Genomic DNA, 56,983 nt, shown 5'->3' with positions numbered 1-56,983 from the left:
CATAATGGTGCTTCTGTACCCTTTCTTTTACAACCCAAGAGGTGATCCATGGCTAAAACTAATTTCCAGTACGAAAAGCGGCAGAGGGAATTAGAAAAAAAGAAAAAGGCGGACGAGAAGGCCAAGCGCAAGCTGGAAGCCAAGAATTCGCCAGGCGGAGAAGAGAGCGAGCCCGCGGACGAGGATGACGCCGAGCAAGCCAAGCCCGAGTAAGTCAAGCCCGAGTAAGTCACGCATCGTCCCGGCGACTGGCGCGCACGCTTGCCGCCAGCCACGCGCCGGGACCGCCGGCGCCCTGCCGCAGCGGCAGGCGCACAGCCCCTACTTTTTGCTCGCCTGGCGCGCCGTGTCGTGGTACTGCCAGAGCACATTGACGATCTTCCACTCGCTGCGCTGGTTCTTGTACAGGTGCATGTAGTCGATCCACTCGTCGGCGCTCAGCTTGACGGTCGCCACGCGCTGGTCGACATCGAGGATCCTGATGTCCACCCGCGGCTGCGCCGGGAATTTGCTGCCGTCCTTGTTGTAGGTCGCGGCCACCCGGACCATGGTGTCGAAATCGGTCTGCATGACGAATTCGGCGCCGTCGGCCCCCTTCCAATAGGTGCGCTTGGCCAGTTTGGGGTCGAGGCCGCGTTCCATGCGCGCCGGATCGACCTTGTGCTGCGACTCGATGTAGTCGCGCACCGCGCGTTCGATCGCCTGATTGTCGGTGGTGGCATCGCTTGCCTGCGCCATCAGCGGCGCGGCGGCGAACAGCAGAAACAGGAAAGGGCGTTGCATGATTAGCCTTGATGAACAGGTGGGATGGGCATGGGAACGGGCCGGCCGTCCCCATGCAATGTGCGTTCGATACCGACACTGTCAGGCGCCGACAGCGAGCTTCTCCTCCTCATGGCTTTCCTCTTTTTCGTTGCCCTTGAACCAGCGCGCCGCGCGCTTGCCCAGGCTGTCCAGGTAGGTGTATGCCACCGGCACCACCACCAGGGTCAGCAGGGTTGAGGTAATCACCCCGCCGATCACCGCGCGCCCCATCGGCGCCTGCGATTCGCCGCCGTCGCCCATGCCGATCGCCATCGGCAGCATGCCGAAGATCATCGCCAGGGTGGTCATCAGGATCGGCCGCAGGCGCACCTGGCCGGCTTCCAGGATCGCATCGTGCTGGCTCTTGCCCTCGCGCTGGCCGTGGTTGGTGAAGTCGACCAGCAGGATCGCGTTCTTGGTCACCAGCCCCATCAGCATGACGATGCCGATCACCGAGAAGATGTTCAGCGTACTTCCCGTCACCAGCAGGGCGATCAGCACCCCGATCATCGACAGCGGCAAGGACACCATGATCGCGATCGGCTGCAGGAAGCTGCCGAACTGCGAGGCCAGCACCAGGTAGATGAAGATCACCGCGATGCCCAGCGCGGCGCCGGCCGCGCCCATGGTTTCGGCCATCTGCTCGGCGTCGCCGCCGACGTCGAAGCGCACGCCCTCGGGCAGTTCGATGCTCTTCATGGCCAGCTTGACGTCGCCGTCGACGTCGCCGGTCGGACGCCCTTCGGCGCTGGCGTAGATCGCCACGCGCCGTTCCAGCGCCTGGCGCTTGAGCACCTGCGGGCTGGTCGAAGGCACGAATTGGACCACCTGGCGCAGCGGCACCATCACCGGATTGCCTTCGGCATCGCGCTTGGTCGAGGCCACCGACAGGTCGGCCAGGTCGGCCACCTTCTGGCGGCCCGACTTGGGCAGCTGCACGTTGACGTCGTAGTTCTGGCCGTCCGGCGCCATCCAGCGGCTGATCTGGTCGCCCGCCACGAAAGGCCGCAGCGCCAGGCCGATCTGCTGGGTCGACAGTCCCAGGTCGCTCGCCAGCTCGTTGTCGATCTTGACGACGGTGGCCGGATTGGCGCCTTCCTGGCTGTATTCCAGGTCGGCCACGCCCTTGATCTTGCGCATCTTGTCCATCAGCTGCTGCGCCACGGCGTCCAGCTTGGCCTCGTCCTGGCCCAGGATGGCGATGAAGATCGGCTTCCAGCCGACCGACATGGTGATGCCGGCGATCGGTTCGAGGCGCGCGCGGATCAGGCGTTCGACTTCCTTCTGCGAGCGGCGGTGCGTCTTGTTCACGTCCGTCAGTTTCAGGTTCATCTGGGCCGTGTGGCGGCCGTTGTCGGTGCCGACGGTGGTGATCGCGCTGTCGATTTCCTTGAACTCCTTGAGCGCCGCTTCGACCTGCTGCATCTTCTGGTCGGTGTATTCCAGGCTCGATCCGACCGGGGCCTTGAACTGCATGTGGATGTAGCCGTCGTCGGTCTCGGGGAACATCTCGCCGCCGATCATCGGCATCAGGGCCATGCTGCCGACGAACAGGGCCAGCGCCAGCGCCAGGGTGGCCTTGCGCCAGCGCAGCGCCAGTTCCAGCACCCGGCCGTACCAGACGTGCAGGCGTTCGACGCCATGCTCGATTTTCTCCATGCCGCGTCCCAGCCACGGCACGTACTTGAAGCGGTCCTTGACCGGATCGCGCCACACCGAGGAGAGCATCGGGTCGAGCGTGAAGCTGACGAACAGCGACACCATCACCGCCACCGCCACCGTGATCCCGAACTGCAGGAAGAAGCGCCCGATGATGCCGTCCATGAAAGCGACCGGCACGAACACGGCCACGATCGCAAACGTGGTGGCCATCACCGCCAGCCCGATTTCGTTGGTGCCGTCGTTGGCGGCCCGGGCGTGGCTCTTGCCCATGCCGAGGTGGCGCACGATGTTTTCGCGCACCACGATGGCGTCGTCGATCAGCAGGCCGATGCACAGCGAGAGCGCCATCAGCGTCAGGAAGTTGAGGGTAAAGCCGAAGAACTTCATGGCGATGAAGCTGGCCATGACCGAAATCGGCAAGGTCAGGCCGGTGATGATGGTGCTGCGCCACGAGTGCAGGAACAGGAACACGATCAGCATGGTCAGCACCGCGCCTTCGATGATGGTGCGCTTGACGTTGTCGAGCTGCTTCTGCACGCGGTCGGACTGGTCTTCGACGATGTTCAGGTGTACGTCGGCCGGCAAGGTGGCGCCGAGGGCGCTCACCGCCTTCTTGATCGCGGTGCCCACTTCGACCACGTTGGCGTCCTGGATCTTGGTCACTTCAAGCGTGATGGCGCGCTTGCCGTTCAGGCGCGAGATCGAGGTTTCTTCCTGCTCGCCGTCGATCACGTCGGCCACCTGGTCGAGGTACACCGGGCCGCTGGCGCGGCGCGCCACGATGATCTTGTTGAAGCCGCGCGCATCCTTGATCTTGCCTTCGATGCGTACCAGGCGCTCGGCCGCGCCGTAGGCGATATTCCCGGCCGGCAGATTGGTGTTGGTGCTCTGGATCGCGCGCAGCACTTCGTCCACGCCGATGTTCTGGCTGGTCAGGCCGTCGGGCCGGATGTGGACCAGGATCTGGCGGTTGGTGGTGCCGTGCACGCGCACCTGGCCGACCCCGGCCACGCCCTGCAGGCGCTTGGAAATGACCTGTTCGGTCAGGGTCGACAGCTCGCGCAGCTTGCGCGTGTCGGACATGAGCGACAGTTCGACGATGGCGCGGCTGTTGTCGCCTTCTTCACGGGCGATGAACGGTTCCTTGGCTTCCTTCGGAAAACCGGGGCGCGCCAGGCCGATCTTGTCGCGCATGTCGGTCATGGCCTTGTCCATATTCGTCGACAGGTGGAATTCGACCTGCACGCCGGCCCGGCCTTCCCAGGAATTGCTGCGGATTTTCTTGACCCCGCTGACGGTGTTGATGGCTTCTTCGAGCGGGCGCGTGATGTCGTTTTCCACCTGCTCGGGCGAGGCGCCCGGGTAGTTCACCTGCACCCAGGCGAAGGGAATGGCGACGTTGGGCATGCTTTCCACGCCCAGGCCGCGGTAGGAGAACAGGCCGAGCACGACCAGCGCCACCATCACCATGGTGGCGAACACCGGATTCCTGATACTGGTTGTTGTGATCCACATGGTGTCAGCCTTTCGGGGCGGCGGGGGCCGCCGGCACGGCCACCGTGGCCGCCGGCTCGATCAGCTTGACCTGGCTGCCCGGCTTGACCGCATCGAGCCTGGCGGTGATCACGCGCGCGCCGTGTTCCAGGCCGGCGGTGACTTCGACCATGCCTTCATCCTCGTTGCGCAGGCCGAGGGTGACCGGGCGCGCGACGACCTTGCCGCCTTCGACCAGGTAGACCACGTCGCGCTCCTGGTCCTTGCGCAGGGCGGCGAAGGGCAGCAGCGGACCGACCGCCGATTTGTGGGTGGTGATCGATCCCTTGGCGAACATGCCGCCGCGCAGGGCGCTGTCGGCATTGTCGACGCTGATGTAGACCAGCATGGCGCGCGAGCCGGTTTCGGTGGTCGGGTTGATGCGCGCCACCTTGCCGACAAAGGTGCGGGACGGGTAGCCGTCGACCCGGAAACTGACTTCCTGGCCGATTTTCACGCGCGGGATGTCGGAGGCCGGCACCTGCGCTTCGAGCGTCAGCTGGTGCAGGTTGACGATGGAAAACACCGCCATGTCGGGCGCGAGCTTGTCGCCGGCCTGCACGTGGCGCTTGCTGACCACGCCCGCCAGCGGCGCGCGGATCACGGTGTCGTTCAGGGCGATGCGCGCCAGGTCGACCTGGGCCTGGGCGGCGCGCACGCTGGCGCGCGCCAGCGCCACGCTGTTTTCGGTGGTGTCGTAGGCGTTCTGCGAGATGTACTTTTGCGCGAGCAAGGCCTGGCTGTTGGCATTGTTCTTGGTGGCCATCGACAGGCGCGCAGTAGCTTCGTCGAGCGCGGCCTGCTGCTGCGCCAGGCGCGCCTGCTGGTCGGCCTGGTCGAGCCGCGCCAGTACCTGGCCGGCCGCCACGTTCATGCCTTCCTGCACGGTCGTCTCCAGCACCTGGCCCGAGACCTTGGACTTGACGGTGGCCTGGGTCAGCGGCGCCAGCGAGCCCGACAAGGGCAGATGGACGCTCAGGGCGCCGGCGGCGATGGCCGCCACGTCGGCGCGCGCCAGTTCGTATACCGGAGCCGCCTTGGCGGCCTTGGCGCTCGCCTTGGCGTTCGCCTCGGCGTTCGCCGCGGCCGGCTTGGGGCCGGCCAGGGCGAACCAGGCGCCGGCGCCGGCGGCGACGGCCAGCGCGCCGAGCGCGGGAGCGCGCCAGCGCGTCTTTGTCTTGAGGGGGGGCAGGGCCGGCGCGCCGGGCAAGGTCTCGAGTTTCATGGTGGCTTGGTCTTCTTCTGGTCGGGCGGTTGCTGGGGCGATTCGGGAGCGCGGCCGCTCCGTCCTGGAGGCAGGATGGAGGCGGGTGCGCATGTTGTCACTATAGAAAATCGGCGTCCGGCCCGCACGCCGAATGCGACAGACCGCCGTTCCGGCACGACGAAATGCAAAAAAACCCGACAAAACGCAAATTTTGCGGATAAGAAACAATTGCGCCGCCCCTGGCTTTGCGTGCGCGCAAACGGAAACCGAACCCGCGTGGTCAGAATGAGTCTAATCAAACGAGGGCCCGGCCCTCGCCACCGACATGAAAGGATGACCGTGAGTGCTGACACAACTGCCCAAGAGGGCGGTTTCGAGCCGGAAGGACCGGGACGCGAAGCGCTCGACGTCCTGTACCGCTTCGTCGCCGCCCTGGAACTGGCGCCGACGGTGGCCGTGCACAGCATCGACCGCAATGGCATCGTGCGCTACTGGAACCATACCTGCGCCGACGTGTTCGGCATCAGCGCGGCCGAGGCGGTCGGGAAACCCCTGACCAGCCTGGCCTCGCACCTGGATCGCGAGGCCGATTTTCTCAGTACGCTGGACACGGTGTGGCGCACCGGCCGCTCGGCCCCGCCGCGCGACTGGCACATCCGGCGCCTCGACGGCGCCGAGCGCTGGCTGTATTCGACCCATTTCCCGGTGCTGCGCGACGGCGTGCCGCAGCAACTGTTCTGCATGGAAGTCGACATCAGCAAGCGCAAGGTCGACGAAGCCGAACTGCTCGCGGCGGGCGCCAATTTCCGCCAGCTGTTCCAGCGCTCGACCGACGCCATCGTGCTGATCGAAGGCAACCGCATCATGGACGCCAATCCGGCCGCGCTGGCGCTGTTCCGCTGCGCCGGCAAGCAGGATATTGCCGGCAAGACCCTGCTCGACTTTTCGCCCGAGGTGCAGGCCACCGGCGAAACCTCGACCGTGGCCGACGCCGCCGTGACGGCGCGCGCCTTCATCGACGGCAACTATCGCTACGAATGGGAGTTCGCCCTGGCCGACGGCACCCATTTCTGGGCCGAGGTGCTGCTCACCTCGGTGACCCTGGACCACGAATTTCTGTCCTATGCCGTGCTGCGCGACATTTCCCCGCGCAAGGCGGCCGAGCACGCGCTGGCCATGGCCGCGCGCGTGTTCGAAAACTCGCGCGACGCCATCCTGATCATCGACCGCCAGTACCGCGTGATCGCCGTCAACCAGGCGTTTACCGCGCTGACCGGCATCGAGGCGGGCGACGTGATGGGCGAGCAAGTGCCGGGCTTGCATTCGGGCACGCACGAACCCCTGTTCTACCAGCAGATCTGGGACGTGGTGGCGGTGCACGACCACTGGGAAGGCGAGGTCTGCTGCGTGCGGCGCGATGGCGAGGAGCGCCCGGTCTGGGTGGCGGTCACGGCGATCCGCGACAGCGCCGAGCAGGTCTCGAACTACATGGCGATCATGACCGACATCACCGAGCGCAAGCGCGCCGAGGAGCAGACCCGCCACCTGGCCGAGCACGATTTCCTGACCGACCTGCCGAACCGCGTGCTGTTTCTCGACCGCCTGCACCAGGCGCTGGTGTCGGCGCGGCGCCAGCACAGCAAGGTGGCGGTCATGTTCCTCGACCTGGACCGCTTCAAGGGCATCAACGACAGTTTCGGCCACCACGTGGGCGACGCCGTGCTCAAGGAAGTGGCCACGCGCCTGACCGGCTGCGTGCGCGGGGTCGATACGGTCAGCCGCCAGGGCGGCGACGAATTCGTGGTGATCCTGGCCGACATCGGCGGGGTCGACCAGGCCGCCCACGTGGCCAGCAGCGTCATGCACGCGGTGGCGCAGCCGGTGCGCAGCAACGGCCACACGATCAGCCTGTCGGTCTCGATCGGCATCGCCCTCTGTCCCGACGACGGGCTCGACGTCGACACCCTGCTGCGCCATGCCGACGTGGCCATGTACCACGCCAAGCAGAACGGGCGCAACGCCTTCAGCTTCTTCAATGCCGACATGAACGCCCACGTCATCGAACGGGTGCAGATCGAGAACGAACTGCGGCATGCGCTGTCGAACCACGAATTCTTCCTGGAGTACCAGCCCGAGATCAACATCGCCAGCGGCCGCACCACCGGCGTCGAAGCGCTGCTGCGCTGGCGTCACCCGCAGCGCGGCCTGCTCATGCCGCACCAGTTCATTGCGGTGGCCGAAGAATGCGGGCTGATGGTCCCGATCGGCGAATGGGTGCTGTGCCAGGCCTGCTCCAAGGCGCGCGCCTGGCGCGACGAGGGCAGTCCGGTGGTGGTGGCGGTCAACCTGTCGGGGGCGCAGTTCCTGCATGGCGGGCTGGTGCACAGCGTGGACGAAGCCTTGCGCCAGTCCGGGCTGGCGCCCGCCTTCCTCGACCTGGAAATCACCGAAAGCGTGATCATGCGCGGCGACGAGGCCGGCATGGCCACCGTGGCCGCCCTGCGCGCGCGCGGGGTGCAGCTGACCATCGACGACTTCGGCACCGGGTATTCCAGCCTGAGCTTCTTGCGGCGTTATCCGCTGACCAAGCTGAAGATCGACAGGTCCTTCGTGGACGAAATTGCCGAGCCGGCCCCGCGTGCCGACGGCGCCGCCTCCGCCAGCCTGATTCCGGCCATCATCGCGGTGGCGCGCAGCCTCCAGCTGCGCGTGACGGCCGAGGGGGTCGAAACTGCCGAGCAGCTGCAGTTCCTGGCGCGGCACGGCTGCGACGATTACCAGGGCTATTACGCCAGCATGGCCTCGGCCGATCCCGACCTCAAACCGCGCGCTTAGGGCTTGCCTGGAGCGCTCAATGCGCTTCGCGCGGGCCGTCGAACAGGCGGATGCGCGCCAGCACCTGGCCGTGGTCGGACGCTTCGGGCAGGGCCAGCGCCACGTGGTCGTTGAGGTAGACCACGTCCACCACTTCGCCCATGGCGTCGGGCAGGGCGGCGTTGAATTGCTCCGACACCAGGATGTGGTCGATGGTGGTGTAGTGGCTGTCGTGCACGATGCTGAACGCCACGTGGCGCAGGTGGTCCTGGCGCTGCTGCAACTGGTAGGCGTCGAACATGCGGTCGCCCAGGGTATTGCCGTTGCCCAGCACGATCATGGTGGTGACCGCGTCGGCCACATCGTTGAAGTCCCCCAGCACCACGCGCGGACGGCGCTGTTCCCTGGCCAGATTGCTCAGGAACACGCGCAGGGCGGCCGCTTCGGTGCCGCGCCGGATCAGCGAGCGCAGGCAGGCCAGGGCGTAGCCTTGCGGGTCTTCGCTGGTGTCGCCGTTGCGGTAGTCGGGGCGCTTGGACTTGAGGTGCACCACCACCACATCCACCGTGCAGTCGGGCGAGACGATCACCGGCACATGGATCACGGCGCGCGAAAAGCGGTCGGCCTCGCGGCTGCCGGGCGGCAGCGCCACGCCGTCGGGGAAGTGCAGGTGGGCCACGCCGGGCGCGGCCAGCGGCAGGCGCGAGACCAGCGCCACGCTCGGCGTGAGGCGTTCGGCGGCCGGATCGGGATCGAAGCCGACGTGGTGGGCGTCGCGGTAGCGGACCGTGCGCGAGAGCGCTTCGCGCAGGGCGGCCTGCGAAAAGATTTCCTGGAAGCCGATCACGTCGGCGTCGAGCAGGTCGATCTGGCGCGCGGTCCAGTTCAGCTTGGCCTCGTATTGCTCCGCCGTGGTGGGCAGGAGATTGTCGTACAGCTTCACGCCAGGCGGGGCGAGGTTATACACATTGAATGTGGCAAAGCGAATTTCTTGCTGCATAATAAGAAACTCCTCATTGAACGTTGAGCGTATCACGCATGGCCAAGAAAGAGCATATTTCCGAAACCCCGGCGACGCAGTTCCTGCGCAGGCACCGGGTCGATTTTTCAGAGCATCCCTATCCCTACGAAGAACATGGCGGCACGGCGGTGTCGGCGCGCGAGCTCGGGGTGCCCGAGCATGCGGTGGTCAAGACCCTGGTGATGCAGGACGAGGCGGCCAAGCCGCTGATCGTGCTGATGCATGGCGACTGCAAGGTATCGACCAAGAACCTGGCGCGCGCGATTCCGTGCAAGTCGGTCGAGCCGTGCAAGCCCGAGGTGGCGCAGCGCCATTCCGGCTACCAGATCGGCGGCACCTCGCCGTTCGGCACGCGCAAGGCCTTGCCAGTGTACGTGGAAGACAGCATCCTGGCGCTGGAAACGATTTACATCAATGGCGGCCGGCGCGGCTACCTGGTCGGCATCGCGCCGCAGGTGCTGGTTGCGCTGCTCGCGGCGCGGCCGGTCCATTGCGCGCTGGAAGAGTAGGGTCCGCGCCGCCACCGGCGCCGCTGGCGCTGGCGGCAATTTCAATATTGAAAGTATTTCTGGCGATAATCGGCCTGAAGTTTCTTTTATGCATCACAATCCGTGGTTTTGTTGCAAATATCTCATGAAAAAATGAACAAATAAGGTATTCAAAAGTCAGCTCGGTCCAGTCCGGCAGGATAATACGCATCCTAGTTGCATAGGAATCAATCCTGAAACGCTGAACCGGAGTAGACATGAGAAGTTTGTTGAAATGCCTGGCAGTCATTGCCTTCACCAGCGGGGTGTTGACCGCATGCGGCGACAACACCGGCGCATCGGATCCCGGCCGCGCGGCCGGCGCCGATACCCCGCCGCCTGTCGTCAGCACCGACGCCGCCGATGCGTCCGCAGCCGGCACGATGTCGGGCGGCGGCGCCAACGTCGACGCCGCCGCCGCCGACAGCGGCGCCGTCCAGATCGCCAACGCCACCACCATGGGCGTCGCTGCCGCCGCCTCGACCACGCAATGGACATTTTGCGCCAACGAGAATAGCCGTTGCGTATTTAACGGTAACCAGACCGTGCGCTATGGCGCGGGCGATCGCTTCGTCAGCAAGACGCTCGGCTGGGGCGCCTCGTGCAACACCGCCACCTTCGGCGATCCGGCGCCGGGCGTGGCCAAGCATTGCGAAGTGACCAGCACCTGGGAAGCCTGCGGCGTCGAGGGCGGACAGTGCGCCTTTACCGATACGCGCACCGTGCGCTACGGTTCCGGCGCCAGCTTCATGAGCAAGACGGCGACCGGCGGCGTGGCGTGCAACAGCAATGTCTTCGGCGATCCGACGCCGGGCATCGCCAAACGCTGCGACAAGGCGCCCGTCACCTGGACCCTGTGCGCCACGGAAGGCGGACGCTGCAATTTCAGCGGCACCAATGCGGTCCTGTTCGGTGCCGATGGCAAGTACTACACCTATACCAAGACCGATGGCGTCGACTGCACCGTGGGCGCCATGGCCAACCCGGCCCCGGGCCTGGTGAAAAGCTGCTTCATCCCCGGCGCGCCGATTGCCGACGCCACGCCGCCGGCTGCTGGCGACCCGCGCATCGGCAGCATCCAGCTGGCGCAGTCGCAACTGTTCGACAGCGGCGACAGCGAGCTCATTCTGATCAACAGCAAGGCGGCGATGGTCAAGGTCAATGCCCTGAGCAACAATCCAGCGGTGGCCAAGCCGGACGGCAAGATCCAGCTCAAGGATGCGAACGGCAATGTGCTGCGCGAAATCGCCCTGAGCAAGCCCGCCGGCGCGCTGCCGGCCACGGTGCCCGTCGTACCCGACAGGAACACCTCGTACATTGGCGTGATCCCGGCCGAACTGGTGCGGCCCGGCCTGCGCCTGAGCGTGCTCCTGTCGAACGGCCAGAGCATGACCATCAATCCGCGCGTCGGCGGCGGCGTGCCGATGGACCTGGTCACGATTCCGGTCCAGATCGGCGGCTCGGTCGGGCGCGTGGTCGGCAACCTGCGCGACTTCGTCCAGGATCGCATTCCGGTGTCGGTCGTGAACCAGACCGGCCGCGCGCCGTATGTCTCGTCGCGCGTGACGCGCCTGCCCACCACGGAAACCGAATGGCGTGACGCCTTCGGCAAGATCCTCGGCGAGATCGCCGACTTGCACCGGCTGGAAGGCGCCAACGCGCGCCAGCACTACTTCGGCTTCATTCCGAAAGCGAGCTACGGCCTGGCCGGCCTGGCCTATGTGCCGGGCACCAGCGGCGTCGCCGCCGATATTCCATCGATGAACGAAGACGGCCTGCGCGGCATCGTGGTGCATGAACTGGGCCACAACTACCGCCTCAATCACGCCGCTTGCGGCGGCGCCGGCTCGCCCGATCCGAAGTATCCCTACCCGAACGCGCAGCTGGGCACGGGCACCCACTACACCTGGGGCTATCTGTTCAGCAGGGCAGCCTTCTTCGATCCGCGCAGCCCGAATACGCATGACATCATGAGTTATTGCGGCGGCAGCACCTTTTCGGACTACAACACCCGCCTGATGCAAGCCTTCCTGACCCCGGCCGACGCGCTCAGGATGGCGGCGGCGAGCGATGCGGTGCAGGGCCTGATCCTGATCAGCGGCCAGATCAGCGGCGACAAGGCAACGCTGTCGCCACTGAAATCCTTCATCGGCCGCGCCAGCCTGCCTGCCAAGGGCGAGTACACCCTGCGCATCGTGACGGCCAAAGGCACGCTCGACTATGCGTTCGGCACGCTGGCGGTCGACCATGCCGAGGACATGCCGGCGAAAAACTTCGGCTTCGCGATTCCGAACCCGGGACCGATTCTCAGCGTGTCGGTACTCAAGGGCACGGCCAGGCTGACGCAGTCGAGCGCCCGCGCGCTCGCCGACAGCGGCATCGACAGCACCACTGCGGCGCAGGTGCAGCTGCGCGAGCAGGCCGGCAAGGTGGAACTGCGCTGGGACCACGTGCGCTATCCTTACCTGACGGTCACCCTGGTCAATGAAGGGAAGCGTTCGACCCTGGCCCAGGACCTGCAGCATGGCAGCGCGGCCTTGTCGCTGGGCCCGCTGCCGGGCGGCGGCGCCTTCGAATTGAGCCTGTCCGACGGCGTCAATTCGGTGCTGCTCAGGCAGGAGCGCGACAGCGCACTGTAAACGGCGCAGGACTGCCTTCGCTAAGCAACAACGGCCCGCAAGGGCCGTTGTTCATCGATGGGCCCTGTTTTTCCCATTCACTTTCAGCCAGGCAATGGACATGCATATTGAATGAAAAGTATAATGAGAATGATTCGCATTTACGTAAATACGAACACCCATTCTCAGGAGTCATGCATGTTTCGCCCCAGCGCCCCGGCCCAAGCCCGTCCCGATTTCACGCTTCCCCGCTTGCATCACCTGGCCCGGGGAGCGCGGATGCTGTGCCTCAGCCTGTGCGCTTGCGGACTGGCGGTCCCGCTCGCCGCGCACGCCCAGCCGGCCGCAGCCGATGCCAGCGCCACCATGCCGGTGATCACCGTCACCGCCGAAGCCGACAACGGCGATACGGAACATTCCGGCTCGTTCGCGGCCAAGAAGGTCAAGCTGTTCAAGGGCATCGAGTCGATCCGCGACATTCCGCAGCCGGTCACCGTACTGAGCCGCCAGTTCCTCGACGAGCGCGCCTTGCTCGACCTGCACGACGTGCTGCAAAACACCCCCGGCGTGACGGTCGACTATGTCGACAGCGAACGGGTCACCTACTTTTCGCGCGGCTACGCGATCGACGCCCTGCAAGTCGACGGCCTGACCATCAACCAGGCCGGCTCGGCCTTTATCCAGCCCGATACCGCCGTGCTCGACCGCGTCGAAGTGCTGCGCGGCGCCTCCGGCATGCTGCGCGGCTCGGGCAATCCCTCGGCCACGGTCAACATGGTGCGCAAGCGCCCGACCGCCACCTTCCAGGGAGCGGCCGGCCTGACGCTCGGCTCGTGGGAGCGGCGCCGCCTGGAAGCGGACATCGGCGGCGCGCTCAATGCCGCCGGCAGCGTGCGCGGGCGCCTGGTGGCCGTAAACGACGACAAGGAGTTCGACCAGAAGGGCCGCAGCGAAGAGCGCAAGGTGTTCTACGGCGTGGTCGAAGCCGACCTCGGCAAGCGCACCATGCTCACGGCCAGCCTCCAGCACACCGACCTGAACGCCACCGGCGCCTGGGGCAACCTGCCGGGCAATCTGGACGGCACGCCGCTGGCCCTGCCGCGCGACACCTACCTGGGCGCCGACTGGAACCGCTGGAATCGCTACAACACCCAGGCATTCACCGAACTCGAACACCGCTTCGACAACGACTGGAGCGTGAAAGTCAACGCCGCCTACACCGAGCTGCACCTGAAAGAGAACGGCTTCAAGCAGACCTACATGACGCGCGCGGCGCGCGAAACCAATCCCTACCTGATGACGGTCACGAGCGCGCAGTACACCGGCGCGGCCAGCGACCAGCTCAACATCGGCGCCAGCGCCAACGGCCCCTTCCACGCCTTCGGGCGCAAGCACCAGCTGGTGCTCGGCGCCGAGAGCACCCGCAACAAGTCGGTCGACAGCTGGGGCCAGGGCAATCTGTACCCGGCCCTGATCGACATCCGCAGCTTCGACCCCTCGTCGACCTATCCGGAACAGGATGTTCCGATGCCGGCCACGAAAAACACCCCGGGCACCATCACCCAACAGGCGGCGTTCGCCACGGCGCGGCTGTCGGTCAGCGATCCGCTCACGGTCCTGCTCGGTGCGCGCGTGAGCTGGTGGGAATCCGCATCCCCGGCCGCGCCGGCGAGCAACTACGCCGTCAATCGCGAAGTGACTCCCTTCGCCGGGGTGGTGTATGCCTTCGACAAGCAGCTCAGCGCCTACGCCAGCTACACCGAGATCTTTACCCCGCAAAACGTCAAGGGCGCCGACGGCATGATCCTCGACCCGATCCGCGGCGAAGATGTCGAGGCCGGCCTGAAAGGCGAATTCCTGGGCGGGCGCCTGAACGCCTCGGCCGGGGTGTTCCGCATCAACAACGTCGGCAAGGCCATCGAGGACAGCAGCTCGATCAACCCTTGCCTGCCGTACTTTACGACCGGCTATTGCCGCATCGCCGGCGGCAAGACCCGCAGCGAAGGCTGGGAAATGGAGTTGTCCGGCCAGCTGCTGCCCGGCTGGCAAGTCATGGCCGGCTACACCAACACGCGCACCCGCTACCTGGTCGACAGCAGCGCCAGCAATGTCGGCCAGCCGCTGCGCTCGATCGATCCGCGCCATGTGCTGCGCCTGTTCACCAGCTACAAGCCGGGCGGCGCCCTGCAGGGCCTGACGGTGGGCGGCGGCGCGCAGATGCAGAGCGACGCCTCGGTCAAGTCGGGGGCGCTGACCTCGCGCCAGGGCGGCTACGCCGTGTATAACGCCATGCTGAGCTACCAGGTCGGCAAGCTGGTTTCGGTCCAGGCGAACGTGAACAATCTGTTCGACAAAACCTATTACAAGAAGTTCGGCCCGACCGGCATCGCCTACTATTATGGCGATCCGCGCAGCGTCTCGGTGTCGCTGCGCGCCAACTTCTGAGGGGCCCGATGCGGCGATGGTGCGCAAGCTGTGTCCGGCCGGGGTGATCGGGCCGCGCCGATGGTGTATATTCACGCCCGGCGCATGGCGCCTGATCACAACACGAGAGACCATCATGAATACAGCAATTTTCGCCATCGTCGCCTACCTGATCGGCTCGATATCCTTCGCCGTGGTGGTGAGCCGCGTGGTCGGCCTGTCGGACCCGCGCACCTACGGTTCCAAGAATCCGGGCGCGACCAACGTGCTGCGCAGCGGCAACAAGGGCGCGGCGATCGCCACCCTGATCGGCGACGCCGCCAAGGGCTGGTTCGCGGTGTGGCTGGCGATTTTGCTGGCGCCAAAGTTTGGCGTGGGCACGGCCGGCATCGCCCTGGTGGCCATTGCCGTGTTCCTGGGGCACCTGTGGCCGGTGTTCTTCCGCTTCGTGGGCGGCAAGGGCGTGGCGACCGCGCTTGGCGTACTGATCGGAATTAACGTCTGGCTCGGCCTGGCGACCCTGGCGACCTGGCTGGCGATTGCCTACGCCTTCCGCTATTCCTCGCTGGCGGCGCTGGTGGCGTCGATCTTCGCGCCGTTCTACTATGGTTTGCTGTTCGGCATTAACGAACTCTTTTTCGCCGTGCTGGCGATGAGCTCGCTGCTGCTGTACCGCCATAGCCAGAACATCGCAAACTTGATGGCCGGCAAGGAAAGCAAGATCGGCAGCAAGTCGGCCGAGGCCAAAAAATAGGGCGTGCCGATGCTTTGTGCCGCTTGGGGCTAGAATGGAAAGCCCGACCGACAGGAGCACCTGGTGACCACGCTGAAAATTGATTTTGTATCCGATATCTCCTGCCCCTGGTGCGTGATCGGCCTGAAGTCGCTGGAACAGGCGCTCGCGCGCCTGGACGGCGTGGCCAGCGCCGAACTGCACTTCCAGCCCTTCGAACTCAATCCGCGCATGGCGGCCGAAGGCCAGGACATCGGCGAACACCTGGCTGAAAAATACGGCGCCACGCCGGAGCAGGGCGCGCAGACGCGCGAGATGATCCGCGCGCGCGGGGCCGAACTGGGCTTTCGTTTCGACATGGATGCGCGCAGCCGCATCTACAACACCTTCGACGCACACCGCCTGCTGCACTGGGCCGAACTGCAGGGGCGCCAGCGCGCACTCAAGATGGCGCTGTTCGAAGCCTACTTTACCAAGGGCGAGAGCCCCGGGGATCATGCCGTGCTGGCGCGCGTGGCGGGCGAAGCCGGCCTGGACGCGGCGGCGGCGGCCGAGGTGCTGGCCAGCGGCGCGTATGCGGGCGAGGTGCGCGAGCGCGAGCAGTTCTACCAGCAGCAGGGCATCCATTCGGTACCGGCGATCGTCATCAACGACCGCCACCTGATTTCCGGCGGACAGCCGCCGGACGTATTCGAACAGGCGCTGCGCCAGATCGCGGCGGCCGCCACGTAACGGGATCAATAACAGGAGCAATAACATGCCTACAGCAAGCTGGAACGGCGCCGTGATCGCCGAAGCGACGGACGATCAGGTCCAGATCGTCGAAAACAATGTGTATTTCCCGATGTCGGCGGTCAGGCAGGAATACCTGCAGCCGAGCGCGACCGAGACAAGCTGCCCGTGGAAGGGCACGGCGAATTATTTCAGCCTGCTGGTCGACGGCGAGACCAATCGCGACGCCGTGTGGACGTACCGCGCGCCGTTCGATGCCGCCAGGCAGATTGCCGGGCACGTGGCGTTCTGGAAGGGCGTGACCGTCCAGCGGTGACGCTGACCCGACGGGCGCTTTTGGTGCGCCGCACAACAACGGTGCCCCAAAGCGCCCATCCCGGGCGCCTCGCGCCCTGCCATGCCTTTCCCCTCACTCTCGTTTCCCGCTGGCACGCCATTTGCTGATGGTGTGTTCACGGCGCACGTCCGCGCCTCGCTTGCCAAACGAGGGAACCATGACTACCGACCGCACCCCCAAGCTGTCCCGCCGCACCCTGCTCAAGGCCGGCGCCGCCTCCCTGACCGGCCTTGCCAGCGGCGGCGTTTTTGCCGCCGGTTCCGACAAACCCGAGAAAGAAGAAATCCGGCTCGGCTTCATCCCCCTGACCGATTGCGCTTCCGTGGTCATGGCCTCGGTGCTCGGCTTCGATAAAAAATACGGCATCAAGATCGTCCTGAGCAAGGAATCGTCCTGGGCCAGCGTGCGCGACAAGCTGGTCAACGGCGAACTCGACGCCGCCCACGTGCTCTACGGCCTGCTGTACGGCGTCCAGATGGGCGTGGGCGGGGCAAAAAAAGACATGGCGGTGCTGATGAACCTGAACCACAACGGCCAGGCCATCACCCTGTCCAACAAAGTGGCCGACAAGGGCGGCGTGGACGGCGCCTCGCTCGCCAAGCTGATGCAAACCGACAAGCGCGACTATGCCTTCGCCCAGACCTTCCCGACCGGCACCCACGCCATGTGGCTGTATTACTGGCTGGCCAGCTACGGCATCAACCCGCTCAAGGACGCCAAGGTGATCACCGTGCCGCCGCCGCAGATGGTGGCCAATATGCGGGTCGGCAATATGGATGGCTTTTGCGTGGGCGAGCCGTGGAATCACCGCGCCATCGTCGACGGCGTCGGCATCACCGCCGCCACCACCCAGGACATCTGGAAAGACCATCCCGAAAAAACCCTCGGCACCACCCTGGAATGGGCCAGAAAATACCCGAACAGCGCGCGCGCCCTGATCGCCGCCGTGCTGGAAGCGAGCAAATGGATCGACGCCGGCCTCGTCAACAAGACCAAAATGGCGGCCACCATCGCCGACAAGGCTTACGTGAACACCTCGGTCGACGTGATCAACCAGCGCATCCTGGGCCGCTACCAGAACGGCCTGGGCAAGACCTGGGACGATCCGAACTGCATGAAGTTCTACAACGACGGCTCGGTCAACTATCCGTACTTGTCGGACGGCATGTGGTTCATGACCCAGCACAAGCGCTGGGGCTTGCTCAAGGCCGAGCCCGACTACCTGGGCACCGCCACCAGCGTCAACCAGGTCGGGCTGTACGCCGAGGCCGCCGCCATGGCCAGGGTGAGCGTGCCGAAGTCGCCGCTGCGCAGCGTGAAAATGCTCGACGGCACGGTCTGGGATGGCAAGCATCCCAAGGCCTACGCCGATGCCTTCAAGATCAAAGCCTGAACCGGGAGCCCATGATGAGTGCCGTACTGGAATCGATGACCCCGGACCCCGCCCCGCTGGCCGCGCCCGCGCCCGAAAAACGCCCGCGCAGCGAACGCCTCGCCAGCCAGGGCGTGACCTTGAGCAACGGCAAGCCGCGCCTGCGCGCCTTCTTCCTGGCCGTGCTGCCGCCCGTGCTGGGGCTGGGCTTGCTGGTCTTGCTGTGGCAGATTTTGTCGCTTAATAACAGCAGCTTTCCCTCGCCCGCCGTGACCCTGGCCGAAGCGCTGCGCATGTTCGCCGACCCCTTCTACCGCAACGGGCCGAACGACCAGGGCATCGGCTGGAATATCCTGGCCTCGCTCAAGCGCGTGGCGCTCGGCTTCGGGCTGGCGGCGGCGGTCGGGATTCCGCTCGGCTTCATGATCGGGCGCTTCCGTTTTTTGGCGGGCATGTTCAATCCCATCATCAGCCTGCTCAAGCCGGTCTCGCCGCTGGCCTGGCTGCCGATCGGCCTGCTGGTCTTCAAGTCGGCCGATCCGGCGGCGATCTGGTCGATCTTCATCTGCTCGATCTGGCCGATGATCGTCAACACCGCCGCCGGCGTGCAGCGCGTGCCCCAGGATTACATGAACGTCGCACGCGTGCTGCAACTGTCGGAATGGAAAATCTTCACCAGGATCCTGCTGCCTTCGGTGCTGCCCCATATGCTGACCGGCGTGCGCCTGGCCGTCGGCACGGCCTGGCTGGTGATCGTGGCGGCCGAAATGCTGACCGGCGGCGTGGGCATCGGCTTCTGGGTGTGGGACGAGTGGAACAATCTGAATGTGCCGCACATCATCATCGCCATCGTCGTGATCGGCGTGGTCGGGCTGGTGCTCGAACTTGCCCTGGTGGCGCTGGCCACGGCCTTTACCTATGAAGAAGCGGGGAGCTGACATGAACAAGAAATTCATTGAAGTGCAGCACGCCGAGATGGTGTTCGAGACGCGCAAGGGCCGCTTCCATGCGCTCCAGGACATCAAGCTGACGGTGGCGCAGGGCGAATTCGTGACCCTGATCGGCCACTCGGGCTGCGGCAAGTCGACCCTGCTCAATCTGCTGGCCGGATTGACCAGGGCTACCGACGGCGCCCTGATCTGCGCCGGACGCGAAATTGCCGGACCGTCGCCCGAGCGCGCGGTGGTGTTCCAGAACCACTCGCTGCTGCCATGGCTGAGCTGCTTCGAGAATGTCTACCTGGCGGTCGAACGCGTGTTCGCGCACAGGCAGTCGCGCAGCCAGATGCGCGGGCGCACCACGGCGGCGCTGGCGCTGGTGGGCCTGGGCGCGGCGGCGCACAAGCGTCCGCACGAAATCTCGGGCGGCATGAAGCAGCGCGTCGGCATCGCCCGCGCCCTGTCGATGGAACCGAAGGTGCTGTTGATGGACGAGCCCTTCGGCGCGCTCGATGCCCTCACGCGCGCCCATCTGCAGGACGAATTGCTGCGCATCGTGGACCAGACCGGCTCGACCGTGGTGATGGTGACCCACGACGTGGACGAGGCGGTGCTGCTGTCGGACCGCATCGTGATGATGAGCAATGGCCCGGCCGCCACCATCGGCGACATCGTGCACGTGCAGCTGGAGCGTCCGCGCGCGCGGCTGGCGCTGGCGCACGATCCGCTGTACATGGCGTACCGCACGCGCGTGCTGGAGTTCCTGTATCGGCGCCAGGCGCGCCCGCAGGCGGCATGAGCAATGCCGGTGCGGGCCGACTGCCCTGCGAACATGCAGCTGGGCGCGCCCTCGTTCAGGCGATATCGAGCACGATCGGCTGATGGTCGGACGCCGCCGTTTCCGACTGCACTTCCACCTCGGAAACGCGCGGCGCCAGGTCCCTGGTGACGAAAAAATAGTCGAAGCAATCGGCCCGCTCGGGCCATCTGAAGCCGTGCAGGCCGGCGGTGGGCGCGCGCGCGATCTCCGGATGGCGCAGGCGCCAGGCGTCGACCAGCGGCAGCGCGATGCTGTCGTCCGGCGCGATCAGTTCCCGGTAGTCGGGCGAATCGGGCGTGAAGTTGAAGTCGCCGCAGTAGATCGCCGAGCCGGGCCGGAAGCCGAGCTGGTACGGCGGGTCCATGGTCGGGTCCGGCTGAAAGATGCGCGCCCGTTCGCACGCTTCCCAGTGCAGGTATTTGAGATGCCGCACCTGCGCCATGCGCTGCAGCGGCGAATGGTATTCCAGGTGCGTGGTCAGCACGCGCACCTTGCCGCCGGGGGCATCGACGACGGCCTCGATCAGCCCGCGCGGCATGCCGGCCGGACTCTCCGGATCGGGCGGCCACGGCAGCAGGTAGCGGTGCACCTGGTTGATGCGGTATTTGGAGAGCAGCATATTGCCGAACTGGCGCGGCTGGTTGTTCTGGTAGATTTCGCTGGTCGGTTCGATCACCGGCTGGTAGCCGCCGAAGGCGCCCGCCAGCTGGCGGAACTGGTTGGAGGTCGCATTGCCTTCGAGCTCGGCATGATTTGACGCAACTTCTTGCAGGCAAATTACATCGGGATTTAACTTGCGCAACACATCGATGATGGCGTGGATGCGGATCCTGCCATCCTTGCCGCAACCCCAGTGAATATTCCAGCTAACAACACGCATACCGCACCTCCGGAAAAACAGAACCGGGGGAGTGTGCCATTCTTTGGAAAAAGGCGGTACACGGTAGGATGGCCGCGCGGCGGATTGTCAGACCGCCTTGAGCTCGTCGAGCGGCCAGCGCGGGCGCACGTTGAAGCTGTAGTCGCGCGTGGCGGCGCCGGGATTGATCTGCAGGCGCATGGCGCCGGCAAAGGCGATCATGGCGCCATTATCGGTGCAGAATTCCAGCTCCGGATAGAACACGCGGAACTTCCTGGCCGAGGCGGCGGCGTTGAGCGAGGCGCGCAACTGGGCATTGGCGCCGACGCCGCCGGCGATCACCAGGCGTTTCAGGCCGCTGTGGCGCAGGGCGCTGACGCACTTGGCGGTCAGCACGTCGACGATGGCGTCGACGAAGCCGCGCGCGATATTCGCCTTGTCCTGTTCGCAGATATTCGCGACGATTTTTTCGTCGTGGTTCTTCACCACCGTCAGCACCGCGGTTTTCAGGCCCGAGAAGCTGAAGTTGAAGTCCTTCGAATGGAGCATGGGGCGCGGCAGCTTGTAGGCCAGCGGATCGCCGAATTCGGCCAGGCGCGAAATCGCCGGCCCGCCCGGATAGCCCAGGCCGAGCAGCTTGGCCGACTTGTCGAAGGCTTCGCCGGCCGCGTCGTCCAGCGTTTCGCCGAGCAGGGTGTACTGGCCGACGCCGTCGACCCGCATCAGCTGCGTGTGGCCGCCCGAGACCAGCAGCGCGATGAAGGGGAACTGCGGCGGATCGCTGGCCAGCAGCGGCGAGAGCAGGTGGCCTTCGAGGTGGTGCACGCCGAGCACCGGCTTGTCGAGCGCCAGCGCGAGGCTGCAGGCGATCGAGGAGCCGACCAGCAGCGCGCCGGCCAGGCCCGGGCCCTGGGTGTAGGCGACGGCGTCGATGTCGGCCATGGCCAGGCTGGCGCGCGAGAGGGTTTCCTCGAGCAGCGGGATGGCGCGCCGGATATGGTCGCGCGAGGCCAGTTCCGGCACCACGCCGCCGTATTGCTCGTGCATGGCGACCTGCGAATGCAGGGCGTGGGACAGCAGGCCGCGTTGCGTGTCGTACAACGCAAGGCCGGTTTCATCGCAGGAGGATTCGACGCCGAGAACGATCATGGAAGGTGCACAGGATAAGGGGCAATGCGCCATTGTAAAGCACCGGCCGCGCCGGCGCAGTGCGGCGCCCGGGCGCCGGCGCTGGCATCGCTCTTGCTACAGACAGGGTAACCGCCAGCGCCATGGGGCCGTGCGGTCGCAGGCAATCCACAGGGAGGCGGCATGGCGGAACAATGGAAAGCGGTTTGCAGGCTCAGGGACATCCCGCCGCAGGGCGCGGTCGCGGTCGCGCGCGGGCTGGCGTGGCAGGAGCTGCCGGCGGTCAGGGTGTTCCGTTCGGCCGACGACCAGGTCGTGGCCCAGCTCGACGGCGGCGAGGGGCGGCGCTATGCGGTCAGAATCGAGGAAGGCAGGGTCTACCTGGACCAGAACGAACTCAATGCCCCGGCCAGCAGGGCGGAAGCGGCGCTGGCGGGCTCGTTCGGGACGAGCCCGCACGCGTAGTCGCGCTCGCGCCGGAGCCATGCGATCACGGACGCTGCAGCAGCTCCGCGTGCGCGGCGCGCAGCATCTTCTCGGTCGCATCCCAGTCGATGCAGCCATCGGTCACCGAGCAGCCGTACTTCAGCTGCGACAGATCGGCCGGGATCTTCTGGTTGCCGCCGACCAGGTTCGATTCGATCATCACTCCCACCAGCGAGCGGTTCCCGTGGCGGATCTGCTGCACCACGTCCGACATGACCAGCGGCTGCAGTTCCGGCTTCTTGTAGCTGTTCGCGTGCGAGCAGTCGACCACCAGGTTGGCCGGCAGCTTGGCTTTTTCCAGCGCCTGCTCGGCGATCGCGATCGACACCGAATCGTAGTTCGGACGGCCGTCGCCGCCGCGCAGGACCACGTGGCCGTAGGCGTTGCCGCTGGTGCGCACGATCGAGACCGTGCCCTGGCCGTTAATGCCCAGGAAGGAGTGCGGATGGGCCGACGACAGGATGGCGTTGATGGCGATGCTGATGTCGCCGTCGGTGCCGTTCTTGAAGCCCACCGGGGTCGACAGGCCGGACGACATTTCGCGGTGCGTCTGCGACTCGGTGGTGCGCGCGCCGATCGCGGTCCAGGCGATCAGGTCGCCCAGGTACTGCGGCGAGATCGGATCGAGCGCTTCGGTGGCGGTGGGCAGGCCCAGTTCGCACACGTCGAGCAGGAAGCGGCGCGCCTTTTCCATGCCTTCGTCGACGCGGAAGGAATCGTCCATGTGCGGATCGTTGATATAGCCCTTCCAGCCGGTCGTGGTGCGCGGCTTTTCGAAATACACGCGCATCACCAGCAGCATGGTGTCGGCCACCTCGGCCTGCAGCGCCTTGAGGCGGCGCGCATAGTCGATCCCGGCCACCGGATCGTGGATCGAGCACGGCCCGACCACGACGAACAGGCGCTTGTCCTTGCGGTCGATGATGTCGCGCAGCGCGGCGCGGCCCTGCATGACGGTGGCGAAGGCGCTGTCGGTCAGCGGAAGGCGCTTGTGCAGCTCTTCCGGGGTCGGCATGGTCGCGAACGAGCTGACGTTGGTATTTTCGATGTCTGGCGTAGTAATCATGAAGGCTGCTTTTTCTCGTGTTTTTCGGCGTGGATAAGGGAGTTTAGCCGGAATCGGCCTGTCTTGCACCGATACCGTCAAAAGCTGGCCGGACGAGTCCGGCTTGTGTCATCATCGAGTCATGTCACCGGGTTAAGCTTGCCGGCTTCTCAACTCCCTATCACGAGCTGTCATGACCCAACCGAATTCGCGCCGCAAGTTCCTCCGCAATCTCTCGCTGGGGACCGTCGCGGCCTCCAGCGTGGCACTGGCCGGCTGCGGCGGCAGCGATGGCGATGCCGCCGATGTGCGCTTCGCCCACGGCGTCGCCAGCGGCGATCCGCTGAGCGACCGCGTCATCCTCTGGACCCGCCTCAGCACCAGCGCCTCGAGCGACATCGAAGTCAAATGGGAGCTCTCCGAAGACAGCAATTTCGCCGTCATGGCCGCCACCGGCAGCGCCAGCACCGGCCCGGCGCGCGACTACACCGTCAAGGTCGACGCCACCGGCCTGGCCGCCAACCGCGCCTATTACTACCGCTTCGTGGCGGCCGGCGCGGTCTCGCCGGTCGGGCGCACCAAGACCATCGGCAGCGGCAACCTGGCGCAGGTCAAGCTGGCCGTGTTCAGCTGCACCAACTACCCGGCCGGCTACTTCCACGTGTATGCCGAAGCGGCCAGGCTGAACGACATCGACGCCGCCATCCACCTGGGCGACTACATCTACGAATACGCCAAGGACGGTTACGCCGCCAAGGACGCCGAGGCGATGGGCCGGGTGTCGGTGCCGGCCAACGAGATCGTCACCCTGAGCGACTACCGGCGCCGCTACGCCCAGTACCGCGCCGACAAGGACCTGCAGGCGGTCCATGCGCGCATGCCCTTCATCACCGTCTGGGACGACCATGAACTGGCCAACGACACCTGGCGCGAAGGCGCGGAAAACCACGACCCGGCCACCGAAGGCCTGTTCCTGGCGCGCCGCCAGATGGCGATCCAGGCCTACAACGAATGGATGCCGATCCGCCTGCCGGACGCCGGCAAGCCGGACCGCATCTACCGCTCCTTCGACTTCGGCAACCTGCTCTCGCTGCACATGCTCGACACGCGCGTGATCGGGCGCGACAAGCAGCTCGCCTACCCGAGCTACGTCGGCGCCGGCGGCGCCTTCAACGCCACCGCGTTCGCGGCCGACGTCGGCAACCCCACGCGCCAGCTGATGGGCGCCGAGCAGGTCAACTGGCTCAAGGGCCAGATGAGCAAATCGAGCGCCACCTGGCAGATGCTGGGCCAGCAGGTGCTGATGGCGCGCATGAACCTGCCCGCACCGCTGGTGCTGGGCGCGATCGGCTTCGGCGCCTATGTGGCCTTGCTGACCAAGGCGAAAACCGCGCCGGCCAGCCTGAGCGCGGCCGAGCAGCAGATCCTGGCCCAGCCATCGGTGCCGTACAACCTCGATGCATGGGATGGCTACCAGGCGGCGCGCGAAACCGTGCTGGCGACGGCCAAGGCGCTCAACAAGAACCTGGTGGTGCTGGCCGGCGACACGCACAACGCCTGGGCCAGCGACCTGGCCGACATGAGCGGGCAGGCGGTCGGGGTGGAGTTCGGGGTGTCGTCGGTGACCTCGCCGGGCTTTGAAGATATCTTCAAGAACGAGGATCCGGCGCAGGTGGCGGCGGGCCTGGAACAGATCATCGGGCCGCTGGTGTATGCCGAGACCAAGTCGCGCGGCTTCATGGTGGTGTCGGTGACGCCGTCGGAGACGCGCGCCGAATACCGCTATGTGAGCACGGTCAAGTCGACCAGCTACACGGTCGTTCCGGGCAAGGTCCTCAAGACGCTGCCGGGCGCCGCCAACCGCAAGCTGATCGCGGCCTAAGGCGGTCGAAAAAAAGGGGACGGGGCGCACGGTGGAATGCGGCTGCGTCCCCCAAACCACGCACTTGCCCCTTACACCGGCAGCACCTTCATGTCGAAGGCGCGCTCGAACAGCCACACTCCGGCAATCAGGGCGATGGCCACCGACCCGGTGCTCATCAGCTGGCGGTAGAACCAGGTGCGGCGCGTCAAGAAGGCGAGCGGCAGGAATACCGCCACGATCGCCAGCTGCCCCAGTTCCACGCCCACGTTAAATCCCGCCAGGCTCAGTACCAGCGCCCCTTGCGGCAGGCCCAGGTCGGCCAGCACGCCGGCAAAGCCGAATCCGTGAATCAGTCCGAACACGAATGCCGCCAATGGCCGGCGTGCGCGAAACAGCGGGACGATGTTGTTCACCGCCGCCAGCAGCACCGAGGCCGCAATGGCCGACTCCACCCAGCGCGACGGCAGCGACAGCACCTGCAGGCTGGCCAGCGTCAATGTCAGCGAGTGCGCCAGCGTGAACGCGGTGACCACCTTGAGCACATCGATAAAGGCCGCCCTGAGGGTCTGCGCCTCTTTCATCGCGCTTGGGGCGATCACCGCCGGCAGCAGCAGCGAGAGCAGGAACAGGATGTGGTCGAAGCCGATCCAGATATGCCACACGCCATGGCGCAGGTAGTCGACGAACTGGGCCAGCTTGCCGGGCGCGCGCAGCGACAGCTGCTGGCGCGCCGCCTCGGGGCCGAAGATGGCGCTCGACGTCGCGCCCGCGTGTTCCAGCTTGACCAGGCCCTTGTGCTGCGGATCGAGGTCGGCGAACAGGCGGTAGCCGACGCCGAGCGCCGCGCCGGCGGCCGGACAGGTGGCGCGAAAGCGCAGCACCGTATAGGCGCCGTCGGTATGGTGGTCGATCAGCTGTTCGCCGGCGGCGATGGGGCAGGCGGCGTCGCCGCTGCTCAAGGACAGGCGCGCCAGCGCGTAGCTGGCGATGCTGGCGTGCTGGCTGCGGATCTCGTCCCAGGTCAGCGCGCCGTCGCCGTCCTGGTCGAGGTTCAGCGCAAAATCGAGGTCGCGCAGGGCGATGTCCCACTGGCCGTCGATCTGCTGGCCGTCCTGCTGCTGGCCGGCGACCTTGAGGGTCAGGTAGCTGTCGCTCGGCTTGTGCGCGCGCGCGGGCGCGGCCGCCAGGGCCAGCGCCAGTGCCAGTGCCAGCAGGGCGAGCAGGGAGCGGCCCATCATGCGCCCGCCCTGATCTGCCGGACCAGGCGCGCCACGGCCACGTCCTCCAGCGCATGTTTCGCGACCCAGTCGATGACCGGCGCGGCGGCGGCCCTGTTTCCGGTTCTGGCGGCCGCTTCCAGCAGCACGATCATGTCGGCCGATTCCTTTTGCACCGCCCAGTTCTGCCGGGCCAGGGCCAGTGCGGTCTTGGCGTCGCCGCGGATGTGCAGTTCGTAGCGCGCCTGTTCGCGCTGGTGCACGCTGTCGCCGCGGCGCATGGCGGCGTCGAAGCGCGCCCTGAGTTCGGCGTCGGCATTGCGCAGCGCGTCGCCCGCGGATCGGTCCTGGCGCAGGGCCAGCGCGGAGCGCAGCAGCAGGCCGTCGATGCGGCCGTGGTCCTTGAGCAGCGCAATCACCTCGGGCGCGCGCCCTTGCTCGAGCAGGAAGTCGGCGTAGGCGCCGAGCAGGTAGCTGTCGCGCGCGTCCAGCGCCAGCGCGCGCCTGAAGCGTTCCTCGGCCGCGCGGGCGGCGCCGCGCCGCTGCGCCATTTCGCCCAGCAGCGTCAGCACCCACACCCGCATGCCGGCGTCGGCTTCCTGGTTGCGGCGCAGGGTCATCTCGAGCAGGGCTTCGCTCCTGGCCGAACGTCCGGTCATGGCGCCCACATTCGCCACGCAGGCGATCGTCGCCAGTTCGGTCGACAGCGACGACAGGCGCGCGCAGCTCGCGGTGGCGGCGTCGTAGTCGCCGCGCACGGTCTGCACGATGGCGCGCGTTAGCCACGCCTGCGGATTGCCGGGATCGGCGGCGACGATGGCGTCGAGGTCGCGCAGCGCCTCGCTGAAGCGGTGGGTACTTTGCAGCAGGATGGCGCGCAGCAGGCGCACCTCGGGCGGCGGGGCCGGCATCGACCACCACGGCGCCAGCGCGGCCTGGGCGTAGCCGAAGTAGCGCGGGTCGGTTTCCTGGCGCGCCACCGCGATGTAGCGCTGCGCGGTGCGGGTGGCCAGCGCCAGGTCCCCGGGATTGGCGGCCAGCTGCGCGCGCAGGCTGGCCAGTTCGCGCTGGGCCGGATCGGCGCGGCGCGGCAGGCGCTCGACCACGGTGCTGCCGCTGGCCGGAATATGCGGCGCGGCCTGCGCCACGGGCATCAGGAGCGCGTAGGCCAGCAACGCGGGCGCGGCAAGGCGGGCGAATCGGGTCGGCATGTGTGTTCCCGGTGCGTGAGAAATTGTTCGGTTTTCTTGGGGACGACGCCGGCCGGAAAGCGGGGCTTCCCGGCCGGATGAACTGCCGCCGCTTACAGGGGCGACGGCTCGCTGTCTTCCGGCGCGGTGCCGGCGATGGCGTCGATATTGACCGCTTCGCTGTCGTCCGGCATGGCCGCCACGGTCGTCTTCACCGTGGTGTAGAAGGCATCGGCGACCGGGCCGGGCGGCGGCGGCGGTGGCGTCGGCACGTCCGGCGGCGACGAGGTATGCGTATCGCTGCCGCAGGCCGCCAGCAGCAGCAGGGCGCAGATCAGACTGAGTTTTTTCATGGTGCTCTCCTGTTCGTGGTTGAGGCGGCCATTACTTCTGCGGCGAACCCGGGATCGGCGATTTGAGGTACGGGAAGGCGGTGCCGACCATCGTCTCGTCGAGGAAAGCGCCGTCGGTGAAGCGCAGCGCGCCCGCCGGCGCGTCGGCCGGCGCGCAGCCGATGTTGATGGTGCACAGCTTGCCCATGACGACGCGCAGCGCCACGTCGACCACATCGTCGCCCGGACGGCGGCCGTTCGGGAAGCCGGCGTTGTCGCCGTCGATCACGCCGAGGCGTTTTTGCGCGCCTAGCGCGGTGGGCGCGATCGAGGTATTCAGGCGCAGCATCTCGGAGGCGGTGACGGTCTTCGGCTGGTTCACGCCCTTGATCCCTGTGAGGAAGGTGGCCACCAGATCGTTGCGCGGGAAGTTGGTCGGGGCCTTGGCGCCGGCGCTGCCGTACAGGATTTCGACCAGGGCGGGCAGGGTCGGGTTGGTGACGTAATCGGCGAACTGGCCGTCGCCCGAGGGCTTGCTGTGGTTGAAGCGGTCCTTGTCTTTCAGGCCGATGACGACTTCGTTCACCAGCGGCATGCCCAGGCGCGAGACCTGGACCCAGGCGCCGCCTTCTTTCGAGACGTCGGCGTCGGACTTCGGCGTCGGGTTGATCAGGCGCCCCTGGCGCAGGCTGGCCGTGGTCCAGCCGCCGATGACCGGGTCGCCGGCGGTGGCGTTGAGCAGGCAGGAGGTCGGCACTTCCATGCTCAGGGTGGTCACGTTCTTGTCGGCCAGGTCGTCTTTGGCGCCTTTTTCGGCGTTGGCGCTGAACTCGACGGCGGGCGCCTTGATGTTGATCAGGTCGAAGGTTTCGCCGAGGTTGACCACGAAGGGATCCTTGCGCTGGCCGACGAACAGCCTGGCCGGCGCGGAGCAGCCGGGCACGGTGACGTTGTACATGTGCTTGGCGGCGTAGGCGTCGTAGTTGGCGATCGACTTGTTGCCGATGTTATCCAGGGGCTTGTCGAAGGCGCTGTGGCCGCTGTCGGCGTTGACGACCACGGCGCGGGTGCCCGTGCGGCGGTCGCCGCGCACCACGGTGACGGTGAAGGTTTCGCGCACATTGGCGCCGGCGGCATTGGTCTCGGCGATCGGGCCGCCGTTGATCACCAGCGGAATCGAGACTTTTTTGCCGCCCACCGTCAGCTGCGTATCTTTATTGGTATTCTTGAAGCGGAACTGGAAGGTGATGTCTTCCCTGGCGTCGCCATTGTTATCGACATGAATTTCGTAGAGCGCGTCCGGGTCCATCATGAAGTAATTCGGGCCGCCGTAGGCATCCTGCAAGGGAACGTAGTTGGCGATCAGCGTTGTAAAATCGCTGCGCCCGGCCTGATAACTGCGGAACATGTAGAAGTCGGTGGCATCGATCTTCGGATTGCGCGTGATGAAAGGCGCTTCCCGGTGGCTCGATGCGAATGCCGACGACGCGCATGCGCAGGCCAGCAGATTGCCTGCCAGGACTGCGCCGATGGTCGCCCGTACGCTCATCTGATTCATGTTGCTCTCCTTGTTATTGGTTTTCACACTGATGTGTATGCAGATATACGCGGCGTGTCCGTCGCCGGATTCACTTTATGCCAAATAATTTTTTTTCATTGCAGTGGTAAGCTGAAACCCATGAACAAAACAACCGAACCATTCCTTGCCGCCACTTTCATCAAAGAAATCGGGCGCGGCAAAAAAGGGGCGCGCAGCATGACGCGCGAAAACGCGCAGGCGCTGTATGGGGCGATGCTCGACGGCAGGGTGTCCGACCTGGAACTGGGCGGCATTTTGCTGGCGATGCGCATCAAGGGCGAGTCGGTGGACGAGATCGCCGGATTCCTGGATGCGGCCGAGGCCTCGTTCGATCCGCTGGCGGCGCCGGCGGGCGAGTACGCGCCGGTGCTCATTCCCAGCTACAACGGTGCGCGCAAGATGGCCAACCTGACGCCGCTGCTGGCCTTGCTGCTGGCGCGCGAAGGCGTGCCGGTGCTGGTGCATGGCGTCACCAGCGATCCGGGCCGGGTGACGAGTTTCGACATCCTGCGCGCGATGGGGTTCGGGGCGGCGGGGTCGGCGGCCGAGGTGCAGGCCGCGTTTGCGGCGGGCAAGCCGGCGTTCATGGCGATCGAGACCCTGGCGCCGAAGATGGCGCAGTTGCTGTCGCTGCGCCGCATCCTGGGCGTGCGCAACTCGACCCATACCCTGGTCAAGATCCTGCAACCGTTCGCCGGGCCGGCGCTGCGTCTGGTCTCGTACACGCATCCGGAATACCTGGAGATGCTGGGCGAGTACTTCAGCACGATTGCGCGCGAAGGGCGCGGCGATGCGTTCCTGATGCGCGGCACCGAGGGCGAAACGGTGGCCAATGCCAACCGGGCGCAGCAGATCGACTGGTTCCACGGGGGCGAGCGCACCGTGCTGGTGCAGCGCGATGCACCAACGGACGACGTGGCCGAGGCGCCGGCCGAGCGCGATGCGCTCACCACGGCGGCCTGGATCGCCCGTGCGCTGGAGGGGCGCGTGGCCGTGCCGGCCTCGATCCGCGAACAAGTGGCACAGTGCTTGCTAGTTTCAAAGTCAATACAGGCAAACACGGGTGCGCATCATGGGGAACAACGGTAAGGTTTATCTGGTCGGGGCCGGTCCGGGCGATCCGGAGCTGCTGACCTTGAAGGCGGTCAAGGCGATCGGTGCGGCCGACGTGCTGCTGGTGGACGATCTGGTCAACCTGGCGATCCTGGCGCATGCGGCGCCGTCGGCGCGCATCGTCCCCGTGGGAAAACGCGGCGGCTGCCGCTCGACCTCGCAGGAATTCATCGAACGGCTGATGGTGGCCGAAGCACGGGCCGGGCGGCGGGTGGTGCGGCTCAAGGGGGGCGATCCCTTCATGTTCGGGCGTGGCGGCGAAGAGCGCGCGCACCTGATGGGCGCAGGGATCGAGGTCGAGGTCATCAACGGCATCAGCAGCGGACTGGCGGCGCCGGCCTCGATCGGGGTGCCGCTGACGCACCGCGACTGGAGTTCAGGCGCGATTTTCGTGACCGGCCACGAGCGTGGCGACGAAGCTGGCAGCGCCCGCACGCCGGACTGGGCCTTGCTGGCGCAGACCGGGCTGACCCTGGTGATCTACATGGGCGTGGCGCGTTGCAGGCAGATCCAGGCGGCATTGCTGGCCGGCGGCAAGGCGGGCGCAACGCCGGTGGCCGTGATCCAGTCGGCGACCGGGGCGGGGCAGACGCAGCTGCTGACGACCCTGGCCGACCTGGCGGACGACCTTGCCGTGTCCGGGCTGGGCAGTCCCAGCATCATCGTAATCGGCGACGTGGTGCGCTGCGCCGACATGGCGGCCCAGCACCTGCAAGCCCGTGCCCAGCCAGCGTAAAACGTCCTACCCCAAGTCGGAATTCCCCCTAACCGGGGTCAGAGCTTTAATCTGCAACATTTTTGTTGCAGATTAAAGCTCTGACCCCGGTTGTAGGACTTTCTACCGGTGGTTCAGGCATGTTCGGGCACTTGACCGATGCGGCGCGGTTTACAATCACTGTTTTAGTGATTAGCGGAAACCGGCATACGCCATGGCAAAACAATTTGATGTAGCAGTGATCGGCGCAGGCGCGGCCGGGATGATGTGCGCGGCCGTGGCCGCCCAGCGCGGCAAACGCGTGGTATTGATCGACCATGCGGAGAAGCTTGCGGAGAAGATCAGGATTTCGGGCGGCGGGCGTTGTAACTTCACTAATATCAATACGGCGCCGCAGAACTTTTTGTCGGAGAATCCCCATTTCTGCAAGAGCGCTTTGTCGCGTTACACCCCGCAGGATTTTCTGACCCTTATTAAGAAACACCGCATCGGCTATCACGAGAAACATCGCGGCCAGTTGTTTTGTAATGAGTCCGCCGAGCAGATCATCCAGATGCTCAAGGCCGAGTGCGCCAGCGGCGAGGTGACCTGGCGCATGCCGTCCAAGGTCGAGTCGCTCGACAAGACCGCCGAAGGCTTCTTCATCCTCACCGATAGCGGCGAGATCCTGGCCGACAGCGTCGTCATCGCCACCGGCGGCTTGTCGATCCCGAAAATCGGGGCCTCCGACTTCGGCTATCGCATCGCCGCCCAGTTCGGCCTGACGATGGTCGAGCCGCGCCCCGGCCTGGTGCCGCTCACCTTCGACGGCCCCAGCTGGGAAGCCTTCGTGCCGCTGGCCGGCATCGCCCTCGAAGTCGAGGTGGAAACCGGCAGCAACAAGGGCAAGGGCAACAAGCGCGGCCATTTCCGCGAGGATTTGCTGTTCACCCACCGCGGCCTGTCCGGTCCGGCCATCCTGCAAATTTCCAGCTACTGGCAGCCGGGCACGCCGATCGTGGTCAACCTGCTGCCCGACATGGATGTGGCGCAGGAGTTGATCGACGGTAAGAGCACGCTCAAGAAGCAACTCGGCAACGTGGTCTCGCAGTGGCTGCCGGCGCGCCTGGCCGAAGCCTTCATCGCCGTGGCCGGCCTCACGCCCGAGGCGCGCCTGGCCGATGTGCCGGACGCCAGGCTGCGCAAGCTGGGCGACGCCATCAACCGCTGGGCCATCGTGCCGACCGGCTCGGAAGGCTACCGCAAGGCCGAAGTGACCCTGGGCGGCATCGATACGCGCGAGCTGTCGCAGCAGTCGATGATGGCGAACAAGGTCCCCGGCCTGTATTTCATCGGCGAGGCGGTCGATGTCACAGGCTGGCTGGGCGGCTATAACTTCCAGTGGGCCTGGGCCTCGGGCGTGGCGGCCGGGCAGGCGGTGTAAGTGGCTGTTGCGAAATAGCAAAAGCGGAAGGGCTTGTGCGAAAACCTTCCAAAGCGGCGCAAACGGTGCTATTATCTCGTTCTTCCCTAAATCTAACGGTTTGATTTTTACATGACCACTATTCGCCTTAAAGAAAACGAGCCGTTCGAAGTCGCAATGCGTCGCTTCAAACGCACCATCGAAAAAACGGGTCTGCTGACCGAACTGCGCGCACGCGAGTTCTACGAAAAGCCAACGGCTGAGCGCAAGCGCAAGCTGGCAGCTGCCGTGAAGCGTCACTACAAGCGCATCCGCAGCCAGCAACTGCCTAAGAAATTATTCTAAGACTGTTCAGTCGAACCTGATCCGGTGACGGCGTACAGCCTGGCCGGGTCATTGTTTTTACTGTAGTCGCAGACCCGCTCCGGTTTACCGCAGCGGGTTTTGCTATTTGGTTTTTGCCATCAAATTACTATCAACACGAGGATTGCCATGGGCTTGAAAGAACAAATTACCGACGACATGAAAGCGGCGATGCGCGCCAAAGAAGCGGCCAAGCTGGGTACGATCCGCCTGATCCTGGCCGAGATCAAGCGCCGCGAAGTCGACGAGCGCATCGAACTGGACGACGAGCAAACCCTGGCCATCATCGAAAAAATGATCAAGCAGCGCAAGGATTCGATCAGCCAGTTCGAGGCCGGCAACCGCGCCGACCTGGCCGATATCGAAAAAGCCGAACTGGCCATCCTCGCCACCTATATGCCTGCCGGCCTGTCGGAAGAGCAGATCGCCGCCGAAGTCGCCGCCGCCGTGGCCGCCTCGGGCGCCGCCGGTCCGCAGGACATGGGCAAGGTCATGGGCTTGCTCAAGGCAAAACTGCCAAAAGGCACCGACATGAGCGCCGTTTCCGGCCTGATCAAGAAGGCGCTCGCGCCCGCCTGATCGACTTGCGGAACGCCCTCGCGCAAGCCGACGCCCGCGCCTTGTCGCAGATCAAATCTGCGGCGGGCGCGGCGGTATAGTCTGACCTGACACAAAGACTGTTCATCGCACGTGATTCCACAATCCTTCCTTACCGATTTGCTCAACCGCATCGACATCGTCGACGTGGTCGGCCGCTACGTCCAGCTGAAGAAGGGCGGAGCCAATTACATGGGCTTGTGCCCCTTCCACAGCGAAAAATCCCCCAGTTTCACGGTCAGCCCGACCAAGCAGTTTTACCATTGCTTCGGTTGCAGTGCGCATGGCAATGCGGTCGGTTTCCTGATCGAATATTCCGGCATGGGCTTCATCGACGCCGTCAAGGACCTGGCCCAGGGCGTGGGCATGGTCGTGCCCGATGCGGACGACAAGATTCCGCCGCTGCAACGCGCCGCCAACCAGGCCCAGGCGCTGGCCCTGACCGAGGCCATGACCCAGGCGTGCGATTATTATCGCGGCCAGCTGCGCGGCGCCACCAACGCCATCGGCTACCTGAAAAACCGTGGGCTCACCGGCGAGGTGGCGGCCCGTTTCGGCATGGGTTACGCCCCGTCCGGCTGGGACAATCTGCGCACCGTGTTTCCCGATTACGAGGCGCTCGCGCTGGTCGAGTCCGGGTTGGTGATCGACAGGGTCGATGAAGACGGCGGCAACAAGAAGCGCTATGACCGCTTCCGCGAGCGCATCATGTTCCCGATCCGTAATACCAAGGGCCAGGTGATCGGCTTCGGCGGGCGCGTGCTGGACCAGGGCGAGCCGAAATACCTGAATTCCCCGGAAACCCCGCTGTTCCAGAAAGGCCTGGAGCTGTACGGCCTGTTCGAGGCGCGCCAGGCCATCCGCGACGCCGGCTATGTGCTGGTGACGGAAGGTTATATGGATGTGGTCGCGCTGGCCCAGCTCGGCTTTCCTCAGGCGGTGGCGACGCTCGGCACGGCGTGCACCAGCACCCACGTGCAAAAGTTGCTGCGCCAGACCGATAGCGTGATTTTCAGTTTCGATGGCGACAAGGCCGGCCGCCGCGCCGCCCGCCGCGCACTGGAAGCCTGCCTGCCGCAGGTGAGCGACAACAAGATCATCAAATTCCTGTTTTTGCCGTCCGAGCACGATCCGGACAGTTTCGTGCGCGAATTCGGCGCCGAAGCCTTCGAGCAAGAAATCCACGAAGCCATGCCGCTCTCGCAATTTTTGCTGCGCGAAGTATCGGGCGAACACGATCTGTCCACGTCGGAAGGGCGCGCCCACGTCCAGTTCGACGCCAAGCCGCTGCTGCAATCGATGTCGCCCAGCTCGCTGCGCCTGCAGATCGTGCGCGGCCTGGCCAGCATGACCGAGTCGACCCCGGCCGAGATCGAAGCCCTGTTCGAGCTGTCCAAGCCGGTTTCGGTGGCGCGCCGCGCGCCGCCGCGCCAGGGGCGGCCGGAGCCGGTCGGGCTGGAATTGCAGATTCTGCGCCATCTGGTGGCCCATCCGCCGCTCAGCCTGGAGCTGGACGAGGCGGCGCTGGCCGCCTTCCACCATTTCGGGCCGGACGCGGCCGAGCGCCTGCTGTACCTGGTCGCCTGCGGCCAGGCGCTGGGCGCGAACGGCAGTTTTGCGGCCTTGTCCCAGCATTTGAAGGATACCAGCAAGGAATACGACGGCCTCATCGCCGAAATCGCGTCGGAACCGGAATCGGACATCGACAGCGTGAAATTGTGGCTCGTCGGGGCTGTGAGGGAGATCAAACTGGCGGCACTTAAACAGGAGCTGACCCAGTTGTTTTCCGCCGGCCTGACCTCAGATCAGGTGGGTGTGCGCTACCGCGAAATCATGGCCGAGCAAAAGCGGCTGGAGGACGAAGCGAAGCCGAGTTAGACCCCTTTTTCATAGGAGAAATCGGGGTCCCGCACAGGGGGCGTTTGGCACTGGAAAAAGACGGACTGCGTGCTATAATAAAACGATAAGTGTTGTGTTCGCAGAAATTTTTTCGTTGTCCGTAAGTTGTATTTCTTTCAGTGAGTTAGGCTCTTGATCGGCGCAAGGAAGGTGGGCGTCGGCGGCCAGGGCCAGCTTTGGTTGCGACGGCGCGCTGCGCGGTCGATGGCAAACAACGGTTTGCTTACCAGCCACACACGGCTCGCGCCTCCAACCGCCGTTGTATGCAGTAGACTACTGCCGAAATCGCGCGGGTCGTGCCCGTAAGGTGATGTAAAGGTGTAATGAGTGCAGCAATGCCGGAGCGGCCTGCGAGGGCTTGTCCGGGACGTAGGGCCCACAAGGCCGGCAACAAACTTTATCTTAATCCACCATAAAGCTAGTCGTTGTGACATCGAAAGCGCCTGTGCCAATCAAGAAACCTGAAACCAAAGCGGCTGATAAGCCAACGAGAATGTCCGCCAAGGCGGACAAAGCGCAAGACAAGGCCGAAACGCGGACCACGAGCGCGACGCCTGTCGTCAGCCAGACCACCGATGCCGCCGCGCTGGCCGCGATCGACACGTCCGGTTATGTCCTGCCCTCAGTCAAGGTACCGGGCAGGCGCGGGCGCAAGCCGAAGGAATTCCAGCCCGAGAACGATGAAGTCGCCGCCCTCAACGCGGTCGAGCGGGCCGAGCTGAAAGCGGTGGACAAGGCCAAGGCCAAGGACCGCAAGGCCAAGGAAAAGGCGCTGCTGAAAGACGCGTTCTCTTCGGACACCGAAGCGACCGAAGAAGAACTGGAACGCCGGCGCCAGAAACTCAAGACCCTGATCAAGTTCGGCAAGGAACGCGGCTTCCTCACCTACGCCGAAATCAACGATCACCTGCCCGAAAACATCGTCGATCCGGAAGCGATCGAAGGCATCATCGGCACCTTCAACGACATGGGCATCGCGGTCTACGAGCACGCGCCCGATGCCGAAACCCTGCTGCTGTCCGACAATGTGGCCACCGTCACCAGCGATGACGAAGCCGAGGCCGCCGCCGAGGCGGCGCTGTCGACGGTCGACTCCGACTTCGGCCGCACCACCGACCCGGTGCGCATGTATATGCGCGAGATGGGCTCGGTCGAGCTGCTCACGCGCGAAGGCGAAATCGAGATCGCCAAGCGCATCGAAGACGGCCTCAAGGACATGATCCAGGCCATTTCGGCCTGCCCGGTGACGATCGCCGAAATCATTTCCGCCGCGATCCGCATCCAGAACGACGAAATCAAGATCGACGAAATCGTCGACGGCATGGTCGATCCGGACGAGCCGCTCGAACCCGTGGTGGCGCCGGTCGCCACCGACGAGGACGAGGACGAGGAAGAGGGCGACGAGGAAGAAGAGGAAGAGGAAGAAGAGAACAACGCTTCCGGCGCCGCCGGCTTCTCGGCCGAACAGCTCGAAGCGCTGAAAAGCCAGGCGCTCGAAAAATTCGACATCATCTCGGTGCAGTTCGACAAGATGCGCAAGGCCTTCGAAAAAGACGGCTACAACTCGAAAGCCTACGTCAAGGCGCAGGAATCGATTTCCAACGAGTTGCTCGGGATCCGTTTCACCGCCAAGGTGGTCGAGAAGCTGTGCGACACCCTGCGCGGGCAAGTCGATGAAGTGCGCCATATCGAAAAGCAGATCCTCGACGTGGCCGTGAACAAGTGCGGCATGCCGCGCGCCCACTTCATCAAGGTTTTCCCGGGCAATGAAACCAATCTGGACTGGGTCGACGGCGAAGTCAATGCCGGCCATGCCTATTCGGCCATCCTCGGACGGAATATTCCGACGATCAAGGAACTGCAGCAGCGCCTGATCGACCTGCAGGCGCGCGTGGTGCTGCCGCTGCCGGACTTGCGCAACATCAACCGCCAGATGGCGGCCGGTGAAATGAAGGCGCGAAAGGCCAAGCGCGAAATGACCGAGGCCAACTTGCGCCTGGTAATTTCGATCGCCAAGAAGTACACCAACCGCGGCCTGCAATTCCTCGACCTGATCCAGGAAGGCAATATCGGCCTGATGAAGGCGGTGGACAAGTTCGAATACCGTCGCGGCTACAAGTTTTCCACGTATGCGACCTGGTGGATCCGCCAGGCCATCACGCGCTCGATCGCCGACCAGGCGCGCACGATCCGCATTCCCGTGCATATGATCGAAACGATCAACAAGATGAACCGCATCTCGCGCCAGATATTGCAGGAAACCGGCGCCGAACCCGATCCGGCCACCCTGGCGATCAAGATGGAAATGCCGGAAGACAAGATCCGCAAGATCATGAAGATCGCGAAAGAGCCGATCTCGATGGAAACGCCGATCGGCGACGATGACGATTCCCACCTGGGCGACTTCATCGAAGACAACAATACCCTGGCGCCATCGGACGCGGCCCTGCATGCCTCGATGCGCGGGGTGGTCAAGGATGTGCTCGATTCCCTGACCCCGCGCGAAGCGAAGGTGCTGCGCATGCGTTTCGGCATCGAGATGTCGACCGACCATACGCTGGAAGAAGTGGGCAAGCAGTTCGACGTGACGCGCGAGCGGATTCGCCAGATCGAGGCGAAGGCGCTGCGCAAGCTGCGCCACCCATCGCGTTCCGACAAGCTCAAGAGCTTCCTGGAAGGTAATTAAGCCTTGACGGGCCGGTGCGAAAAGCCATATCCTCTCGCCACTTTGTGACGGCTGGTCAGGCTTTTCAGCATCGCCGTCGCACCGATTTTCGGGCCTCTAGCTCATGCTTGGTTAGAGCAGCGGACTCATAAATCTTTACTGACGGGTGGAAAAGTCCTTTAAAATCAATGACTTGCATTTATGTGATTGATTTTAGGCTACAATTTAGGCTACATTGCTTTTTTAGGCGTTTGCTTTGATATAATTCTGAGATGTTGATGAATAGTTTAATTTCATTCAGCCATCAGAGGGATAGTGTTAATATTCGACAGCATCGATTCTTTTGCTGTTGAAAATAGTTTCGGGCCTCTAGCTCATGCTTGGTTAGAGCAGCGGACTCATATGTAAATGTGCCTTACGAGGGGAAACCACGTAAGGGATGGTGTCAAATTCGGTGAAACCTAAGTGCAGCAATGTATAAGGCAATGCCGAGCCAAGCTTCAGTACGAAAGTGCTGTTGAAGGTGTAGAGACTAGACGGCACCCACCTAAGGCGTAAACTACGGTGAAGGCATAGTCCAGGGAGTGGCGAAAGTCACACAAACCAGAATCCGTTGGTGCCGTGTTCGACTCACGGGAGGCCTACCAAAAAACAAGAAACCGCTTCACTGACGTGAGGCGGTTTTTTTTTGCTCCGTTCGTTTTTCATTGAGTCTCATCAACTTGCCGAGGCTGCTACGTCTAAGTACCACACCGTTTGTTATCAGTTATGCATTTCATGCTTCAAGTGATATCAGTACAACCAATTGTTCTCGTGATTATTGGATAGAATTTCCAATGCTGAAGCTGTCATGATCGCAACCATGTCACAACAGTTTCGTAACGCCAAGAAAAAGGCTACTATTGGTATCATTTACTGCCGTTAATTTTTATTTCGCACGTCTTTTTTGATAAATTTCTTAGGGTTTAAAATATTTCAATATTATGAAAACAAAATACGAAATACTTATCAGCATTCTGGACAAACTAAACAAAGAAGCTCCACTATCAAACTCTACTTATCATAAAAAAGATGTTGAAGGAAAAAACCATGCTCGATCTCTCTCTTTGATTCATTTGTTTCTTAAATCAAAATTTGGATTGATGAATTTTTCGGAGCGGATAAAATACGTTACTGATGGTGGTGGTGATGGTGGTGTTGATGCCTATTATATCGACTCGCAAAACAAATCGATTTATATAATCCAATCAAAATTTCGCTCTAATATAAATAATTTTGAGGAAAAATTGATTAAATATGAAGAGCTTTCATCTGTCGAAATTGAAAGAATTCGCAAAGGTGAGCTTTTAGATGAAAGTGGTGGAAAGTACAATGGAAAAATCCTTGGCTTTCAAAGACTACTGGGTGAAATTGAAGATATTGGAAGATACGATTACAAAGTTATTTTGCTAGCTAATCTGGGTGCCTATAAAAATGAAACTATAAAAAGACTTTTAGGTGGATTTTCTTTTGATGTTTATAATTTCTCCCGAATTTATAATGAAATAGTATTTCCAGTGTGTTCCGGGATGTATTTCGACCCGAGGAATATTACTTTTGAAATAGAAACTACAGAAAAAGGAACGGAATTTAGCCACTCAATTGAAACTAGCTATGGTGAGTTTTCAGTTCGCCTAATATTTGTACCTGCTCTTGAGTTGGCAAGGAATGTTTCAAAATATAGAAATTCGCTATTGAAGTTCAATCCTAGAAATTACCTTTCGCTTTCTAATAATGGAGTTAACGAGAGTATTCGGGAATCCATTGTAGATGAGGAACAAAATATTTTTGCATTGCTCAATAACGGAATTACTTTTGTAGCTACTTCAGATTCCTTTACAGATCGAACAGGCAGAAAAGGAAAAGGTCGACTAACTATCGTAAAGCCGCAGATCATTAATGGTGGTCAGACTGCGTATACTCTTGGAAAATTGCTAGAAGAAGGGCGTGAAGAAGATCTTCAAGGTAAATCTGTATTAGTGAAGATAATAACTTCTGCTGATGAGTCAAAGGATATTGATACAGAATTAATTGAGCAAATATCCCTTGCTAATAATCGGCAATCTAAGATAGTTGAGGCTGATCAGAGATCGAATTCGCCATTCTTAATAGAGTTGCAGCAATATCTTTTCGAAAATCACAATCTCTTTTTTGAACGAAAAAGAGGGGAGTTTTTTGAGGGTTTAGAGGATAAATATTTGCCGAAAGATTCAATTGTAAATCGTGTTGATTTTATTAAATCTGTAATCGCTTTTCAAGGTGAGGTGGCTAAAACTCGAACTTCACAAGATGTGATTTTTGAAGAAGATTATTTCTTGAAATTAATAGAGTCGCCTAATAAAAAGCTAATGAGCCTTGCATACCTTGCTCGTCGAGAATTAAAGAAAATGAGTAGTGAGTTGTCGCCATTTCCAGCGTTAGGTGCATTTGGTCAATTGATTGATGGAAGCAAGGTAACAGATAAGAATGTTGCACCTCTGGCCTCTCAAGTTGAGAAGCTAAGGAAAGCATGGCCAAAATTCGAAGAGTGGGCAACTAAGCAAGCCCATAATAGTACATATGTTCATTCTGATCTTTTAAATGAAAATTATTACAAAGGAAAAACAGTTGATAACGATTTGAAAAACTACTTTTCAAAACGAAGAATTGTCATATCCTATTAAAAACAAGAATTGCAAAAGTAATATTTTAGCACGAATACCATTGGAAAATAAAAAACCGCTTCACTAACGTGAGGCGCTTTTTATTTATTAAATATTGTCTGTATTAAATAAAATTTAGTTGGCGTCTTTTTGTTTTTCCTGCGTAACACTTCAGCTAACGCATTTTCTCTACGCTCTTTAGCTTCCCTTTCGAATTCTTCTAATTGTTTTCCATTTTCTTCTTCTCGCAGCTTTTTGCCAGCTTCGTAATCGAGATTATTTATCACATTAGAGTCGACATTGTTATTAAGCTCTGATCTTCCAGAGGTGACAATTTCTTTGCTTATTTCACTTTCTTGTAAAACATCTTCAATGGTTTTTCCCAATGCCTTGCCATATTTCATAGCCAGCTCTTTGAACGCTCGTTGGCTTACAATCCATTGAGCAAGCACTGATTGTTCTTGCAAATAGGTTTCTTTGAAATTGCCATTCTTCTCAGAAATTTCTACCATTGGCTTAGATAAAAGGGTTTTGTAACGCTCTATTTCATAATTTTTTTCTTAAAGTTCATCTTTAACTTCTTGAATTTGTTCTTTTAGTCGGCTTAGCTCAAGCCTATACCTAGTGTCCAACCCAGCAGGATTAGCCTGACTCTCTAACTGAGCAATCCTTTTTTCGTAATACTCTCGATCTCGCTTGGCTCTTTGTTGAGCTTCGAGATTGGTCATTTCTTTAATGTGAGCTAACTTTGCTGCATCTTGAGCTTGCAGGTCTCTTGAAAAATTCTCAGTTCTTTGACTGGAAAGTTCTTGCTCCAACCTTTCATTTTCGCTAATGAGATGTAGCCCGATTAGTTCTTTCGTAATTTTCAACTCCTAGTCAATACTGAATGTTGTCATGCTGGTAGCATACGCCCGAGGTAAAGCTAGCTCTTTATGCCACACGGGGGATCTCGCAGCTTCGTTTGCGAAATTAGAACTATTGCTGCTAGTCTACAAGAGTTTCGAGGATTTTAGGCTACAAATTAGGCTACAACTCAGTGGAAAACAACGGCAAGCAATGGCAACTAGCGGCAAGTGAAATTCTTTAAAAAACAATGACTTAGGTATTTTCTGACGGTGGCATGCGGATTTCAGAAGATGTATCTTGCGGACTCATAATCCGGTGGTGCCGTGTTCGACTCACGGGAGGCCCACCAGTATGATCAAGGACCTGGATCACGATCCAAGCGCCACCGAAGGTCCAGTAGAGATGTTTGGTTCCGTGTGCGTCGATCTGGTCCACTGGGCGCCAAGCGTTGTGGAAGAGGCCTTCCCAGGTCTTTTGGTCTGCCTTTACCAAGCAGTTCCGTGTGTATGAAGCGCCTTCGCCATTGTGCAGACGTGCTTCATGACGGTCCTTGCTGGGGTGTCCTTGTTCTGGCCTCGAAGCGCAGGCCGAGGATGCTCATTCCCCCACTTCCAGGCCGGCAGCGATCCCGCCGGCAAGGGCGACCAGCTTGCGCTGCCGCGCCGGCGATCGCCTGTCACGTGGCGGCCGCCGCCGGTAGCGCCGCCCGCCGGTTGGTGTACACAAAGTGGCACAGCACTGCGCCGATAATCATCGCACCGCCCAGCATTACCTGCGCACCCGGTCGTTCGCCGAACATGCTCCAGATCCAGAATGGCGCGAGCGCGGTTTCCAGCAGCAGGAACAGGCCGGTATGCGATGGCGCGACATAGCGCGTGCTCAGCGCCAGGAAACCGAGCGCCAGCGGCATGACGAGCGCCCCTTCGATCAGGGTCCAGACGCCGCGCGTCGGGGCCAGCAGGGCCGGGATCGCATCCAGCGGCGTGAGCTGAAGGCAGATCACGAGCAGGGAAGCGGCCACGGCGCCCAGCGAGGGCAAGCCGACCGTGCCGCCTTCCACGCGCGAGGAACACAGGAAGGCCAGCGCCATGGCGACGGCGGTGGCCATCGCAAAGTAATTCGCCGTCATCGAGCCGGCGTAGGGCGCATCGGCCATCACCACCGCCACCCCGCCCAGGCCGATCGTGGCCGCCGCCAGCATGGCGCGATCGACCTTTTCGGAAAACAGCAGCCGCGCCAGCAGCGCCGACACAAAGGGCGTCGACGAGATGATCACCAGCACCGTCGCCACCGCGCCGTGGGCCAGGGCATTGATGAAGGTGATCGACGCGATCGCGAAGAACACCGTCGCGGGCAGGTTGCGGCGGGTCGGCCACGGTGTGCCGATGAGCGGCCGCCAGCGCGGCACCAGCGCATGGACCAGCAGGAACATCGACCACATCAGCAGGCCGCGCAGGATCACGATGACCCAGGGATCGTCGATGCGCATGAGCCGGATCAGCAGCGGGTCGATGCTGAGAAAAAGGCCGCCGGCAATGCCGATGCAGCTGCCGCGAAAGGTGCTTGAGTGGGTCATGGCGTTCGAAACAGGTAATGGAGGCTTGCCTGCACCTCGGTTGAGAGATCGGCCGCTGGGTCGTCAATCGCGGCGCGCGCCCAGGCGGCGATCCTGAGCGTGTCCGGTTGCGGAAAATACGTGGCGCCGGCCTTGCGCAAGGCGGCTTGATCGAGCCGCGCAAACAGCGGGTGGCGAAAGCATGCAAACGGCAGGGCGCAGCCGGGGTCCGAGACGCGGATCAGGGCGGCGCCGGCCGGCGCCGCGTCGATGGCGCCGATGGCCGCCTTGTTAAAGTGCAGCGGACCGCCATGGTCGAGGTTCTGCAAGGCCTGGATCAGGGGCGCTTGCGAGGCGGTCGACTGTTCCAGCAGCGGCAGCATGGTGTACGGGGCGCCGCCCGTAAGCTCGCTGCGCACCGCGACCAGCGCCAGGCCGGCAGCCAGCGCCGCATGCTTGTGCAGCGGCGCGACGAACAGCTCGGCGCCGGCGATGAGTTGCCCGTGCAGATTGGTGGCGAAGCTGTGCGAGGCATCGAGCAGCTCGACAGGCTCGACCGGCTCGACCGGCGCCTGCCGGCGCGACAATGCGCGCACGGCGCCGGAGTACGGGCATACGTGGGTGGCGATGAGTACGTCCGGCTGCGATGCGGCCTCGTGCGGCAGGGTGCCGAACAGCTGCGCGATGGGCGCGTAGTGGCTGCCGGGCGCCAGCGCCACCCGCCGCCCGTGCGAGGACAGCAGCTGGGCCAGCGCCAGCATGCCATGCGTGACCGACGGCAGCAGGAAGACGGAGAACTGCTCCAGGCGATACGCGGCGATGAGGCGTTCGCGCAGCGCGTTCCTCAGCTGCCTGGCATTGCGAAAAAAATTTCCCGACCCTTCATGCTGGAAAATCGGGGCGATCGACGCTTTGTCCATGGTTCGCTCGAAGTGCTTGAATCGGATCGGGCCGCGGCCCGCCTCAGCCGATCAGTTTTTCCTTGATCAGCAGCGGAATGACGGCATTCGCAAAGACCGAGCCGATTGTCAGGCCGGGCTTGCCCAGGCCGGGGCGATACCACATGATTTCCTCGATCTCCATGCTGGCGCGCGGCGTGCCGACGATGTCGGTCAGGTACACGTGCATGTGGATCGGCGTGTCTTCGAACGCCGAGACGCCGTAAAAGATGCCGAGGAACGAGGGCGCCTGGATCGCGACATCGAGCTCTTCGCGCACTTCGCGCGCCAGGCAGTCTAGATACGCTTCGCCCGGCAGCGGCTTTCCGCCCGGAGAAATGAAGGTGGTGGTGCCTTGCTTGCGGGTGAGCAGCAAGGACTTCTCGCGCACGATCGCGGCGGCGCATTTGACGATGATGGATTGTTGCATGGGGCCCTGGCGTGTCGGTGCGATGAGCGCCAAGGCAGGGCGCCCTGCCTTGGCGGCGTACGGTGTCAAGCGGCTTCGGCCAGTTCCTGCATCGGCACCTGCAGCTGTCCCCCGGACAGGAAGTCGATGATATTCATCGCCAGCGGGGCTTTTTCCTGCAGATACGAGAGGATCACCTCGTCGGACGGGGTGGTGAAGCTGTCGCCGAAAATGCTCACGCCTTCCAGCGACTTGGTCGAGATGCCCAACTGGAGCAATTTGTACTTGACGTCGTCGGCCGACTGCGCGAACTCGTAAATCGGCGAATGGTAGGCGATGTCGAATTTGTCCATCATCTTGACGAAGAATTCCTTGGCGACCAGGCGCTGTTCCGGGAATTCCTTCTGATAATTGGTGATGCCGTCGTTGACGACCGCGATCCCGTTGCGGCGGCAAAAATCGACCAGATGCGCGTGAATCGCCAGTTTTTCGCCGAGCAGCACCAGGTTCTTGCGGTACTTGAGAATGTCGGCTTCGATATGTTCGATCGCGATGGCGCGAAACGCGCCGCTGATATCCTCGACGGTATGGCCGACGACCAGCTCGCCGAAGCGGCGCCGCAACTCGTCGACGCGGTGCGCCAGGATGCCGCGGTGCAGCGAGCAGCCGCTGTTGGCCGAGTACAGTTGGACGGGAATTCCCTGCAGCATCAGGTGACAGGCCGCGAGCGTGCTGTCGCGTCCGCCGGTGAACATGACTAGTTGGGTTGGGGCTGGTGTTCGCATTATTTTTCTTCCTCCAAAAGATGATGGTTTCTTGTCTCCGCCTAGGCAGCGCGGGCGTTCTCTGGGGCGATAAGGGGAATCCGGCTTCCGATACTGGCGCACACCGCATCGGCATGGTCGAGTAGCTCGATGTCGCCGAGTTCCCCCGGGTTGATGAGGCCGGAACTTTCCAGGTTTTCCCGCATCCATTCCAACAGCCCGTTCCAGAACTGCGAACCGACCAGGATGACGGGCACCTTGGCCATTTTTCGGGTTTGTATCAGGGTCAGCATCTCGAATAATTCATCCAGCGTGCCCATGCCGCCGGGCATGACGACGAAGGCGTGCGAACACTTGGCGAACGCCAGCTTGCGCGTGATGAAATTGTCGAAAACGAGAGAAATATCCTGGTACGTGGCATCCAGCGTTTCAAACGGCAAGGCAATATTGAAGCCGATCGACTGGCTTGCCCCGGCGCTCGCGCCCTCGTTTGCCGCGCGCATGATGCCCGGACCGCCGCCGGAAATGACGGTGTAGCCCAGGTTCGACAGGCGCTCGGCGATGTCGTATGCCAGGGCGTACACCGCGCTGCCAGGGGCAATCCGCGCGCTGCCGAAAATGCTCACAGCGGGCCCGATGCGGCCCAGCGTCTGCTCGATGCTGTCGAGTTCCCTGAGAATGGTTGTATGCATGGAATAGCCAGTCAGCAAAGCAAAGTTGAAACATATGAAACATTTACAAGAGGGCATTCTATATTTACTTGCGTCGACGGCGTAGCGAATTTATTGCACAATGGCTGCAAATTAAATTCACACCTTCCCATGCGCCGATTACCTCCCTTGCGGGCCTTCCAGAGTTTCGAAGCGGCCGCCAATCACGAGAGCTTTACCCGTGCGGCGACGGCGCTGTGCGTCACCCACAGCGCCATCAGCCATCAAATCCGTTCGCTGGAAACCTGGCTGGGCAAGGACTTGTTCGTCCGGCATAACAGCGGGGTGCACCTGACGCCCGAGGGCGAACAATTGAAGAGCGCGTGCAGCGCCGCCTTTTCGCGGCTGGAAGACGAGTGCGAGCGGATCCGCACGCCCGTGTCGGACCGCAAATTGACGATCGCCTGTTCGGCCAGTTTTCTGGCGCACTGGCTGTTGCCGCGGATCGAACGCTTCTCGCGCCAGTTGCCGGAGCTGGTGCTCAATTTCCAGACCGGCGGCGATGTCGACGCCCTGCTGTCGCACAAGGTCGATGCGCTGATCCTCAGCGGCCAGGCGCCCCTGTCGGCCGAGATCGAAGCGACCTGCCTGGCGGCCGACACCATCGGCCCGGTGTGCGCGCCGGCCTGGCCGAATCCGCCGCGCCTGCCGCAGGATCTGCGCGAGCTGCCCTTGTTCCACGCCACCTCGCGCCTGGCCGCATGGAACGAGTGGGCCGAGATGGTCGGCCTCGCCCCCGAGCTGCGCCACGGCCAGACGCTCGACAGCCTGTCGCTGACGATCCAGGCCGCGCGCAGCGGCCTCGGTTTTGCCATCACGCCCGAACTGCTGGTGCGGCGCGACCTGGAGGAGGGGCGCCTGATCGCGCCCCTCGGCTTCATCCAGGTCGAGCGTTCGACCTTCCTGTATCTGAGCGCCTCGCGCAAGGCGCAGCCCGACATCGCGGCGTTCCGCCACTGGCTGCTGGCCCAGGCCGAAAGCGATTCGCCGCCGCTGGCCTGAGCGGCGCCCGCATGCGCGTGATGCCGAAAAACAGCGACCTCGGCGCTTGAGAACCGTCAAAAGCGGGCCGGAATCGACCGATACACTCGACCAGTGAAGCGGCCGGTTTGCACTCTGTGCACGGCGGCATCAGGACCTTTCGCTGCCCCCTTTTTGCGCAGCACTCTCCAGGAGAAACGCCATGAAAACAATACTCTCAAGCATAGCCACGGCGATCGCCATGATCGCCGCCAGCGGCGCCGTGTCTGCCCAGCCGACGGTGTCGACCTCGCAGGCCGGGACAGGCAACAGCCTGTACGTGGTGCAGCAGGCGCCCGATTACGAATACTATGAGCTGAGCGCCACCATCCGGCAGACCGGCAATGGCAATCTCGCCGGCGATCCGATCAACAAGACGCCGGGCATCTACCAGATCCGCTCCTACGATGCCTATGCCGATATCGCGCAAACCGGCAACCAGAATGCGGCGAGCATTTCGCAAGATAATATTTACCGCAGCGGCACGCGCATCAAGCAGCTCGGCGCCGACAACAAGGCGGTGGTCAAGCAAAAGGATTCCGGTGAAGTCGCCAATACGGTCGAGCAGACCGGCAACCGCAATCTGGTCGACGTCGATCAGCTGGGTTTATTTCCGTTCAGCATACGCGCCTACCAGAACGGCAATGACAACCGTATCGCCGCCAGGCAGGTCAATTCGGGTTTCGGCGGGCCCTTGGTGGAACAGGTGGGCAACCTGAACAAGGTGACGATCGACCAGGACAACGCGCTGTATTCGGGGGTCTGGGTGCAGCAGGGCGGTAACGGCAATCTCGCCAGCGTCAGGCAGAAGGATTCCTACTTCACGCGCGAACAGACCATTCTCCAGAAAGGCAACGGCAACGTGGCCAGCAGCGACGAGCAGGGCCAGGATAACGCCAGCAAGATCGTCCAGACCGGTAATCTGAACAAGGCCACGGTGGTGCAGCGGCTCGATTACAGCCAGTCGCTCATCCAACAGACCGGTAACGGCAATCTGGCGTCCGTCACGCAAAACGGCGGCAACAACTACGACACGCCGAACATCGCCTCGATCAGCCAGACCGGCAATGGCTTCGCCGCCGCCATTACCCAGAGCGGCAGCGGCAATCACGCCGGGATCGTGCAGCATTAGGAACGATCCGGAGCGTGTGGCCGCGCGTCAGTCGCCCTTGTCGAGATTACCCTTCACTTGCAGCAACAGGCCAAGCAATACCTGCTGCTGCTCCTCGTTCATGCCCCGCACCGCCTGCGCGTTCAGCTTGGCCGCTTCGCCCTGCGCCGCCTGCTGGATGGCCTTGCCGGCCTCGGTCAGCGACAGGCGCGTGTTGCGGCGGTCGGCCGCGTCGGCTTCTCCGTGCAGCAAGCCGCGCTCGCGCAGCGCCGTGATCAGGCGCGCGAGCTGTGCCTTGTCGCGTCCGCTGCGGCGCGCCAGCTCGCTCTGGGTCGCGCCCGGATGATGGCCGAAGAAGGCCAGCACCTTCGATTCCATGTGCGTGAGCTCGTGCTGGCCGTCGCGCAATGCCTGGAATTGCTGCGAACGGTACTGGTGCATGATCGTATGGATCAGTTCCAGAACGGCATCCGGGCGCGATTCGCCGGAATGGTTGACATTGTCATTTGATTGGTGGATGATAGGGGACATTGTCAACCGATTGAAAGAGAAAGAGATGAGTATAGACGCTCCTGTCAGCCGTGTGCAGCGTGTGCGCCACGAGCTCAAGATCCGCCAGGTCGAGGTAGTCCGGGTGCGCGAACTGGGCAGCCATTTCCGCAGCATCAGCTTCGGCGGCGCGGCGCTGCACGATTTTCACAGCGCCTCGTTCGACGACCACATCAAATTCATCCTCGGCGACGGTCCCGACGCCGCCCGACGCGATTACACCCCGCGCAGCTTCGATCCGGCCGCCGGCGAACTGACGATCGAATTCGCCCTGCATGGCGACGGTCCGTGCGCGGCCTGGGCGGCCCAGGCCCAGCCCGGCCAGCAGGTCCTCATCGGCGGCCCGAAAGGCTCGCTGATCATTCCCGTCGACTACGACTGGCATTTGCTGGTCGGCGACGAAACCGGCTTGCCGGCCATCGCGCGCCGGCTGGAAGAACTGCCGGCCGGCACCCGCGCCACCGTCATCGTCAAGGTCGACGACGCCGCCGACCGCCGCGCCTTTGCCAGCGGCGCCGAGGTGGACCTGCGCTGGGTCGCCAGCGACGCCGCGTTGCTGACCGCGGTGCAGGCCTGGGCGCTGCCGGCCGGCGAGGGCTACGCCTGGTGCGCCGGGGAAGCGGCGACCATGGCCGCCGTGCGCCAGGAACTGGTCGGCGTCAAGGGCCTGGGCAAGCATGCCATCCGCGCGGCGGCTTACTGGAAGCGCGGCGGCAGCGGCTTTCACGAGAACCTGGAATAACTCCGATCTATTGAGGCGCCAAGCCGGCGCGCGCTCGTCAGGCGTTCATACCGCTAAGTCAGGGGGGCGTGGCCGGGCCCTCTCCAGCACCCGGGCGAGCGCCGCGACCGCGCGCGCGACGTCGGCGTCGCCGGTCTGCCAATTGCATACCGACACGCGCATGCAGCGCTTGCCGCGCCAGGTGGTGTTGCTGAACAGCGCTTCGCCGCCGGCCAGCACGGCGCCGCTGACCTGATCCGTCCAGCGGTCGTGGTCGGCCTCGGTGGCGCCCGGCCTGGGGTCGGGAAAGCGCAGCAGGCCCTGGTTGAGCGTCGGTGCCCACACCAGTTCGACGCCGGGCAGGGCGGCGATGCCGCTCACCAGCGCGTGCGCGGCCGCGCAGCAGCGCTCGATCATGGCGTCCACGCCGTCGCGCCCGAGCTGGCGCAGGGCGGCATAGGCCGCCACGCCGCGTGCGCGCCGCGACCATTCCGGATTCCAGTCCTTGGGCTCGCGCACATGGTCGTTGTGGGCAACGTAACTGGCTTCGTAGGACATGGCGCGGCGCTGCGCATCGGCATGGGCGACAAAGGCAAATCCGCTGTCGTAGGGGACGTTCAGCCACTTGTGGCCGTCGGTCGCCCAGGAATCGGCGTGCGCCACGCCGGCCAGCAGGTGGCGGTAGCGCGCGCTGGCGTTGGCCCACAGGCCGAAGGCGCCGTCCACGTGCACCCAGGCGCCGTAGCGGTGCGCCAGCGGGATCAGTTCGGCGAACCGGTCGCAGGCGCCGATGTTCAGGTCGCCCGCCTGCAGCAGCACGATCACCGGGCCCCCGGCGCTGCCGATCAGCGCCTGTTGCAGCGTCGCCGCCTCCAACTGGCCGGCCTGGTTGACGGGCAGGCCGGTGACGGCGCCGCTGCCCAGGCCCAGCAGGCGGGCCGCGCGCGTGATGCTGCCGTGGAACTGGTCGCCGCTCAGGATGCGCAGCGGCGGCGCGCCGCACAGGCCGTCGCGTTCCACATCCCATCCACGGCGCGCCAGCAGGGCATTGCGGGCCGCCGCCAGGGCGCTCGCGTGCGCCATCTGGCAACCGCTGGTGAGGGCGAAGCTGGCGTCGCGCGGCAGGCCGAGCAACTCCTTCAGCCAGCCGCCGCAGACTTCTTCGATCACGGTCACGGCCGGCGCGCAGGCAAAGGTGGCGGCGTTCTGGTCCCAGGCGCTGGTGAGCCAGTCGGCCGCCAGCGCGGCCGGCAAGGCGCCGCCGATCACCCAGCCGAAAAAGCGCCCGCCGGCGCTGCCGTTGATGCCGCCGGCCGTGGCGGCGGCCAGCTCGTCGATGACCTGTGCGGCCGGCATGCCGGCGTCGCCCAGGGGCACGGACAAGCGCGCGCGCAGCGTGTCGAGGCTGGCGCGGGCGCCGACCGCTTGCCGCTCCAGGCCATCGAGGTGGGCCAGCGCGTGGTTCAGGGCACGTTCCAGTGCCGGGCGAAACGGGGAGATGGTGCTCATGGAGATTGAAGGCTGCTTGAATGGGATGGCCCGAGCGTAAACGCGGCGCCCGGCGCGCGCAAACGATCTGTTGCCGGTTTCACCTTAGCTGGGCTAAAGTGAAGCATGCACATTCCGCTCCAGGGCTTCCATACCTTCTTTGTCGTTTGCCGCGCCGGCAGCATGAAACAGGCCGCGTGCGAATTGCATGTGAGCGCGGGCGCCATCAGCCAGCGCATGCGCGAGCTGGAATTGCGGCACGGGCAGCGCCTGTTCGAGCGGACCCGGACCGGGGTCACCCCCACCGCGGCCGGGGCGGCCTTGTATGCGGACCTGCGCGCCGCGTTCCAGCAGATCGAAACCGTCGCGCGCCGCGACTTGCCGGATGACGCTGCGCGGCAGCTGGTGGTGAGCGTGATGCCCTCGTTCGCGTCCGGCTGGTTATTGCCGCGCCTGGGCGATTTTGCGCGCCGGCATCCGGCCGTCGCGCTCGCGATCGACAGCGATGCGCGCGTGGTCGACCTGAAGAACGAGGCAATCGATTTCGCCATCCGGCACGGCCTGGGCAGCTATCCGGGACTCGCATCGCGCTGGCTGATGTCGCCCGAAATGATCGTCGTCGGCGCGCCGGAGCTGTTGCGCCAGGGGCCGCCGATCCGCTGCCCGGCCGATTGCCTGGCGTATCCCCTGCTGCACGACCGGGAACGGCGCGACTGGACATTGTGGCTGCAGGCCAGCGGCAGCGCCTCGCCCAAGGCGCGCCGCGGGCTCGCGTTCAGCGACGAGCATTTGCTGGTGCGCGCCGCCTGCGAAGGGCAGGGGCTGGCGCTGGTGCGCGATATCTACGCCGGCGCCGACCTGGCGAACGGGCGTCTGCGCAAGGCGCTGGAGGCGCAATGGCCGACGCAATTCGGTTATTACCTGGTCGGTTTGCCGGACAGCTTTGCCGCCTCGGGCGCGCGCGCCTTCGTCGAATGGATCGAGGCCGAAGCGGCGCGCTCGCGGACGGCCCCGGCGCAGGTGTTGCCGCGGTAGCGCTAACACCGCCAGGACGGCGCGATCGACCTGCCCAGCCCGGCAATTACATGGCACAATCGCGCCCTCGGTGCCAAAGGCACAACACTCGCGCGAACCTTTTCCATGTCCGAACAACACATCGTCATCGCCGGCGGCGGCGTCTCCGGCCTGTACTGCGCCATCCGCCTGGCCGAAGCCGGGCACCAGGTGCTGATCCTGGAAGCCTCGTCCGACCGCTGGGGCGGACGCATCGAAACCGAAGACATGGACGGCTTCATCGCCGAATACGGCCCGATGCGCTTCGAACCGACCCTGCAGCCGCGCTTCGCCCGCCTGTGCGCGGAACTGGGCGTGGGCCTGGTCGACTTTTCCGGCCCCTCGGCCGACGAAATCAGCGTGCCCGACAGCCAGCTGCCGCCCGAAGAGCAGGGCCTGAACTCGCTGCAACTGCTCAAGCGCGGCATCATGCTGGTGATGGGGCGCGAGCCGGACGACCAGGCCTGGATCGACGGCCTGACCGAAGCCGACTACAACCGCCTGCGCCGCCACGCGCAGCTGCACGGCCATCCGCTCTGGGCCACGGGATTCTGGAACGTGATGTCCGGCAACGGCATCCTCAGCCACCGGGCGCTGGTCAAGCTGCGCGACACCGGCACCTTCTATCACATGATTCCCGAGAACCTCAATGCCATCGAATGGATCATCTGGTGGCTGCGCGCGCTCAAGACCGTGGGCCAGAAACTGGCCAGCATCGCCGGCGGTTCGGCCAAGCTGACCGAGGGCCTGATGGCCAAGATCCACAGCCTGCCGAACATCACCCTGGCCGGCGGCCATACCCTGCTCGGTTTCCGCCCGACCGGGCTGGGCCAGGCGAGCCTGGAACTGGACGTGCGCACCAAGAACGACACCATCAAGCTGCCGGCGGCGCGCCTGATCCTGGCGCTGCCGCGCCTGCCCCTGGTCAAGCTGGCGCCGCACCTGCCGGAGCACATCGCCACCCATCTGGACGCCGTCAACGGCTTTCCGATGCTGAAGATTTTCTTCGTCAGCAACGCGCCCTGGTGGGATTACGACCAGCCGCCGCAGCAGTATGCGAATTGCCTGCCGACCCGCGAAGTGCATTACTTCCGCCGTCCGCAGGGGCGCGACCTCGACGGCCACGGCATGGTGCTGCTGTACATGGACCGCCCGTCGACCGAATTCTGGCGCCATTACCTGAGCGAGCCGGACAAGCACGACCGCGCCGAAGTCGACCAGGATGCGCGCATCGTCGACGCCTTTGCCCTGTTCGTGGCGCGCGACGTCAAGCGCCTGCTGGAAACGAACGAATCGCACCTCAAGCTCAACGACCATTCGAAGGCGGTGTTCCGCGACCAGACCCTGGCCCAGGCCACGGCCTACATCAAGAATTCGATCATTACCTACGGCATCCGCGACTGGGCGCGCGCGCCGTACGGGGCCGCCAACCACGGCTGGCAGCCGGGCGTGCGCTCATGGAAGGTGATGGACGCCTTCAAGGCCTTCGACTTCGGCAGCGGGGCGAAGAACGTGCACATCGTCGGCGAAGCGTATTCCGATTACCAGGGTTTCGTGGAAGGGGCGCTGAACAGTTCCGAGCTGGCGCTGGAAGCGATCTTGCAGGGGCGCTGAAGCGCGCGGGCGCGCGAAAAATGGATATCCCGGCTACGTGCGCTTCCGTACGGACGGGCTCGCTTCAGGCGGGCACAATCGCCTCTTCGATTGCAATGCCCCGGCCCCCAGCCGGCGCATTTTCCGTTTCGGGCGCGGCTCTCTGGCCGCGCCGTCTTTTTACGGCGCGCCTTGCATCTCGGGCGGCCGTCCGCGCACGCTCACGCTTCACCTCAAGGAATTCCACCATGTCATTCAATCACGTCGTCGTCTGGCTCGACCAGGCCGAAGCTCACGTCATCCATTTCACGCGCAAGGCCGCCGAATCGGAAGTCATCAAGACCGCTTCCGTCCATGCGCAGCATAAAAAAGCCGGCGTCGATGCCAGTGTCGAATCGGAGCGCAATCCCGAGTACCTCAACGAGATCGCCGCCGCCATCGGCGCCGCGCAGGAAATCCTGATCGTCGGCCCCGGCCAGGAAAAGCTGGTCTTCATCAAGCACCTGGAAAAGCAGCACGCCGCCATCGCCGCCAAGGTGGTCAGCGTCGAAACGGTCGACCATCCGAACGATGCCCAGCTGCTCTCCTACGCGCGCAAGTATTTTGCCGAAGAAGGCAGCATGCAGTCGGCCTGACGCGGTGAGCGTGGCTTAAAAAGACCGGGAGCGCCGTCAGCGGGCGTACCCGGTTTTTTTTGCGCCGCGCAGCTTACGCGTGCGCCGCCTCCAGCTTGAACACGCGCACCACGTCGGCCAGCTCGGCTGCCTGGTTCTGCATCGACTGCGCCGCCGCGGCCGCCTGTTCCACCAGCGCCGCATTCTGCAAGGTCATTTCGTCGAGCTTGACGATGGCCTTGTCGACGCTGCCGATATCCACGCTCTGCTCGCGCGTGGCCGACGAAATATCGTCCATGATCTGGCTGACGCGCTGCACCCCCTCGACCACTTCGCGCATGGTGTTGCCCGCCTGTTCCACCAGGACGGTGCCGGTGCCGACCTTGGCCACCGAATCGTCGATCAGCAATTTGACTTCTTTCGCCGCCGCCGCCGAGCGCTGCGCCAGGTTGCGCACTTCGGTCGCCACCACCGCGAAGCCGCGCCCCTGTTCGCCGGCCCGGGCCGCTTCCACGGCCGCGTTCAGCGCCAGGATATTGGTCTGGAAGGCGATCCCGTCGATCACCGAAATGATGTCCACGATCTTGCGCGAGGAGGCATTGATCACGCCCATCGTCGCCACCACGCCGTCGACCGCCTCGCCGCCGCGCACCGACACTTCCGACGCCGCCTGCACCAGTTTGCTGGCGCTGGCCGCGTACTCCGAATTGCGTCCGACCGAACTGACCAGCTGCGCCATCGAGGCGGCCACCTCGGCCAGCGCCGAAGCCTGGTGTTCGGTGCGGTTCGACAGGTCGATATTGCCGGCCGCGATCTCGCTCGACGCCAGCGCCATCGATTCGGTGCCGTGCCGGACCTTGGAAACGATGCTGCTCAGGCTATCGCGCATGGTCTTGATCGCAAACACCAGGCTCGATGGGACGGCGGCTTGCACATTCACCGCGTGCTGCAGTTCGCCCTTGGCGATCCGCTGCGCCACGTCGGTGGCGTAGGCCGGCTCGCCGCCGAGCTGATTGAGCAGGCCGCGCACGATCAGGAAGCCGACGCTGAGGCAGACCAGCACCGACAGGATGCTGAGCGCGCCGATCCAGAGCGTCGCGCTGGCGGCCTGGCTGCCGGCCTCGTCGCTGGCGGCCTTGCTTTGCGCCTGGACTTTTTTCAGCAGCACGTCGATGTCGGCCACGATCTGGCGCCGCAGCGGGCTGCACTCTTCCACCAGGAATTTGCCGAAGGCATCCATCTCGGCCCTGGCGCGAAACTGGCGCGGACGCTCGAGTTCCCTGGCCATGGCGTGCAGGCCCGCCTTCACCTTGGCGAAGTCGGCGTCGGCGCCGAATACCTTGTCGAGCCGGGCCAGGGCGCCGAGGTAGACCGCCTTTTCGCGGTCGACGATGTCGAGTTCCCTGTTGGCGGCGCCAGTGTCCACGAAGATGAAAGCATTGCGCGCGGCAATGCCGGTCTGGGCCAGCGCTTCGCGCGCCACGTGCAGCGGGTCGAGTTTTTCCTCGGTGACCCTGTTGAGGTCGATCACGGCCTTGTCGACGCTGTTCATGCGTATGACAGCGAAGACCGCCAGCACCAAGGTGATGGCAAGAACCAGGGTAAAGGCGCTATAGAGTTTGGTTGCAATTTTCATGATGGCAGAGGGGCAAAGATCGAGCGGTTCGACATCCAAGGCGTCGCTCAACCCGGCAACAGCGTGAGCACGCGACATGTGGTGAAGCTGTTGGCATTCTGAACTGAAAATTTCTTAAACTCAACAAATATTTGACGATAGTGACGATTCGTCGTCAATTCCCACAAATTTGCAGGCTGATCATCAATTCCGGTAATTACGCACTTGAGGAAATGCCCATTGCCGGGTACACTGGATTTTTCTTTGTGGAAATTAATCATGTCTCGCTCCTTGAAAGCGACGTCCGATCCTGTGATGACCACCAGCGACGCCGCCCGTTTGCTGGGGGTGGCCACCAGTACGGTGCAGCTGTGGATGGAAAGCGGGGCGATCGCCTCCTGGAAGACGCCGGGCGGGCATCGCCGTGCGCTGATGAGTTCAGTATTGCGCATGACCCGGCCGGCTCACCTGCTCGCCGCGTCCGATCCGGCCGGCGCGGCGCCGCTGGCGCCCGAATTCCTCATGCCGGCCGCGCCCCCGTATCCGGTCGGCGCGCAGGAGCAGTTGCGCCTGTCGGCGCTGGCGGCCTTGCAGCTGGTACCGTCGCCCGCCGAGGAGCGCTTCGAGCGGATTGCGCGCCTTGCCGCGGCGGTAACCGATTGTCCGATCGCCCTGATTACCTTGCTGACGGCGCAGCGCCAGTGGTTCAAGGCGCGCGTCGGTCTGAAAGCGGCCGAGACGCCGCGCGAATGGGCCTTCTGTTCCCACGCGATCCTGCAGCGCGATCCGTTCATCGTCGAAGATGCCCTGCAGGACGCGCGCTTTCGCGACAATCCCCTGGTGACGGGCGCGCCCGAGATCCGCTTTTACGCGGCGTTTCCCTTGATCGGTGTGAATGAACTGGCGCTGGGAACCCTGTGCGTGATCGACCGCGAGCCGCGCCGACTCAAGAGCCGCGAGCTGCAAGGGCTGGAAGACCTGGCCAACATGGCCATGCGCGAACTGAACACGCCGCCGCACGACTAGGCGCGGCTAGGGCGGCGCGGCCCCGTCGCCGAAGACGGCATCCAGGACAGGCGCGTCGAGGCCGCGTTCGAACCACTGTTCCAGTTCGGTCTGCGTGGCCGTGGCGATGCGCTGCGCCGCCGGTTCCGGCAGATCGCCGAAGCGCTTGCGCAGCAGTTTGTCCAGCATGCCGCGCAGTGCCACGACCTGTCCTTTTGCAATGCCTTCCGTGATGCCTTTCGCGAGGCCTGTTGCGATGCCTTCGGCATTTCCTTTTTGAAAACCGACATCTTCGAATTCTTCGGCCCAGGT

Annotated in this window: 50 protein-coding genes and 1 pseudogene; 28 read left to right on the top strand and 23 right to left on the bottom strand. The window is 63.5% G+C overall.

The annotated features are described in order from the left end of the window. Window positions 1-48: 48 nt before the first annotated feature. The gene (locus EJB06_RS32030) at window positions 49-213 is read left to right on the top strand and encodes a hypothetical protein (RefSeq protein ID WP_164558025.1); all 165 of its coding nucleotides are present in this window, start codon (window positions 49-51) and stop codon (window positions 211-213) included. Window positions 214-321: 108 nt separating this feature from the next. On the opposite strand, the gene EJB06_RS24070 is transcribed toward EJB06_RS32030, so the two are convergent. The 3 genes from EJB06_RS24070 to EJB06_RS24060 all read right to left on the bottom strand — a co-directional run bounded on the left by EJB06_RS24070 (window position 322) and on the right by EJB06_RS24060 (window position 5,224). Beyond that, on the bottom strand, window positions 322-783 hold the full coding sequence (locus EJB06_RS24070; RefSeq protein ID WP_126076567.1) for a nuclear transport factor 2 family protein: 462 nt from the start codon (window positions 781-783) through the stop codon (window positions 322-324). An 81-nt stretch (window positions 784-864) separates the two neighbouring features. Then, entirely contained in the window at window positions 865-3,981 is a 3,117-nt protein-coding gene (locus tag EJB06_RS24065) for an efflux RND transporter permease subunit (protein ID WP_126076566.1), read from the bottom strand. Window positions 3,982-3,985: 4 nt separating this feature from the next. Beyond that, complete coding sequence (locus EJB06_RS24060) at window positions 3,986-5,224, bottom strand: efflux RND transporter periplasmic adaptor subunit (RefSeq protein ID WP_126076565.1); 1,239 nt, start codon at window positions 5,222-5,224, stop codon at window positions 3,986-3,988. A 315-nt stretch (window positions 5,225-5,539) separates the two neighbouring features. On the opposite strand from EJB06_RS24060, the gene EJB06_RS24055 reads away from it, so the two are divergent. Further along, window positions 5,540-8,041, top strand: a complete 2,502-nt coding sequence (locus tag EJB06_RS24055; RefSeq protein ID WP_229427253.1) for a sensor domain-containing protein — start codon at window positions 5,540-5,542, stop codon at window positions 8,039-8,041. A gap of 16 nt (window positions 8,042-8,057) precedes the next feature. Here the strand turns inward: EJB06_RS24055 and EJB06_RS24050 are convergent, their stop codons facing one another. Further along, the gene (locus EJB06_RS24050) at window positions 8,058-9,020 is read right to left on the bottom strand and encodes an endonuclease/exonuclease/phosphatase family protein (RefSeq protein WP_126076563.1); all 963 of its coding nucleotides are present in this window, start codon (window positions 9,018-9,020) and stop codon (window positions 8,058-8,060) included. Between the two features lie 38 nt (window positions 9,021-9,058). Between EJB06_RS24050 and EJB06_RS24045 the strand changes: the two genes are divergently transcribed. The 9 genes from EJB06_RS24045 (at window position 9,059) to EJB06_RS24005 (ending at window position 19,521) form a co-directional block, all read left to right on the top strand. Further along, window positions 9,059-9,550, top strand: coding sequence for an aminoacyl-tRNA deacylase (locus EJB06_RS24045; RefSeq protein WP_126076562.1), 492 nt, complete (start codon window positions 9,059-9,061; stop codon window positions 9,548-9,550). Window positions 9,551-9,786: 236 nt separating this feature from the next. Then, window positions 9,787-12,207 carry a M66 family metalloprotease gene (locus tag EJB06_RS24040; RefSeq protein ID WP_126076561.1) on the top strand — a complete coding sequence of 807 codons (2,421 nt, stop codon included), beginning with the start codon at window positions 9,787-9,789 and terminating at the stop codon, window positions 12,205-12,207. A gap of 177 nt (window positions 12,208-12,384) precedes the next feature. After that, complete coding sequence (locus tag EJB06_RS24035; RefSeq protein WP_229427252.1) at window positions 12,385-14,631, top strand: TonB-dependent siderophore receptor; 2,247 nt, start codon at window positions 12,385-12,387, stop codon at window positions 14,629-14,631. Window positions 14,632-14,746: 115 nt separating this feature from the next. Further along, window positions 14,747-15,364, top strand: a complete 618-nt coding sequence (plsY, locus tag EJB06_RS24030; RefSeq protein ID WP_126076559.1) for a glycerol-3-phosphate 1-O-acyltransferase PlsY — start codon at window positions 14,747-14,749, stop codon at window positions 15,362-15,364. A gap of 60 nt (window positions 15,365-15,424) precedes the next feature. Further along, on the top strand, window positions 15,425-16,075 hold the full coding sequence (locus tag EJB06_RS24025) for a DsbA family oxidoreductase (RefSeq protein ID WP_126076558.1): 651 nt from the start codon (window positions 15,425-15,427) through the stop codon (window positions 16,073-16,075). A gap of 25 nt (window positions 16,076-16,100) precedes the next feature. Next, window positions 16,101-16,391: a DUF427 domain-containing protein gene (locus EJB06_RS24020; RefSeq protein WP_126076557.1), complete on the top strand. Its 291-nt coding sequence runs from the start codon at window positions 16,101-16,103 to the stop codon at window positions 16,389-16,391. A gap of 178 nt (window positions 16,392-16,569) precedes the next feature. After that, window positions 16,570-17,805, top strand: a complete 1,236-nt coding sequence (locus EJB06_RS24015) for a CmpA/NrtA family ABC transporter substrate-binding protein (RefSeq protein ID WP_126076556.1) — start codon at window positions 16,570-16,572, stop codon at window positions 17,803-17,805. Between the two features lie 14 nt (window positions 17,806-17,819). Further along, window positions 17,820-18,722, top strand: a complete 903-nt coding sequence (gene ntrB, locus EJB06_RS24010) for a nitrate ABC transporter permease (protein ID WP_126076555.1) — start codon at window positions 17,820-17,822, stop codon at window positions 18,720-18,722. 1 nt (window position 18,723) lies between these two features. Continuing rightward, window positions 18,724-19,521 carry an ABC transporter ATP-binding protein gene (locus EJB06_RS24005; RefSeq protein WP_126076554.1) on the top strand — a complete coding sequence of 266 codons (798 nt, stop codon included), beginning with the start codon at window positions 18,724-18,726 and terminating at the stop codon, window positions 19,519-19,521. 55 nt (window positions 19,522-19,576) lie between these two features. Here EJB06_RS24005 and EJB06_RS24000 read toward each other — a convergent pair whose 3' ends face one another. Continuing rightward, window positions 19,577-20,422, bottom strand: a complete 846-nt coding sequence (locus EJB06_RS24000) for an endonuclease/exonuclease/phosphatase family protein (protein ID WP_126076553.1) — start codon at window positions 20,420-20,422, stop codon at window positions 19,577-19,579. 87 nt (window positions 20,423-20,509) lie between these two features. After that, window positions 20,510-21,550, bottom strand: coding sequence for a tRNA (adenosine(37)-N6)-threonylcarbamoyltransferase complex transferase subunit TsaD (gene tsaD / locus EJB06_RS23995; protein WP_126076552.1), 1,041 nt, complete (start codon window positions 21,548-21,550; stop codon window positions 20,510-20,512). A gap of 162 nt (window positions 21,551-21,712) precedes the next feature. Between tsaD and EJB06_RS23990 the strand changes: the two genes are divergently transcribed. Further along, window positions 21,713-21,994: a Rieske (2Fe-2S) protein gene (locus EJB06_RS23990; RefSeq protein WP_126076551.1), complete on the top strand. Its 282-nt coding sequence runs from the start codon at window positions 21,713-21,715 to the stop codon at window positions 21,992-21,994. 25 nt (window positions 21,995-22,019) lie between these two features. Here the strand turns inward: EJB06_RS23990 and EJB06_RS23985 are convergent, their stop codons facing one another. Continuing rightward, window positions 22,020-23,078, bottom strand: a complete 1,059-nt coding sequence (locus tag EJB06_RS23985) for a 3-deoxy-7-phosphoheptulonate synthase (protein ID WP_126076649.1) — start codon at window positions 23,076-23,078, stop codon at window positions 22,020-22,022. Between the two features lie 175 nt (window positions 23,079-23,253). Between EJB06_RS23985 and EJB06_RS23980 the strand changes: the two genes are divergently transcribed. After that, entirely contained in the window at window positions 23,254-24,942 is a 1,689-nt protein-coding gene (locus EJB06_RS23980) for an alkaline phosphatase D family protein (protein ID WP_126076550.1), read from the top strand. Between the two features lie 71 nt (window positions 24,943-25,013). Here the strand turns inward: EJB06_RS23980 and EJB06_RS23975 are convergent, their stop codons facing one another. From EJB06_RS23975 to EJB06_RS23960, 4 genes are all read right to left on the bottom strand, one after another. Beyond that, window positions 25,014-26,162, bottom strand: a complete 1,149-nt coding sequence (locus tag EJB06_RS23975; RefSeq protein WP_126076549.1) for a HupE/UreJ family protein — start codon at window positions 26,160-26,162, stop codon at window positions 25,014-25,016. Beyond that, the gene (locus EJB06_RS23970) at window positions 26,159-27,352 is read right to left on the bottom strand and encodes a tetratricopeptide repeat protein (RefSeq protein WP_229427250.1); all 1,194 of its coding nucleotides are present in this window, start codon (window positions 27,350-27,352) and stop codon (window positions 26,159-26,161) included. Before EJB06_RS23970 ends, EJB06_RS23975 begins: the two co-directional genes overlap by 4 nt. Window positions 27,353-27,444: 92 nt before the next feature. Next, on the bottom strand, window positions 27,445-27,684 hold the full coding sequence (locus EJB06_RS23965) for a hypothetical protein (protein WP_126076548.1): 240 nt from the start codon (window positions 27,682-27,684) through the stop codon (window positions 27,445-27,447). A gap of 31 nt (window positions 27,685-27,715) precedes the next feature. Then, window positions 27,716-29,221 carry a DUF4331 domain-containing protein gene (locus EJB06_RS23960; RefSeq protein ID WP_126076547.1) on the bottom strand — a complete coding sequence of 502 codons (1,506 nt, stop codon included), beginning with the start codon at window positions 29,219-29,221 and terminating at the stop codon, window positions 27,716-27,718. 120 nt (window positions 29,222-29,341) lie between these two features. On the opposite strand from EJB06_RS23960, the gene ybiB reads away from it, so the two are divergent. The 8 genes from ybiB to EJB06_RS23920 all read left to right on the top strand — a co-directional run bounded on the left by ybiB (window position 29,342) and on the right by EJB06_RS23920 (window position 40,698). Further along, the gene (gene ybiB / locus EJB06_RS23955) at window positions 29,342-30,331 is read left to right on the top strand and encodes a DNA-binding protein YbiB (protein ID WP_126076546.1); all 990 of its coding nucleotides are present in this window, start codon (window positions 29,342-29,344) and stop codon (window positions 30,329-30,331) included. Beyond that, window positions 30,315-31,091, top strand: coding sequence for a uroporphyrinogen-III C-methyltransferase (gene cobA / locus EJB06_RS23950; protein WP_126076545.1), 777 nt, complete (start codon window positions 30,315-30,317; stop codon window positions 31,089-31,091). Before ybiB ends, cobA begins: the two co-directional genes overlap by 17 nt. 193 nt (window positions 31,092-31,284) lie before the next feature. After that, window positions 31,285-32,493 carry a BaiN/RdsA family NAD(P)/FAD-dependent oxidoreductase gene (locus EJB06_RS23945; RefSeq protein WP_126076544.1) on the top strand — a complete coding sequence of 403 codons (1,209 nt, stop codon included), beginning with the start codon at window positions 31,285-31,287 and terminating at the stop codon, window positions 32,491-32,493. A gap of 111 nt (window positions 32,494-32,604) precedes the next feature. Then, window positions 32,605-32,817: a 30S ribosomal protein S21 gene (rpsU, locus tag EJB06_RS23940; protein WP_008451879.1), complete on the top strand. Its 213-nt coding sequence runs from the start codon at window positions 32,605-32,607 to the stop codon at window positions 32,815-32,817. A 147-nt stretch (window positions 32,818-32,964) separates the two neighbouring features. After that, a complete protein-coding gene (locus EJB06_RS23935; RefSeq protein ID WP_126076543.1) occupies window positions 32,965-33,414 on the top strand; it encodes a GatB/YqeY domain-containing protein in 450 nt (149 codons plus the stop codon). A 111-nt stretch (window positions 33,415-33,525) separates the two neighbouring features. After that, the gene (dnaG, locus tag EJB06_RS23930) at window positions 33,526-35,310 is read left to right on the top strand and encodes a DNA primase (protein WP_126076542.1); all 1,785 of its coding nucleotides are present in this window, start codon (window positions 33,526-33,528) and stop codon (window positions 35,308-35,310) included. A gap of 514 nt (window positions 35,311-35,824) precedes the next feature. Beyond that, window positions 35,825-38,017, top strand: coding sequence for an RNA polymerase sigma factor RpoD (rpoD, locus tag EJB06_RS23925; protein ID WP_126076541.1), 2,193 nt, complete (start codon window positions 35,825-35,827; stop codon window positions 38,015-38,017). Between the two features lie 962 nt (window positions 38,018-38,979). Continuing rightward, a complete protein-coding gene (locus EJB06_RS23920) occupies window positions 38,980-40,698 on the top strand; it encodes an AIPR family protein (RefSeq protein ID WP_126076540.1) in 1,719 nt (572 codons plus the stop codon). 80 nt (window positions 40,699-40,778) lie between these two features. Here EJB06_RS23920 and EJB06_RS23915 read toward each other — a convergent pair whose 3' ends face one another. The 7 genes from EJB06_RS23915 to EJB06_RS23885 all read right to left on the bottom strand — a co-directional run bounded on the left by EJB06_RS23915 (window position 40,779) and on the right by EJB06_RS23885 (window position 45,884). Next, window positions 40,779-41,189: a hypothetical protein gene (locus tag EJB06_RS23915; protein ID WP_126076539.1), complete on the bottom strand. Its 411-nt coding sequence runs from the start codon at window positions 41,187-41,189 to the stop codon at window positions 40,779-40,781. 48 nt (window positions 41,190-41,237) lie between these two features. Next, entirely contained in the window at window positions 41,238-41,549 is a 312-nt protein-coding gene (locus EJB06_RS23910; protein WP_126076538.1) for a hypothetical protein, read from the bottom strand. Window positions 41,550-42,202: 653 nt separating this feature from the next. Then, window positions 42,203-43,102 carry a DMT family transporter gene (locus tag EJB06_RS23905; RefSeq protein ID WP_126076537.1) on the bottom strand — a complete coding sequence of 300 codons (900 nt, stop codon included), beginning with the start codon at window positions 43,100-43,102 and terminating at the stop codon, window positions 42,203-42,205. Then, entirely contained in the window at window positions 43,099-44,001 is a 903-nt protein-coding gene (locus EJB06_RS23900) for a DUF6024 family protein (protein WP_126076536.1), read from the bottom strand. The genes EJB06_RS23905 and EJB06_RS23900 overlap by 4 nt, the downstream gene beginning before the upstream one ends. Window positions 44,002-44,044: 43 nt before the next feature. Next, window positions 44,045-44,449, bottom strand: coding sequence for an NUDIX hydrolase (locus EJB06_RS23895; protein WP_126076535.1), 405 nt, complete (start codon window positions 44,447-44,449; stop codon window positions 44,045-44,047). A gap of 65 nt (window positions 44,450-44,514) precedes the next feature. Continuing rightward, a complete protein-coding gene (locus EJB06_RS23890) occupies window positions 44,515-45,213 on the bottom strand; it encodes a hypothetical protein (protein ID WP_198420906.1) in 699 nt (232 codons plus the stop codon). A gap of 41 nt (window positions 45,214-45,254) precedes the next feature. Next, window positions 45,255-45,884: an LOG family protein gene (locus tag EJB06_RS23885; RefSeq protein ID WP_164558024.1), complete on the bottom strand. Its 630-nt coding sequence runs from the start codon at window positions 45,882-45,884 to the stop codon at window positions 45,255-45,257. Between the two features lie 129 nt (window positions 45,885-46,013). Between EJB06_RS23885 and EJB06_RS23880 the strand changes: the two genes are divergently transcribed. Both EJB06_RS23880 and EJB06_RS23875 read left to right on the top strand, forming a co-directional pair. After that, a complete protein-coding gene (locus EJB06_RS23880) occupies window positions 46,014-46,904 on the top strand; it encodes a LysR substrate-binding domain-containing protein (RefSeq protein WP_164558023.1) in 891 nt (296 codons plus the stop codon). Between the two features lie 181 nt (window positions 46,905-47,085). After that, on the top strand, window positions 47,086-48,054 hold the full coding sequence (locus EJB06_RS23875; RefSeq protein WP_126076532.1) for a hypothetical protein: 969 nt from the start codon (window positions 47,086-47,088) through the stop codon (window positions 48,052-48,054). Window positions 48,055-48,081: 27 nt separating this feature from the next. On the opposite strand, the gene EJB06_RS23870 is transcribed toward EJB06_RS23875, so the two are convergent. After that, a complete protein-coding gene (locus EJB06_RS23870; protein WP_229427249.1) occupies window positions 48,082-48,474 on the bottom strand; it encodes a MarR family winged helix-turn-helix transcriptional regulator in 393 nt (130 codons plus the stop codon). A 115-nt stretch (window positions 48,475-48,589) separates the two neighbouring features. Between EJB06_RS23870 and EJB06_RS23865 the strand changes: the two genes are divergently transcribed. After that, window positions 48,590-49,324 (top strand): siderophore-interacting protein, encoded by a 735-nt coding sequence (locus EJB06_RS23865; protein ID WP_126076530.1) that lies wholly within the window; start codon window positions 48,590-48,592, stop codon window positions 49,322-49,324. A gap of 45 nt (window positions 49,325-49,369) precedes the next feature. On the opposite strand, the gene EJB06_RS23860 is transcribed toward EJB06_RS23865, so the two are convergent. Continuing rightward, window positions 49,370-50,812, bottom strand: a complete 1,443-nt coding sequence (locus EJB06_RS23860; protein ID WP_126076529.1) for a pyridoxal phosphate-dependent decarboxylase family protein — start codon at window positions 50,810-50,812, stop codon at window positions 49,370-49,372. A gap of 105 nt (window positions 50,813-50,917) precedes the next feature. On the opposite strand from EJB06_RS23860, the gene EJB06_RS23855 reads away from it, so the two are divergent. The 3 genes from EJB06_RS23855 (at window position 50,918) to EJB06_RS23845 (ending at window position 54,072) form a co-directional block, all read left to right on the top strand. Beyond that, window positions 50,918-51,826 carry a LysR substrate-binding domain-containing protein gene (locus tag EJB06_RS23855; RefSeq protein ID WP_126076528.1) on the top strand — a complete coding sequence of 303 codons (909 nt, stop codon included), beginning with the start codon at window positions 50,918-50,920 and terminating at the stop codon, window positions 51,824-51,826. A gap of 105 nt (window positions 51,827-51,931) precedes the next feature. Then, window positions 51,932-53,458 (top strand): flavin monoamine oxidase family protein, encoded by a 1,527-nt coding sequence (locus tag EJB06_RS23850; protein ID WP_126076527.1) that lies wholly within the window; start codon window positions 51,932-51,934, stop codon window positions 53,456-53,458. Between the two features lie 227 nt (window positions 53,459-53,685). Further along, window positions 53,686-54,072, top strand: a complete 387-nt coding sequence (locus EJB06_RS23845; RefSeq protein WP_126076526.1) for a translational machinery protein — start codon at window positions 53,686-53,688, stop codon at window positions 54,070-54,072. A gap of 73 nt (window positions 54,073-54,145) precedes the next feature. Here the strand turns inward: EJB06_RS23845 and EJB06_RS23840 are convergent, their stop codons facing one another. Both EJB06_RS23840 and EJB06_RS23835 read right to left on the bottom strand, forming a co-directional pair. Further along, window positions 54,146-55,687, bottom strand: a complete 1,542-nt coding sequence (locus EJB06_RS23840; protein ID WP_126076525.1) for a methyl-accepting chemotaxis protein — start codon at window positions 55,685-55,687, stop codon at window positions 54,146-54,148. Between the two features lie 47 nt (window positions 55,688-55,734). After that, a complete protein-coding gene (locus EJB06_RS23835; protein ID WP_126076524.1) occupies window positions 55,735-55,947 on the bottom strand; it encodes a hypothetical protein in 213 nt (70 codons plus the stop codon). On the opposite strand from EJB06_RS23835, the gene EJB06_RS23830 reads away from it, so the two are divergent. After that, window positions 55,946-56,692, top strand: coding sequence for a GAF domain-containing protein (locus tag EJB06_RS23830; protein WP_126076523.1), 747 nt, complete (start codon window positions 55,946-55,948; stop codon window positions 56,690-56,692). The genes EJB06_RS23835 and EJB06_RS23830 overlap by 2 nt on opposite strands. A 6-nt stretch (window positions 56,693-56,698) precedes the next feature. On the opposite strand, the pseudogene EJB06_RS32695 reads toward EJB06_RS23830, so the two are convergent. Further along, window positions 56,699-56,983 (bottom strand): annotated as a pseudogene (locus tag EJB06_RS32695) (hypothetical protein); the annotation flags it as partial.

Origin of the sequence: Massilia atriviolacea (assembly GCF_003953935.1) — a bacterium.
Classification (GTDB): domain Bacteria; phylum Pseudomonadota; class Gammaproteobacteria; order Burkholderiales; family Burkholderiaceae_D; genus Telluria_A; species Telluria_A atriviolacea.
The sequence above is the reverse complement of the archived record's forward strand: the minus strand, read 5'-3'. Positions and strand labels throughout refer to the sequence as shown.

Coding starts and splice junctions, on each gene's coding strand:
- EJB06_RS32030 (WP_164558025.1), top strand. CDS start 49: ATGGCTAAAACTAATTTCCAGTACGAAAAGCGGCAGAGGGAATTAGAA.
- EJB06_RS24070 (WP_126076567.1), bottom strand. CDS start 783: ATGCAACGCCCTTTCCTGTTTCTGCTGTTCGCCGCCGCGCCGCTGATG.
- EJB06_RS24065 (WP_126076566.1), bottom strand. CDS start 3,981: ATGTGGATCACAACAACCAGTATCAGGAATCCGGTGTTCGCCACCATG.
- EJB06_RS24060 (WP_126076565.1), bottom strand. CDS start 5,224: ATGAAACTCGAGACCTTGCCCGGCGCGCCGGCCCTGCCCCCCCTCAAG.
- EJB06_RS24055 (WP_229427253.1), top strand. CDS start 5,540: ATGACCGTGAGTGCTGACACAACTGCCCAAGAGGGCGGTTTCGAGCCG.
- EJB06_RS24050 (WP_126076563.1), bottom strand. CDS start 9,020: ATGCAGCAAGAAATTCGCTTTGCCACATTCAATGTGTATAACCTCGCC.
- EJB06_RS24045 (WP_126076562.1), top strand. CDS start 9,059: ATGGCCAAGAAAGAGCATATTTCCGAAACCCCGGCGACGCAGTTCCTG.
- EJB06_RS24040 (WP_126076561.1), top strand. CDS start 9,787: ATGAGAAGTTTGTTGAAATGCCTGGCAGTCATTGCCTTCACCAGCGGG.
- EJB06_RS24035 (WP_229427252.1), top strand. CDS start 12,385: ATGTTTCGCCCCAGCGCCCCGGCCCAAGCCCGTCCCGATTTCACGCTT.
- plsY (WP_126076559.1), top strand. CDS start 14,747: ATGAATACAGCAATTTTCGCCATCGTCGCCTACCTGATCGGCTCGATA.
- EJB06_RS24020 (WP_126076557.1), top strand. CDS start 16,101: ATGCCTACAGCAAGCTGGAACGGCGCCGTGATCGCCGAAGCGACGGAC.
- EJB06_RS24015 (WP_126076556.1), top strand. CDS start 16,570: ATGACTACCGACCGCACCCCCAAGCTGTCCCGCCGCACCCTGCTCAAG.
- ntrB (WP_126076555.1), top strand. CDS start 17,820: ATGAGTGCCGTACTGGAATCGATGACCCCGGACCCCGCCCCGCTGGCC.
- EJB06_RS24005 (WP_126076554.1), top strand. CDS start 18,724: ATGAACAAGAAATTCATTGAAGTGCAGCACGCCGAGATGGTGTTCGAG.
- EJB06_RS24000 (WP_126076553.1), bottom strand. CDS start 20,422: ATGCGTGTTGTTAGCTGGAATATTCACTGGGGTTGCGGCAAGGATGGC.
- tsaD (WP_126076552.1), bottom strand. CDS start 21,550: ATGATCGTTCTCGGCGTCGAATCCTCCTGCGATGAAACCGGCCTTGCG.
- EJB06_RS23990 (WP_126076551.1), top strand. CDS start 21,713: ATGGCGGAACAATGGAAAGCGGTTTGCAGGCTCAGGGACATCCCGCCG.
- EJB06_RS23980 (WP_126076550.1), top strand. CDS start 23,254: ATGACCCAACCGAATTCGCGCCGCAAGTTCCTCCGCAATCTCTCGCTG.
- EJB06_RS23975 (WP_126076549.1), bottom strand. CDS start 26,162: ATGATGGGCCGCTCCCTGCTCGCCCTGCTGGCACTGGCACTGGCGCTG.
- EJB06_RS23970 (WP_229427250.1), bottom strand. CDS start 27,352: ATGCCGACCCGATTCGCCCGCCTTGCCGCGCCCGCGTTGCTGGCCTAC.
- EJB06_RS23965 (WP_126076548.1), bottom strand. CDS start 27,684: ATGAAAAAACTCAGTCTGATCTGCGCCCTGCTGCTGCTGGCGGCCTGC.
- EJB06_RS23960 (WP_126076547.1), bottom strand. CDS start 29,221: ATGAATCAGATGAGCGTACGGGCGACCATCGGCGCAGTCCTGGCAGGC.
- ybiB (WP_126076546.1), top strand. CDS start 29,342: ATGAACAAAACAACCGAACCATTCCTTGCCGCCACTTTCATCAAAGAA.
- cobA (WP_126076545.1), top strand. CDS start 30,315: ATGGGGAACAACGGTAAGGTTTATCTGGTCGGGGCCGGTCCGGGCGAT.
- EJB06_RS23945 (WP_126076544.1), top strand. CDS start 31,285: ATGGCAAAACAATTTGATGTAGCAGTGATCGGCGCAGGCGCGGCCGGG.
- rpsU (WP_008451879.1), top strand. CDS start 32,605: ATGACCACTATTCGCCTTAAAGAAAACGAGCCGTTCGAAGTCGCAATG.
- EJB06_RS23935 (WP_126076543.1), top strand. CDS start 32,965: ATGGGCTTGAAAGAACAAATTACCGACGACATGAAAGCGGCGATGCGC.
- rpoD (WP_126076541.1), top strand. CDS start 35,825: ATGTCCGCCAAGGCGGACAAAGCGCAAGACAAGGCCGAAACGCGGACC.
- EJB06_RS23920 (WP_126076540.1), top strand. CDS start 38,980: ATGAAAACAAAATACGAAATACTTATCAGCATTCTGGACAAACTAAAC.
- EJB06_RS23915 (WP_126076539.1), bottom strand. CDS start 41,189: ATGGTAGAAATTTCTGAGAAGAATGGCAATTTCAAAGAAACCTATTTG.
- EJB06_RS23905 (WP_126076537.1), bottom strand. CDS start 43,102: ATGACCCACTCAAGCACCTTTCGCGGCAGCTGCATCGGCATTGCCGGC.
- EJB06_RS23900 (WP_126076536.1), bottom strand. CDS start 44,001: ATGGACAAAGCGTCGATCGCCCCGATTTTCCAGCATGAAGGGTCGGGA.
- EJB06_RS23895 (WP_126076535.1), bottom strand. CDS start 44,449: ATGCAACAATCCATCATCGTCAAATGCGCCGCCGCGATCGTGCGCGAG.
- EJB06_RS23890 (WP_198420906.1), bottom strand. CDS start 45,213: ATGCGAACACCAGCCCCAACCCAACTAGTCATGTTCACCGGCGGACGC.
- EJB06_RS23885 (WP_164558024.1), bottom strand. CDS start 45,884: ATGCATACAACCATTCTCAGGGAACTCGACAGCATCGAGCAGACGCTG.
- EJB06_RS23880 (WP_164558023.1), top strand. CDS start 46,014: ATGCGCCGATTACCTCCCTTGCGGGCCTTCCAGAGTTTCGAAGCGGCC.
- EJB06_RS23875 (WP_126076532.1), top strand. CDS start 47,086: ATGAAAACAATACTCTCAAGCATAGCCACGGCGATCGCCATGATCGCC.
- EJB06_RS23870 (WP_229427249.1), bottom strand. CDS start 48,474: ATGCACCAGTACCGTTCGCAGCAATTCCAGGCATTGCGCGACGGCCAG.
- EJB06_RS23865 (WP_126076530.1), top strand. CDS start 48,590: ATGAGTATAGACGCTCCTGTCAGCCGTGTGCAGCGTGTGCGCCACGAG.
- EJB06_RS23860 (WP_126076529.1), bottom strand. CDS start 50,812: ATGAGCACCATCTCCCCGTTTCGCCCGGCACTGGAACGTGCCCTGAAC.
- EJB06_RS23855 (WP_126076528.1), top strand. CDS start 50,918: ATGCACATTCCGCTCCAGGGCTTCCATACCTTCTTTGTCGTTTGCCGC.
- EJB06_RS23850 (WP_126076527.1), top strand. CDS start 51,932: ATGTCCGAACAACACATCGTCATCGCCGGCGGCGGCGTCTCCGGCCTG.
- EJB06_RS23845 (WP_126076526.1), top strand. CDS start 53,686: ATGTCATTCAATCACGTCGTCGTCTGGCTCGACCAGGCCGAAGCTCAC.
- EJB06_RS23840 (WP_126076525.1), bottom strand. CDS start 55,687: ATGAAAATTGCAACCAAACTCTATAGCGCCTTTACCCTGGTTCTTGCC.
- EJB06_RS23830 (WP_126076523.1), top strand. CDS start 55,946: ATGTCTCGCTCCTTGAAAGCGACGTCCGATCCTGTGATGACCACCAGC.
- EJB06_RS23835 (WP_126076524.1), bottom strand. CDS start 55,947: ATGATTAATTTCCACAAAGAAAAATCCAGTGTACCCGGCAATGGGCAT.